The organism is Lentibacillus populi, from assembly GCA_014642895.1.
Taxonomy (GTDB): Bacteria; Bacillota; Bacilli; order Bacillales; family Amphibacillaceae; genus Lentibacillus_C; species Lentibacillus_C populi.
Genome location: BMJD01000001.1, coordinates 171324 through 228994, shown reverse-complemented (window position 1 = coordinate 228994; position 57671 = coordinate 171324). Strand labels below are relative to the sequence as shown.

At 40.7% G+C, this 57671-nt stretch carries 55 protein-coding genes and 2 other annotated features (1 of these 57 only partly in view); of the genes, 7 read left to right on the top strand and 48 right to left on the bottom strand.

Features of this window, described 5'->3' with window-relative positions:
- The first annotated feature begins 50 nt into the window (after positions 1-50).
- Positions 51-1097: an N-acetylmuramoyl-L-alanine amidase family protein gene (locus tag IEX12_RS01140; RefSeq protein ID WP_188724566.1), complete on the top strand. Its 1047-nt coding sequence runs from the start codon at positions 51-53 to the stop codon at positions 1095-1097.
- Positions 1098-1145: 48 nt separating this feature from the next.
- On the opposite strand, the gene dtd is transcribed toward IEX12_RS01140, so the two are convergent.
- The 7 genes from dtd to IEX12_RS01105 all read right to left on the bottom strand — a co-directional run bounded on the left by dtd (position 1146) and on the right by IEX12_RS01105 (position 10135).
- Entirely contained in the window at positions 1146-1592 is a 447-nt protein-coding gene (dtd, locus tag IEX12_RS01135; protein WP_188724565.1) for a D-aminoacyl-tRNA deacylase, read from the bottom strand.
- A gap of 12 nt (positions 1593-1604) precedes the next feature.
- On the bottom strand, positions 1605-3806 hold the full coding sequence (locus IEX12_RS01130; RefSeq protein ID WP_188724564.1) for a RelA/SpoT family protein: 2202 nt from the start codon (positions 3804-3806) through the stop codon (positions 1605-1607).
- A 344-nt stretch (positions 3807-4150) separates the two neighbouring features.
- Entirely contained in the window at positions 4151-4663 is a 513-nt protein-coding gene (locus tag IEX12_RS01125; RefSeq protein ID WP_088050743.1) for an adenine phosphoribosyltransferase, read from the bottom strand.
- Positions 4653-6980, bottom strand: coding sequence for a single-stranded-DNA-specific exonuclease RecJ (gene recJ / locus IEX12_RS01120; protein WP_188724563.1), 2328 nt, complete (start codon positions 6978-6980; stop codon positions 4653-4655). The genes IEX12_RS01125 and recJ overlap by 11 nt, the downstream gene beginning before the upstream one ends.
- A gap of 57 nt (positions 6981-7037) precedes the next feature.
- Positions 7038-7385, bottom strand: coding sequence for a LapA family protein (locus IEX12_RS01115; RefSeq protein WP_088050745.1), 348 nt, complete (start codon positions 7383-7385; stop codon positions 7038-7040).
- Positions 7386-7499: 114 nt separating this feature from the next.
- Positions 7500-9776 carry a protein translocase subunit SecDF gene (secDF, locus tag IEX12_RS01110; RefSeq protein ID WP_088050746.1) on the bottom strand — a complete coding sequence of 759 codons (2277 nt, stop codon included), beginning with the start codon at positions 9774-9776 and terminating at the stop codon, positions 7500-7502.
- Positions 9777-9826: 50 nt separating this feature from the next.
- On the bottom strand, positions 9827-10135 hold the full coding sequence (locus tag IEX12_RS01105) for a post-transcriptional regulator (RefSeq protein ID WP_088050747.1): 309 nt from the start codon (positions 10133-10135) through the stop codon (positions 9827-9829).
- Positions 10136-10332: 197 nt separating this feature from the next.
- On the opposite strand from IEX12_RS01105, the gene spoVB reads away from it, so the two are divergent.
- A complete protein-coding gene (gene spoVB / locus IEX12_RS01100) occupies positions 10333-11877 on the top strand; it encodes a stage V sporulation protein B (protein ID WP_088050748.1) in 1545 nt (514 codons plus the stop codon).
- Positions 11878-12004: 127 nt separating this feature from the next.
- Here spoVB and IEX12_RS01095 read toward each other — a convergent pair whose 3' ends face one another.
- Positions 12005-13306, bottom strand: coding sequence for an ArsB/NhaD family transporter (locus tag IEX12_RS01095; RefSeq protein WP_188724562.1), 1302 nt, complete (start codon positions 13304-13306; stop codon positions 12005-12007).
- Between the two features lie 126 nt (positions 13307-13432).
- On the opposite strand from IEX12_RS01095, the gene IEX12_RS01090 reads away from it, so the two are divergent.
- Complete coding sequence (locus tag IEX12_RS01090; protein ID WP_088050750.1) at positions 13433-13813, top strand: TIGR04086 family membrane protein; 381 nt, start codon at positions 13433-13435, stop codon at positions 13811-13813.
- Between the two features lie 210 nt (positions 13814-14023).
- Here IEX12_RS01090 and yajC read toward each other — a convergent pair whose 3' ends face one another.
- The 27 genes from yajC to IEX12_RS00955 form a co-directional block, all read right to left on the bottom strand.
- Positions 14024-14281, bottom strand: coding sequence for a preprotein translocase subunit YajC (yajC, locus tag IEX12_RS01085; protein ID WP_088050751.1), 258 nt, complete (start codon positions 14279-14281; stop codon positions 14024-14026).
- A 19-nt stretch (positions 14282-14300) separates the two neighbouring features.
- Complete coding sequence (gene tgt, locus IEX12_RS01080; protein ID WP_102415068.1) at positions 14301-15440, bottom strand: tRNA guanosine(34) transglycosylase Tgt; 1140 nt, start codon at positions 15438-15440, stop codon at positions 14301-14303.
- A gap of 98 nt (positions 15441-15538) precedes the next feature.
- Positions 15539-16564, bottom strand: a complete 1026-nt coding sequence (gene queA / locus IEX12_RS01075; RefSeq protein ID WP_088050753.1) for a tRNA preQ1(34) S-adenosylmethionine ribosyltransferase-isomerase QueA — start codon at positions 16562-16564, stop codon at positions 15539-15541.
- Positions 16565-16793: 229 nt separating this feature from the next.
- Complete coding sequence (locus IEX12_RS01070; protein WP_088050754.1) at positions 16794-16991, bottom strand: DUF2905 domain-containing protein; 198 nt, start codon at positions 16989-16991, stop codon at positions 16794-16796.
- Positions 16988-17992, bottom strand: coding sequence for a Holliday junction branch migration DNA helicase RuvB (ruvB, locus tag IEX12_RS01065; RefSeq protein WP_088050755.1), 1005 nt, complete (start codon positions 17990-17992; stop codon positions 16988-16990). The genes IEX12_RS01070 and ruvB overlap by 4 nt, the downstream gene beginning before the upstream one ends.
- A gap of 13 nt (positions 17993-18005) precedes the next feature.
- Positions 18006-18608 carry a Holliday junction branch migration protein RuvA gene (gene ruvA / locus IEX12_RS01060; RefSeq protein ID WP_102415067.1) on the bottom strand — a complete coding sequence of 201 codons (603 nt, stop codon included), beginning with the start codon at positions 18606-18608 and terminating at the stop codon, positions 18006-18008.
- Positions 18609-18725: 117 nt separating this feature from the next.
- Positions 18726-19457 (bottom strand): YebC/PmpR family DNA-binding transcriptional regulator, encoded by a 732-nt coding sequence (locus IEX12_RS01055; RefSeq protein ID WP_088050757.1) that lies wholly within the window; start codon positions 19455-19457, stop codon positions 18726-18728.
- 192 nt (positions 19458-19649) lie between these two features.
- Positions 19650-20195 carry a YhcN/YlaJ family sporulation lipoprotein gene (locus tag IEX12_RS01050; RefSeq protein ID WP_088050758.1) on the bottom strand — a complete coding sequence of 182 codons (546 nt, stop codon included), beginning with the start codon at positions 20193-20195 and terminating at the stop codon, positions 19650-19652.
- 116 nt (positions 20196-20311) lie between these two features.
- Positions 20312-21064, bottom strand: coding sequence for an NAD(+) synthase (gene nadE / locus IEX12_RS01045; protein WP_088051016.1), 753 nt, complete (start codon positions 21062-21064; stop codon positions 20312-20314).
- Between the two features lie 34 nt (positions 21065-21098).
- Positions 21099-22058 (bottom strand): phosphotransferase, encoded by a 960-nt coding sequence (locus tag IEX12_RS01040; RefSeq protein WP_159457777.1) that lies wholly within the window; start codon positions 22056-22058, stop codon positions 21099-21101.
- Positions 22051-23064, bottom strand: a complete 1014-nt coding sequence (gene safA / locus IEX12_RS01035) for a SafA/ExsA family spore coat assembly protein (RefSeq protein ID WP_088050760.1) — start codon at positions 23062-23064, stop codon at positions 22051-22053. The genes IEX12_RS01040 and safA overlap by 8 nt, the downstream gene beginning before the upstream one ends.
- A gap of 211 nt (positions 23065-23275) precedes the next feature.
- On the bottom strand, positions 23276-24130 hold the full coding sequence (gene pheA, locus IEX12_RS01030) for a prephenate dehydratase (RefSeq protein ID WP_088050761.1): 855 nt from the start codon (positions 24128-24130) through the stop codon (positions 23276-23278).
- A 36-nt stretch (positions 24131-24166) separates the two neighbouring features.
- On the bottom strand, positions 24167-25447 hold the full coding sequence (obgE, locus tag IEX12_RS01025) for a GTPase ObgE (RefSeq protein WP_088050762.1): 1281 nt from the start codon (positions 25445-25447) through the stop codon (positions 24167-24169).
- Between the two features lie 7 nt (positions 25448-25454).
- Positions 25455-25985: a Spo0B domain-containing protein gene (locus IEX12_RS01020; protein WP_088050763.1), complete on the bottom strand. Its 531-nt coding sequence runs from the start codon at positions 25983-25985 to the stop codon at positions 25455-25457.
- 179 nt (positions 25986-26164) lie between these two features.
- Entirely contained in the window at positions 26165-26455 is a 291-nt protein-coding gene (gene rpmA / locus IEX12_RS01015; RefSeq protein ID WP_088050764.1) for a 50S ribosomal protein L27, read from the bottom strand.
- Positions 26456-26459: 4 nt separating this feature from the next.
- Positions 26460-26795 (bottom strand): ribosomal-processing cysteine protease Prp, encoded by a 336-nt coding sequence (locus tag IEX12_RS01010; RefSeq protein ID WP_088050765.1) that lies wholly within the window; start codon positions 26793-26795, stop codon positions 26460-26462.
- Positions 26796-26806: 11 nt separating this feature from the next.
- Positions 26807-27115 (bottom strand): 50S ribosomal protein L21, encoded by a 309-nt coding sequence (gene rplU, locus IEX12_RS01005; RefSeq protein WP_088050766.1) that lies wholly within the window; start codon positions 27113-27115, stop codon positions 26807-26809.
- A gap of 14 nt (positions 27116-27129) precedes the next feature.
- Positions 27130-27251, bottom strand: a sequence feature (ribosomal protein L21 leader region).
- A 71-nt stretch (positions 27252-27322) separates the two neighbouring features.
- Positions 27323-28183 (bottom strand): site-2 protease family protein, encoded by an 861-nt coding sequence (locus IEX12_RS01000; protein ID WP_102415065.1) that lies wholly within the window; start codon positions 28181-28183, stop codon positions 27323-27325.
- The gene (locus tag IEX12_RS00995) at positions 28170-28943 is read right to left on the bottom strand and encodes a M23 family metallopeptidase (protein ID WP_088050768.1); all 774 of its coding nucleotides are present in this window, start codon (positions 28941-28943) and stop codon (positions 28170-28172) included. Before IEX12_RS00995 ends, IEX12_RS01000 begins: the two co-directional genes overlap by 14 nt.
- Before the next feature lie 107 nt (positions 28944-29050).
- On the bottom strand, positions 29051-29848 hold the full coding sequence (gene minD / locus IEX12_RS00990) for a septum site-determining protein MinD (protein ID WP_088050769.1): 798 nt from the start codon (positions 29846-29848) through the stop codon (positions 29051-29053).
- Positions 29841-30527, bottom strand: coding sequence for a septum site-determining protein MinC (gene minC, locus IEX12_RS00985; RefSeq protein WP_088050770.1), 687 nt, complete (start codon positions 30525-30527; stop codon positions 29841-29843). Before minC ends, minD begins: the two co-directional genes overlap by 8 nt.
- Before the next feature lie 41 nt (positions 30528-30568).
- Positions 30569-31096 (bottom strand): rod shape-determining protein MreD, encoded by a 528-nt coding sequence (gene mreD / locus IEX12_RS00980; protein WP_088050771.1) that lies wholly within the window; start codon positions 31094-31096, stop codon positions 30569-30571.
- Positions 31096-31974 carry a rod shape-determining protein MreC gene (mreC, locus tag IEX12_RS00975; protein ID WP_088050772.1) on the bottom strand — a complete coding sequence of 293 codons (879 nt, stop codon included), beginning with the start codon at positions 31972-31974 and terminating at the stop codon, positions 31096-31098. Before mreC ends, mreD begins: the two co-directional genes overlap by 1 nt.
- Before the next feature lie 12 nt (positions 31975-31986).
- Positions 31987-33027 carry a rod shape-determining protein gene (locus IEX12_RS00970; protein ID WP_088050773.1) on the bottom strand — a complete coding sequence of 347 codons (1041 nt, stop codon included), beginning with the start codon at positions 33025-33027 and terminating at the stop codon, positions 31987-31989.
- Between the two features lie 524 nt (positions 33028-33551).
- Positions 33552-34241 (bottom strand): RadC family protein, encoded by a 690-nt coding sequence (gene radC / locus IEX12_RS00965; protein WP_088050774.1) that lies wholly within the window; start codon positions 34239-34241, stop codon positions 33552-33554.
- Between the two features lie 247 nt (positions 34242-34488).
- Positions 34489-35403, bottom strand: coding sequence for an SPOR domain-containing protein (locus IEX12_RS00960; protein ID WP_140392723.1), 915 nt, complete (start codon positions 35401-35403; stop codon positions 34489-34491).
- A gap of 282 nt (positions 35404-35685) precedes the next feature.
- On the bottom strand, positions 35686-37005 hold the full coding sequence (locus IEX12_RS00955) for a bifunctional folylpolyglutamate synthase/dihydrofolate synthase (RefSeq protein ID WP_286170790.1): 1320 nt from the start codon (positions 37003-37005) through the stop codon (positions 35686-35688).
- A 150-nt stretch (positions 37006-37155) separates the two neighbouring features.
- Here IEX12_RS00955 and IEX12_RS00950 point away from each other — a divergent pair, with 150 nt between their 5' ends.
- Both IEX12_RS00950 and IEX12_RS00945 read left to right on the top strand, forming a co-directional pair.
- Positions 37156-38058 carry an ATP-grasp domain-containing protein gene (locus IEX12_RS00950; RefSeq protein ID WP_188724561.1) on the top strand — a complete coding sequence of 301 codons (903 nt, stop codon included), beginning with the start codon at positions 37156-37158 and terminating at the stop codon, positions 38056-38058.
- On the top strand, positions 38058-38927 hold the full coding sequence (locus tag IEX12_RS00945) for an ATP-grasp domain-containing protein (protein WP_088050777.1): 870 nt from the start codon (positions 38058-38060) through the stop codon (positions 38925-38927). The genes IEX12_RS00950 and IEX12_RS00945 overlap by 1 nt, the downstream gene beginning before the upstream one ends.
- 37 nt (positions 38928-38964) lie before the next feature.
- Here IEX12_RS00945 and IEX12_RS00940 read toward each other — a convergent pair whose 3' ends face one another.
- A complete protein-coding gene (locus IEX12_RS00940; RefSeq protein ID WP_088050778.1) occupies positions 38965-41610 on the bottom strand; it encodes a valine--tRNA ligase in 2646 nt (881 codons plus the stop codon).
- A gap of 57 nt (positions 41611-41667) precedes the next feature.
- Positions 41668-41965, bottom strand: a binding site (T-box leader).
- A 509-nt stretch (positions 41966-42474) separates the two neighbouring features.
- Here IEX12_RS00940 and IEX12_RS00935 point away from each other — a divergent pair.
- Positions 42475-42663, top strand: coding sequence for a YszA family small membrane protein (locus IEX12_RS00935; protein ID WP_088050779.1), 189 nt, complete (start codon positions 42475-42477; stop codon positions 42661-42663).
- On the opposite strand, the gene IEX12_RS00930 is transcribed toward IEX12_RS00935, so the two are convergent.
- From IEX12_RS00930 to hemA, 8 genes are all read right to left on the bottom strand, one after another.
- Positions 42660-43667, bottom strand: a complete 1008-nt coding sequence (locus tag IEX12_RS00930) for a phosphotransferase (RefSeq protein WP_159457778.1) — start codon at positions 43665-43667, stop codon at positions 42660-42662. The two genes, IEX12_RS00935 and IEX12_RS00930, sit on opposite strands and share 4 nt — an antisense overlap.
- 65 nt (positions 43668-43732) lie before the next feature.
- A complete protein-coding gene (spoVID, locus tag IEX12_RS00925; protein ID WP_159457779.1) occupies positions 43733-44857 on the bottom strand; it encodes a stage VI sporulation protein D in 1125 nt (374 codons plus the stop codon).
- Positions 44858-45043: 186 nt separating this feature from the next.
- A complete protein-coding gene (gene hemL, locus IEX12_RS00920; protein ID WP_102415062.1) occupies positions 45044-46330 on the bottom strand; it encodes a glutamate-1-semialdehyde 2,1-aminomutase in 1287 nt (428 codons plus the stop codon).
- Positions 46331-46353: 23 nt separating this feature from the next.
- On the bottom strand, positions 46354-47334 hold the full coding sequence (gene hemB / locus IEX12_RS00915; RefSeq protein ID WP_188724560.1) for a porphobilinogen synthase: 981 nt from the start codon (positions 47332-47334) through the stop codon (positions 46354-46356).
- 6 nt (positions 47335-47340) lie between these two features.
- On the bottom strand, positions 47341-48117 hold the full coding sequence (locus IEX12_RS00910) for a uroporphyrinogen-III synthase (protein ID WP_088050784.1): 777 nt from the start codon (positions 48115-48117) through the stop codon (positions 47341-47343).
- On the bottom strand, positions 48117-49046 hold the full coding sequence (hemC, locus tag IEX12_RS00905) for a hydroxymethylbilane synthase (RefSeq protein ID WP_102415061.1): 930 nt from the start codon (positions 49044-49046) through the stop codon (positions 48117-48119). The genes IEX12_RS00910 and hemC overlap by 1 nt, the downstream gene beginning before the upstream one ends.
- A gap of 12 nt (positions 49047-49058) precedes the next feature.
- Positions 49059-49883 (bottom strand): cytochrome C assembly family protein, encoded by an 825-nt coding sequence (locus IEX12_RS00900; protein ID WP_102415060.1) that lies wholly within the window; start codon positions 49881-49883, stop codon positions 49059-49061.
- A gap of 13 nt (positions 49884-49896) precedes the next feature.
- On the bottom strand, positions 49897-51264 hold the full coding sequence (gene hemA / locus IEX12_RS00895; RefSeq protein ID WP_088050787.1) for a glutamyl-tRNA reductase: 1368 nt from the start codon (positions 51262-51264) through the stop codon (positions 49897-49899).
- Between the two features lie 561 nt (positions 51265-51825).
- Here hemA and IEX12_RS00890 point away from each other — a divergent pair.
- Positions 51826-52308 (top strand): LiaI-LiaF-like domain-containing protein, encoded by a 483-nt coding sequence (locus IEX12_RS00890; RefSeq protein WP_102415059.1) that lies wholly within the window; start codon positions 51826-51828, stop codon positions 52306-52308.
- A 48-nt stretch (positions 52309-52356) separates the two neighbouring features.
- Here IEX12_RS00890 and yihA read toward each other — a convergent pair whose 3' ends face one another.
- The 4 genes from yihA to tig form a co-directional block, all read right to left on the bottom strand.
- Positions 52357-52938, bottom strand: a complete 582-nt coding sequence (gene yihA / locus IEX12_RS00885; protein WP_088050789.1) for a ribosome biogenesis GTP-binding protein YihA/YsxC — start codon at positions 52936-52938, stop codon at positions 52357-52359.
- Positions 52919-55258, bottom strand: a complete 2340-nt coding sequence (gene lon / locus IEX12_RS00880; protein ID WP_188724559.1) for an endopeptidase La — start codon at positions 55256-55258, stop codon at positions 52919-52921. Before lon ends, yihA begins: the two co-directional genes overlap by 20 nt.
- 351 nt (positions 55259-55609) lie before the next feature.
- The gene (clpX, locus tag IEX12_RS00875) at positions 55610-56887 is read right to left on the bottom strand and encodes an ATP-dependent protease ATP-binding subunit ClpX (protein ID WP_088050791.1); all 1278 of its coding nucleotides are present in this window, start codon (positions 56885-56887) and stop codon (positions 55610-55612) included.
- A 350-nt stretch (positions 56888-57237) separates the two neighbouring features.
- Positions 57238-57671: the final stretch of a trigger factor gene (gene tig, locus IEX12_RS00870; RefSeq protein ID WP_088050792.1), read on the bottom strand. 853 nt of this gene lie beyond the right edge of the window; only the last 434 of its 1287 coding nucleotides appear in the window; its start codon lies beyond the right edge, outside the window; the stop codon is at positions 57238-57240.

The window sequence follows — 57671 nt, the reverse complement described above, 5'->3', positions numbered from 1 at the left end:
AAATTTTATTAAACTAAATAAAACGTATCTAATAAGGAGGGACAATATAGTTGCATATTCTAAAAATGATTCTGCTTAGCTGTAGCATATTGCTTACTCTATTAACAACTGTCCATGCTGACGAAGCGATCATCAATGGAAATCAGCTAAACGTACGAACTGGTCCCGGAACAGATTACCAAAAAATCGGTTCTGTCAACACAGGTGAAGCATATCCGGTTATCCAACAACAAGGTGAGTGGGTAGAAATACAATTAACTGACGGAACAGGCTGGATCACGACTGAATTTGTTACACTTAAACAGGATAAGAAAACAAATACGAATGATTCAAGTAAAGAAACGGTCAAAACCATCACCATTTCATACGACAACACGCAAATCCGCAATGGGCCTTCGACTGATTACGAAATCATTCATTTTGCTAAAAAAGGTACAGTATTTAAAGTGGTCTCAGAAAACACCGAATGGTATGAAATCTCGGGTAAAGATATCAAAGGATTTGTTTTTAAACAACTAATCGATAGACATAATTCCGGGATAAATGACAATCTGAACAACAAAACAATTGTCATCGATGCTGGGCATGGTGGAAAAGATACAGGAGCAATCGGCGCTACAGGGATACATGAAAAAAATCTTACCTATAAAACGGCATTGGAATTACAGCAGGAGCTTTCGACACTTGGAGCAAATGTTATATTAACCAGGGAAAAAGATGACTATATTTCCTTAGCCAGCCGGACAAGCCTAGCCAACATTGCCAATACAGATGCTTTTGTCAGCATCCATTATAATAGTGTGCCGGAATTGCCTGATGTTACCGGGATTGGAACCTATTATTATGATGATCGAAATAAAAGCTTAGCGAACTACATTCAAAAAGAGGTGATCAAAGAAACACAAGCCAACGATAGGGGGGCAGCGTTTGAGGATTTTCAAGTAATCAGACAAAATTTTAAGCCGGCAGTACTGGTAGAATTAGGGTTCATTTCAAACCATGAAAAAGAACAACTGCTCCGGACTGATTGGTACCAAAAACAGCTTGTTAATGGCATTGTTGCGGGATTAACGAAATATTTTTCGCATGAACAATAATAAGAGTAAAAGGGGAAGAAACCAGGACGGGAACTTCTTCCTTTACGCTTATTTATCCTTACTATCCACTATAATTGTAACCGGGCCAACATTGGTTAACGTTATATCCATCATTGCACCGAATTTTCCTGAAGCGACTGTAATGCCTTGCTGTGTTACCAGTTCATTAAAATATTGATATAAATTATCTGCTGCATCAGGTTTTGCTGCCTGGAGAAAATTCGGCCTTCTTCCTTTTCTTGTATCACCATACAAGGTAAATTGCGATATGGACAACAAACTGCCGCCAACGTCCTTCAATGAAAAATTCATTTTTTCATCTTCATCCTCAAAAATACGCAAATTGACAATTTTGTTAACCAAATATGCTGCATCAGCTTCTGTATCCTCATGGGTGACCCCAAGCAGTACAACCAAACCATGGTCAATTTCACCGATTATTTCTCCATTTACAGTTACATTTGCATCACGTGCCCGCTGAACAACAGCTTTCATGATAAAACCCCTTTACTGCAAAGTTCGCGTTACGGTATAAACATCTTTAATTTGTTTAATTCGTTCCACGATTTTTCGTAAATGACTCGTATTGTGAATGAGTATTGTTATATTAATGATTGCCATTTTATTTCGATCCGATCTTCCGTTCACCTGGGTAATATTCGTCTTTGTTTCATTTACCGCCTGTAATACCTCATTTAATAGTCCTCTTCTGTCATAACCGGATATTTCAAGATCAACATGGTATTGTTTTCTTTCTGTCTGGTTATTTTCCCATTCCACTTCCAAATAACGCTGCTTCGCTTCTTCTGTTTGTACATTTGGGCAGTCAGCACGATGAACCGAGACACCACGCCCCTTGGTAATATAGCCAACGATTCGATCACCTGGAACAGGGTTGCAGCATTTGGATAAACGAACTAACAGATTGTCAACCCCTTCTACCTTTACGCCGGAATCACGCTTATGTGACTTTTTCTCATTCACTTCCGTCTTTACTTCTTCAAGCGTTTGCGCAAGTTCCTGTTCTTTTTGTTGCGTTTTTCTGATTTTATCTGTTAGACGTGTTGCTATTAAGGCTGCTGTTATCCCTTGATAACCAACTGCAGCGTACATATCATCTTCGTTTGTAAAATTAAATTTTTCGAAAACACGCTGTAAATTTTCCTGTGTTAACACGTCCTTAGGTGCAAACGACAATGCCCTAATCTCTTTATCAACCAATTCCTTCCCTTTGGCAATATTTTCTTCACGACGCTGTTTTTTAAAAAACTGTTTAATTTTATTTTTTGCTTGTGATGTTTGTGTAACGTTCAGCCAATCTGGTGATGGACCATACGAATGTTTCGAGGTCATCATTTCAATAATGTCACCATTTTTGAGCTTATAATCAAGTGGTTCCATTTTTCCGTTAATTTTTGCACCAATCGTCTGATTACCGATTTCTGTATGAATTTTATACGCAAAATCAAGTGGAACAGACCCGGACGGCAATTCGATTACATCACCTTTCGGGGTAAAAACATACACCATATCGGAGAACAAATCGACCTTTAAGGATTCCATAAATTCTTCGGCGTCATGCGTTTCATTTTGCCACTCCAGAATTTCCCTGAACCATGTCAATTTTTCCTCAAACGACCGCTTATCCTTATTTACTTGCTTACCTTCTTTATAAGCCCAATGGGCAGCGATTCCATATTCAGCAATGTCATGCATCTCTTTTGTCCGGATTTGCACTTCAAGCGGATCACCTTTTGGGCCAATTACTGTTGTATGCAGGGATTGATAAAGGTTTGGCTTGGGCATGGCGATATAGTCTTTAAACCTGCCCGGCATCGGCTTCCAGCACGTGTGAATGATTCCGAGTACTGCATAGCAATCCTTAATGCTGTGCACAATAATCCGAACAGCAAGTAAATCGTATATCTCATTAAATTGTTTGTTTTGCTTTACCATTTTTCGGTAAATACTGTACAAATGCTTCGGTCTTCCGGAGATGTCTGCTTTGATGTTTACTTCCTCCAGCTGTCCATTTACCTCGTCCATGACCTCTTTAATATAGGTTTCACGCTGTTCTCTTTTCTGCTTCATTAATTGAACAATCCGGTAATACTGCTGTGGATTTAAGTACCGTAATGCTGTATCCTCTAATTCCCACTTAATGGTTGAAATCCCTAAACGGTGTGCGAGCGGCGCAAAAATCTCCAATGTCTCATTTGAAATCCGCCGCTGTTTTTCCGGTCTTAAATGCTTTAATGTCCGCATATTGTGCAGACGGTCAGCAAGCTTTATTAAAATAACACGTATATCCTTCGCCATCGCTACGAACATTTTACGGTGATTTTCTGCTTGTATAGCCTCTTGTGACTTATATTTGATTTTACCCAGCTTCGTTACACCATCAACGAGCATTGCTACTTCATGATTAAATTGTTCCTCGATTTGCTCTAGCGTAACATCTGTATCCTCCACGACATCATGCAAAAATCCACCGGCGATTGTTTCCGGGTCCATTTCAAGATCCACCAATATCCCGGCAACCTGAACCGGATGAATAATATAAGGCTCACCAGATTTCCGGTACTGATCACGGTGTGCCTCATATGCAAATTCATATGCGCGGCGAATAAACGCAGTATCGTCTTCAGTCAGATACTGTTCTGCCTTGTCTATCACATCTTCAACTGTCATAATCGCTTCCTTTGCCATGTAATCACCTTTATTCGCTGCTTTAGAATTCAGTAGATAAGCTTTTTTATAGTAAACACACATAAAACTGAAACATCGTATAACACTATACCAGAACAGGCTGCGCCCAGCTCTAGCACCAAGTTACCAGTGGACAACGCCCGCCCGTAGGATAAGTCAAATCGGTTCGCTTTTACCTTTGTACTAGTATCGAAAATTTTAGTACAATTGTAAAGAAAAAACCTCTAAACCGCCAGTTTATTTCGACTGCTATCCAATTCCTAATTATATTATAAATAATAGGCCTGACGAGCATTTCCTCCATCGTCAGACCCTTGATCATATTTTCCCTGAGTACTCGCCAATCAATATTGCATCAATGTCAATACATCATAACCGTTTAATTTTTCCCGGCCGTTTAAATAAGAAAGTTCGATTAAAAATGCACACCCGGCAACAATTCCGCCAAGCTCTTCTACCAATTTTATCGTTGCCTCTATTGTACCACCTGTGGCAAGTAAATCATCGGTAATTAATACACGCTGTCCAGGTTTAATCGCATCCTTATGAATCGTCAGAACATTTTTGCCGTATTCCAGTCCGTAATCAACTTTGATCACTTCCCTTGGAAGTTTGCCTTCTTTACGTACGGGTGCAAACCCGATTTCCAGTGCATATGAAACAGGACAGCCAATGATGAACCCCCGCGCTTCCGGCCCAACAATAATATCGATATCCTTTGCTCTGGCGTAATCAACAATCTCGTCAACTGCAGATTTAAATGCTTTGCCATTATCCATCAGTGGGGTAATATCTTTAAATTGTACTCCCTCTTTTGGCCAGTCCTCAACTATTTTAATATAGTTTTTATATTCCATGGGTTACTTTTTCCTCCTTGGGTACTTCCACATCTGCCATACAAAATGAAAACCATTTTTTTAACACTTTATAATTGGAGTAATATAATGTCTTTTCAATATCAGCTTGTCTTAATCGCTTCTGGTAAACCTTGGAATCCCGTAAATCACTTTTTACTGGGGTTGGATTATAATCGATAACACCATTATCTATTTTAACAAATCCCAATTCAAAAAACACCTTTGACATAAAAACGATCCGATCTTTCGTCCACCCTCTTGCGCGCATAAGCATTTCCAGTTCCCCGTTCAAATCAATAGTCTTCCGTTTTAAAATTTGTGCATAAAACCATTTAAAATCGTCCCTTGAGGGGAACACCTGCATATACATGCTGTTTTCTACGTTGAAACATGCATGTATTGTTGCCGGTTTTGTTTTTTTGATCAGGTCTTCCAGCTTTCCTAAATCGGGTGGCAAATCAAAAATAAACAAGGATGATACTTTGTCCAATGCTGCAAAATCCATGTCATACGTAACTATCCCGAGATCTTTTGGAATTCGTTCGGTAATCTGCCGGCAAACTGCATAATCAACTTCCGGATTTGAATCATATAGCGTTAAATCCAGCTGCTTCTTCCCACGATGATCAAACAATTGCCATTCATCAATTCTTAAGTCCCGGATAACCATTTGCGGTTTTCTCATCCCGTTCCATTCATTAATTCCGATTTCCCCCACAAGAGATACATTTGCCTGCTGGGAAATCTTCGGATACAAATCACCTAACCCAAAGCCAATGCCATCAAGCTGACACGTGTCCTCCCTAAAGTGCAATTTTAAATGCTTCTTGTTATTACCAAGCTGGCGTATTTCTGCAGGGACTTGTTTGATATGAAAAATTGGCTTTGGATTTGCCATGCCAAATGGCGCCAATTGCTCCAGTTCATTCACTAAGGACTCGGTCGCTTCCGATATTTTCAGTGTTTTGCTGATGACAATTTCCTGTTTAAAATCCTCAGCGGTTAACTGCTGGTGGATTAATTCATTTAAATGCTTTTTAAGGTCGTGAAGATTGTGCAGTGGCAATGTCATACCCGCTGCTTGCGCATGTCCACCGAAATGCGTAAATAGTTCCCTGATCCGCATGCAATTTTTAAACAGGTCAAAAGCTGGAATACTTCGTGCGGAACCTTTGATCCTTTCTTCCTCCGGATGAATAGCAAGCACGATTGCAGGCCGGTCATATTTTTGTACAAGTCTTGATGCAACAATCCCCAGGACTCCTTCATTCCAACCTTCCCTTGCAACGACAATCACACCACTTTGATCTGCTGGTTGTACCATGCCTTCTGCTTCTTTTACAATATCGGCGACAATTTGCTGGCGCTGCCGATTTAACTGCTCTACCATTTCGGCTAATTCTTCGGCTTCCTCCTGGTCATCCGTCAGTAAAAGCTGGACCGCTAAATCAGCATCCTGAAGCCGGCCAACCGCGTTTAAGCGAGGGCCAATCAGAAACCCGATATCTTCTTCAGTAACGGTTCCTTCTATTTTACACCATTTTTTCAATGCTTTTAGCCCTTGACGATTTGTTGTCGTGAGTTTTCTAAGCCCATAATAGGCAAGGATACGATTTTCGTTAACTAACGGTACGAGATCGGCAATGGTGCCAATCGCGACCAAATCCAATAACTGCTCGGGAAAATAACCTAGTAATTGTTCAGCAAATTTAAAAGCGACCCCAACTCCTGCAAGCTCCTGGAACAGATAATCAGGTGAACATTTTGGATGAATAATAGCAAAAGCATCCGGTAATTGCTCCTGCGGTTCATGGTGATCAGTGATAATCAAATCAAGTCCAAGCTCTTTTGCTATGTTCGCTTCATGTACAGCTGCTATTCCGTTATCAACGGTAATGATCAACCGGAATCCATCTTCATATGCTTTCCTGAAAGCAGCTTCATTCGGTCCATACCCTTCCGTAAACCGGTTCGGAATATAATAATCACAAGCAGCACCAAGCTTCCGTAATGCTATTAATAGAACAGTAGTAGAGCTCACGCCATCCGCATCATAATCCCCATAAATAAGAATCTTTTCATTTTGTTCAATTGCCTTATGTACACGTAAAGAAGCCTTTTCAATTGATGCCAGGTGATGCGGACTATGTAAATTTGTCAGGCTGGGCGATAAAAATTCCCTTGCCTGATTTGCCGTTGTTATTCCTCGTTGTAATAGCAGTTCTTTCGTAACAGGAGATAATTGTATGGTATCGTCCATCCATTGTAAAGATTCGTTATTTGTTGCAAACTTCCATTTTGCCTTACTTTGTAACATAAATTCACCCCTGACTCACCTATTATACACAAATAGCGGCAGGGGTCGCAATTAGAATTATTTTGTCGATTGATTTTTTCCGTCTGCTTCGTTACGTTTACCATTGCCATTCGTATGTAGAGGAAATTGATCTGCCAACCCATGTTTTTTTAGTAAGTTGCTCATTTCTTCGTTTTCCGTTTTTAGCAGACGGATTTCCCGCTGCAAACGAAACATTCGGACAACTCCAGCAGCAGCGGTGATGATTCCACCCATCAGGACAGAAAACAAAATCACTAAAATAAGTGGTGATTCACCTGACCAGAACAAGTAATTCACTTCAACCACATCAACATTTGTTACCGCAAATACAGCAACAATAATAACAAAAATAATAGCAAAAATAACATACGTTTGACTACGCATTACAACCCCTCCTTCCAATATCATTCCCCTAATCCTGTCATAAAGACCCCCTTGTTACCAGTTTGTGTAACAAGGGGGTCTTTTTATCACTAATCTTCCCTGAAACGGCATTTCTTAAACTTGTGGTCCTTCTGTACGTTTCTTCTTCGCAAATACTACAGGTTTTTTCTTGATCATTTTGCCGCGCCAGACTAACCAAAGCTGGGACGCCAGGAAGATGGATGAATAGGTTCCCATAGTCAGACCGACCGCTAAAGCAATTGCAAATCCTCTTATCGATTCAGCACCTAAAAACAGGAAGGCCAGAACGGCAATCATCGTCGTTAAGGAAGTATTAATACTGCGAGTTAGTGTTTGCACCAAACTCCGATTGACAATTTTAGCGAGTTCCTTAACTGATTTGACTGGTTTTCTTCTCCTCTGCAAGTTCTCCCTGATCCGGTCAAACGTTACAATTGTATCGTTAATGGAATACCCAATAACGGTCAGAACAGCAGCAACAATCGTAACATCAAACTCAATCCTCGTAAAACTGAAGACAGCCAATATAAAGAACGCATCATGAATCAACGCAATAATCGCTGTGATCGCAAAGAAAAACTCAAACCGGAATGCGACATAAATGATCATGCCAATAGAGGCAATTCCAAGTGCGTACAAGGCATTTTTAACAAGCTCCTGCCCAACAATTGGTGACACAACACTTACACTAGGTTCAACTCCATATTTCTCATTAAAGAATGCTTTCAGGTCCGCGATTTTATCTTCATTTATTACTGAATCATAGCGAATCACCGCAACATTTTTATTATCACCTGAAAGAACAGGTTCAGCGTTTGGCTTTATCCCTAATTCATCTAAATCCTGAACGATTTCATCTGCATTCAAACTATCGTCGGCCATAATTTGTATCCTTGATCCACTGGTGAAATCAATTCCCGGATTCAATTGAAAAATCGCAAGTGAGATGGCACCAAGAATGACCATAATGATGGATGCAGTAAAAAACTTTTTCCGATGTTTTACAATGTCGACCTCATGATGAAACAGTGTCGGTTCCACTTCTGTTTTATCCCTGATATCGCGAATGTCCTGCTTTTTCACACCAAACCAGCCTGGTCGGTTTTTCAGTAATTTCGCCTTGATCCATAATTGTAATAACAGTCTCGAACCGTAAACAGCCGTAAGGAAGCTGATTACGATACTTAGAATCAGCATCGTCGCAAAACCTTTAATCGAACTTGTACCAAATACGAATAAAACAGCAGCCGCTAATATCGTTGTTATATTGGCATCGATAATCGCCCGTAAGGAATTACTTGTCCCTGCCTTAAATGCCGCTTGAAGCGACTTGCCCTCACGCAGCTCTTCCTTGAATCGTTCAAATGTAATGACGTTCGCATCGACCGCCATCCCGACACCAAGGATTAATGCGGCAATACCCGGTAATGTCAGAACACCATGCATCAGTTCAAAGCATAATAAAATCAGGTAAATGTAAATACTTAAATTGATCGCTGCAATTAAGCCTGGAAAACGATAGACAACGATCATAAACAAAAAGATAATGCCAATACCGATGATGCCGGCAAGAATAGTTTTATTCAGCGCTTGTTCCCCGAATTGAGCGCCTACAGACGTTGAGTATTTTTCCGTTAAATTAACGGGGAGTGACCCGGAATTAATAATATCCGCTAACCGCTGCGCTGATTCAGCTGTAAAGTTGCCTGTGATCATTACATTGGATGTATTAAGTGTTTCTGATACCTGTGGTGCGGAGATATATTTTGGCTCATCCTTTTTTGTCTCCTCGGCAAATGAATCCCCTTCCTGATAGTCCATCCAAATAACAAGCAAATTATCATCATATGGTGTATCCGGGTCATTCATTTGTTTAATTTCACTTGTTACTTTGCCGAATTTGGACGCATCCTTCAAAGATAACGTTACAATTGGCTGTTTCGTATCCGGATGGAAGTCTTGTTTGGCACTTCCTTCCTTTACATCTGCCCCGTTTAACAATTCATTATCGTTAACATCACGAAATGATAGACGTGCGGATGTAGACAGCATTTCTCTCGCTTCTGTCTGATTTTGTACACCTGCAAGCTGAACTCTGATGCGATTCGGCTCTTCAATATCAATGTTCGCTTCACTAATACCTAGCCGGTCAACACGTTCAGTTAATGTACGTACCGTTGCTTCCAGTGCATCCCGGTCAATCTTCTGGCTCTTATCCACCGGTTTAACGTCATATAAAACTTCGAAACCGCCTTGCAGATCCAGGCCTAAATTAATATTTTTTGTGATTCCGGTAATCGTTGTCCCAATCAATCCTGCGAATAGTAATACGATTAGAAAAAAGGCAACGATCCTGCCTCTACTTTTCATCTACCAAATTGCCTCCCTTTTATAGCGGTAAAACGTTCTTTCAAACCTTGTTATTGATCCGTTCTTTCCGCTTCACTGCCTCCGGTTAACGCGGCAATTGATGCCATCAAATCATCATCCTGATAAGCGTGAAGCGTTAAATAACTCATATACATATTTGCTGCAAGATGAAAAATATCCTGTGCTACCTCGTATAATCGTTTTGAGGGATTCCCTTTCCAGACTTTCTGGACTAAGCAATTCCAAATATCATCGTTTGTCGCCTGTGCATACCCCAACAGCTTAAATTCACTTGTTTTACTGTCCAAAGCCGGTTTCATCATAGGCTTCCATTCTTCAACATTTCGTAAAGTTTCCAAGCCCCAACCTCCTGTTTACCCTTCAGGATTTATTATTATTCTACACCATTACCGTATCAAACACTATGTATGACTCCCCATCTCCCTGGTTTCCTCGTAAAATGTTAAATTCGCTTTCTTGTCATGCTTGGCCAACTCGATAGCATATATATCATTGTATACGAAATTTTATTTTTTGAGAAGGCAGGTCGTACGAAATGACCAAACAATCATTTCTGCAAGGGACATTAATATTGATTATCGCCGGCATGATAACCCGTTTTCTCGGCTTTATAAATCGCATGGTGCTCGCACGATTCATGGGCGAAGAAGGTGTTGGTCTGTATATGATGGCATTGCCGACACTTTTTCTGGTTATGACATTGACACAATTAGGTTTGCCAGTCGCTATATCAAAACGTGTTGCGGAAGCGGAAGCGCGAAATGATCGGGTTAAAGTCAAAAAAATTCTCACTGTATCGTTAATTGTTACCGCGATATCAAGCGTTATCTTTACAACTGCTATGATTATTTCCGCTCCCTTTATTTCATCATTAACGGATAAACGGACACTTTATCCTTTATTGGCAATCAGTCCGATTATCCCGATTACGGCAATTTCAGCAGTGCTCAAAGGATATTTTCAAGGAAAACAAAACATGAAACCGCAAAGCTTTACACTGGTAATCGAACAAGTTGTACGGATCACAAGTGTTGCCTTCTTTGTCAAATTGCTTCTCCCTTATGGTATCGAATATGCCGCAGCTGGTGCAATGTTCAGTGTTATTCTTGGTGAATTTATCTCGTTACTCGTGTTAATTCAAATTTTCAAGCGAAAAAAAACGGTGAAAATTCGCTATCGGTTTTTCAAGTATTTAAAAGCAAGCAAAGATACACTTAAAGAATTGTTTTCAATTGCCTTGCCTAGTACAGGCAGTCGTTTAATTGGTTCATTTTCCAATTTTTTAGAACCAATTTTGGTTGCGCAAAGCTTGGCGATTGCCGGAATTTCAAGCAATTTGGCAACAAAACAATATGGAGAACTGACCGGCTTTGCCCTTCCATTATTATTTTTGCCAACATTTATTACAAATTCCTTATCTATCGCCTTGGTCCCGTCAATATCAGAGGCAGAAGCGAATAAACATAACCGGTTAATTCATTATCGGATTCATCAATCCATTCGCATATCATTTGCCTCCGGAGCCCTTGCAACAATTGTCCTGACCCTTTTTTCCGTACCGATTTTAACATATATGTATGGGACAGGGAATGCAAGTAAATTTTTAGTACTCATGGCGCCATTTTACTTATTGCTTTACATTCAAGCCCCGCTTCAGGCGGCATTACAAGCATTGGATTTAGCGAGACCTGCAATGTGGAACAGTTTAATTGGCGCCATCTGCAAATTTACTGTACTCATTTTATTGGCATCAAATCCAAACTTTGGAATCATGGGTGTTGCCTTGGCAATGGTTGTCAGTGTAGTTTTAGTTACACTGCTGCACTTAGCCTCACTAAGAAAGGCAATACGTTTTACAATCCCACTGAAAGACCTTGTTAAAATGATCTTATTGCTTGTCATCACATGGGTTATTGGTGACTTTTTTAAGAACATATATGGTTTAATGGAGTCAAATATTTTTGGTTTGCTTTCTATCTTCATTATCTTAACATGTATCTATATTGTCCTGTTATTTGTTTTAAGGTTTATTACCAAGGAGGAACTGAAACAGATTCCGTTCCTTCAGAAATGGGTTTAAATCACCCCTCAGTGTTCCGGTGAAGAGATAATAAAAAACCTGCCACTTCAGAGGGTCAAAAGTCAGAGGTCTGGGATCAGATTTGATTTCTGACTTCTGACCTCTGACATCTGAAATAGCCGGTTTCTTAAAATGCTTGTCCCATATATGGAATTAAATAACGGATATAAATGTAGATAGATGAAATAACCAACGAGAATAATACGAACGGGATTCCGTAAAGCAGAAAGCGGATAAATGGAATTTTTTCCTTTGCCCCCTCCGCGAGTCCCGCTACGACCACATTAGCAGAAGCACCAACAAGTGTGGCATTCCCCCCTAAGCAGGCTCCTAAAGCCAGTGACCACCAAATCGGGTCAAGATACACCAACCCATAACTCTCAAACTCACGTATAACCGGAATCATTGCGGCAACAAACGGAATATTATCCACAATACCAGAGAACAGGCCGGAAACCCACAATATTAAAAGTGCCGTTTTGGAAAAGTCCCCCTCCGTCGTCACGATGATCGCTTTAGCTAGCTCGTCAATAATTCCAACCTCCTGCAATCCGCCAACAAGTGTAAACAACCCAATAAAGAAAAGTAATGTTACCCATTCCACTTTTTTGAAAACATGTTCTGCAGAAATTTCGTTTTCGGTTAACAGCAGCAATAAAATGGCACCAGATAAAGCAACCGCTGTTAACTCAATATGCAAAAGAGACTGAAACAAAAAACCTGTAATGGTTAGACCTAATACAACAATCGATTTATACAGCATTGGTGTTTTGATCAATTGTTCCGCAGCATCAATTTCCATTAGTTTTTTTTCATTTGCTTTGTCATGTTGTAATGTGCGGCGGAAGAGAAGCACAATGGCGAGTAACATGACTAAAAAAACAATCAAAGCTACCGGTGCCAAATGCTGTAAAAACGATAAAAATGTCAAATGATCTACTGCCTGTCCGATCATTATATTAGGAGGGTCACCGATCATAGTAGCTGTACCACCTATATTGGAACTAAAAATGATTGCCAGTAGATATGGAAACGAAGGGAGGTTTAACAACCTGGTTATCTTTAAGATAATCGGTACAAAAATTAGGACAGTCGTAACATTGTCCAATAGCGCAGATCCGACAGCGGTTAACACACTTGCCCCAATCAGTAATGGAATCGGTGCACCTTTTACCCGCTGGGCGAAACGAATCGCAATAAAGGAAAATAGTCCAGTCTTCTCCGTTATCGAGATCAGCACCATCATCGAAAACAACAGTGCAATCGTATTCCAATCGATATAATTCATAAAAACATCGTCCGCTGTATAAATACCCGATAACAATAATAAGACACCGCCAAATAAGGCAACGATAGCACGATTCAATTTCTCCGTCATTATTAAAATATAACTGACAATAAAAATAAGTGATGCGAGTATGACATTCATTTGACACTTCCCCCATACACGATTCATTTCTCCTAAAAATATATGCCAGAGAAAAGAAAAATATTTTCAGTCTATTTTTTTATTCCATGAATAGAATGACAGTAACTGGACAAGGGGGTAAACGTCGTGAAAAAACAACAATTTATTGCTTTACTGTATGGCTGGATTGTAATACTCGGACTTATTCTGGTCACAAGTTTTATTTTGGGACTACTGCTAAGATTTACCGGTATGAATGAAAACACATTATCCTGGGTAACATTAGTAGTCGGTTTACTAGCATTATTTACTGGTGGAATTGTTGCCGGGGCAAAGGGAAAACAAAAAGGCTGGGTAATCGGCTCTGTGACCGGACTCGGTTTTACACTTTTCACGTTTCTGGTTCAATACTTGGGGTACGAACAAACATTTTCGCTAGAGCAGTCACTTCACCATTTAGGATTTATTGCAGCAGCCCTTTTTGGTGGGGTAATCGGGGTGAACATGGTTGTTGCAGATGAAAAATAGGCGAATGCTCCCATTTATGTTTGGTGCGGATGCGATTCTGCAATCATTAAACAGTTTACTTATTTCTGGCAAAAAGAAAAAGCGCTGACGGATTTCGCAGCGCTTTTTCTTTTTTATACTGCTATGTATAAAGATTGGTGGCCTAAGCAATAGACTCGGCAGGTATACCTATTCAACAATAGTCCATTGCTCATCCAACTGAAAAAATGTCTAACTTTTAACTTCACGAATTGCTGAACGGTCAAATGACAGTTTTGTACCATCACCCGCTTCAATCACAACGATGTTTTCATCAATCTGGTGAATCGAACCGTGGAAACCGCCAATTGTTACAATACTATCTCCCTTTTTCAAATCAGACTGCATTTGTCTTACTTGTTTTTGCCGCTTTTGCTGTGGACGGATAAGCAAGAAATAGAAGATAACAAACATTAAAATAATTGGTGACAATTGTATAAGCATGTCCATTTATGGATTCCTCCCTTCCTTAAAAGTTTTTTGCATTCGGTTGATTAAAACCATATTGATCAAAGAATGCTTCCTTAAAGTCGCCAAGTCGATCTTCACGTATCGCTTTTCGTACTTTCTCCATTAATTCTAACAGAAAATATAAATTATGGTAAGTAGTAAGTCTAAATCCAAATGTTTCATTGCATTTTATTAAGTGACGGATATAGCTTCGTGTGTAATTTTGACACACATAACAGTCGCACTGGTCATCAATCGGCCCAAAATCACGGGCATATGCAGCATTTCGAACGACAAGTCTGCCGGCTGATGTCATGCATGTCCCATTCCGGGCAATTCTTGTTGGCAATACACAATCAAACATATCAATCCCACGTATTGCACCATCGATTAATGAATCTGGTGACCCTACTCCCATTAAGTACCTTGGCTTCGTACTCGGCATGAGCGGTGTTGTATATTCAAGCATCCGATTCATCACTTCTTTCGGTTCACCAACCGAAAGACCGCCGATCGCATATCCTGGAAAATCCAATGACGCCAAATCCTCAGCACTTTGTTTACGTAAATCTTCAAACTCACCGCCTTGAATGATGCCAAATAGCCCTTGATCATTTTTTCGGTTATGTGCTTCCAAGCAGCGTTCAGCCCAGCGTGATGTCCGCTCGACAGATGCCTTCATGTAGTCATGTGTTGCCGGATATGGCGGGCACTCATCAAAAGCCATCATAATATCGGAACCAAGCGCGTTTTGAATCTGCATTGATTTTTCCGGAGAAAGAAATAGCTTTTCGCCATTTAAATAGTTGCGGAAATGAACACCCTCTTCCTTTATCTCACGCATGTCACTTAAACTGAAAACCTGGAACCCGCCTGAATCAGTAAGAATGGCCTTATCCCAGTTCATAAACGCATGAAGCCCGCCAGCGTCCCGAATAATATCCTCACCTGGTCTTAGCCACAAATGATACGTATTGGAAAGAATAATTTTCGCATTCATTTCCGTTAATTCTTCGGGGCTCATGGTTTTTACCGTCGCCAGTGTCCCAACCGGCATAAACATTGGTGTATCAAATGAACCGTGCGGGGTATGCACCTTACCAAGCCTAGCACCGGTCTGTTTACATGTTTTTATTAATTCATATGTTATTGCTGTCATTATATTCGTCCTTCACAAATAGTTTATGTTCAAAAAGTTGCCAAATGGGAAACAAGTAAGCGCCCGAGTTCGCTTTTGGTGACTTTTTGAACATCCTCCTAAATAATTAACATCGCATCGCCAAAACTAAAAAAACGATATCGTTCCTTTACAGCCTCATGATACGCCTGCATAATTGTTACCCGATCTGCTAAAGCACTTACCATCATAATTAGCGTCGACTTTGGCAAATGAAAGTTGGTAATGAGTCCATCAATTGCCCGAAACTGATATGGTGGATAAATAAAAATATCGGTCCAGCCGCTCGCCTCCTGGAATTTACCGTGGTCACGGACAATCGTTTCCAGTGTTCTCGTTGATGTGGTACCAACCGAGATAATCCGGCCATTATTTTCTTTTACGTTTGTCAATGTTGCAGCTGTTTCTTTTGTCATGTGATAAAACTCGGAATGCATTTTATGCTCATCGATTTTTTCAACACTCACGGGCCGAAATGTACCTAATCCAACATGTAATGTAATAAAGGCAATAGTAACACCCATTTCCCTGATCTCGTCCAAAAGCTCATTGGTAAAATGCAGACCTGCCGTCGGTGCCGCCGCGGAACCTTCCTCTTTTGCATATACCGTTTGATACCGTTCCTTTTCCGGCAATTGTTCTTTTATATAGGGTGGCAGTGGCATTTCACCAAGTTCATCCAAAACTTCATAAAAGATTCCATCGTATGCAAATTGTAAAATCCGGCCGCCATGCTCTAACGTATCCAAACACGTCGCCGTTAGTTTTCCATCACCGAAAATGAGCTTTGTTCCTGCTTTTACCTTTTTAGCTGGTTTAGCGAGCACTTCCCAGCTGTCCCCCTCCTGTTGGTGCAAAAGCAGGATTTCAATTTTAGCCCCGGTATCTTCTTTAATGCCATACAATCTGGCAGGCAGGACACGTGTATCATTTAAAACGAGACAGTCGCCTTTTCTCAGGTAGTCTTTAATATCGGTAAAATGCTTGTGTTCAATAGTTTTAGCGTCACGATTTAACACCAGCATCCTTGAAGCCGCCCGATCTTTCAACGGTGTTTGCGCGATTAGTTCTTCTGGTAAATCAAAATCAAAATCTTCAATGTTCATGGTGTATGAAGCTCCTTACTTGATAGATAAGAAAGTATATAAATCCAGGCTCTATTCTGCTCATACCAGAGTAGGCCACGTCCGGCTCCAGCGCCCAGCGGCTAGTATACTTCCTTCACCTCCGTACGATAAGTCAACATCGACTTCCTCCGGTCGTCGTGTTTCCTTTATCTCCTACGGCTCAGTCCAGCATATACGCCGCTAACCGGGCGCTTACGCCTTTGTTCTCTTAACGAAATTTGCCCAACAGATAAAAAATAAGCGACAAAATAATACTAACGACAATCGATGTCATGATTGGGAAATGGAAGGAGAAATTTCCCCTTTTAAAACTAATGTCACCGGGAAGTTTTCCAATAAATGTCCAAATAATACCAATTAGAATAAACGCAATCCCTAAAATAATAAATAGTTTTCCCATATTCATTCGCTATCGTTTCCTTTTAATCCGAAATGCTGGTAGGCCTTCGGGGTTACTACTCTTCCTCTTGGTGTACGCTGAATAAAACCAATTTGTAATAAATACGGTTCATAGACATCTTCAATTGTTTGTGCCTCTTCGCCGATTGTTGCAGCAATCGTATCCAGCCCGACCGGACCACCCTGGAAGCCATCAATAATGCCTTTTAACAGTTTATGGTCGATATGATCGAGCCCAACATCATCAACTTGCAGCATCTGTAAAGCGAGATCCGTTGTTTCTAAACGAATTGCTTCTTCCCCTTTTACCTGGGAAATATCGCGAATTCGTTTTAGCAGCCTGTTGGCAATACGTGGTGTCCCCCGCGATCTTCTTGCCACCTCATTAGCTGCATCTTTGGTAATCATTGTTTCAAAAATATCAGCCGTCCGTTCGACAATCGCACATAAATCCTTGGTTTCATAGTATTCCAATCTGCTGAGTACCCCAAACCGGTCACGCAACGGTGCTGACAGGAGGCCAGAACGGGTTGTAGCCCCAACCAACGTAAAGGGCGGCAAATCAATGCGAACGGATCTTGCACTTGGTCCTGAACCAATCACGATATCAAGGAAAAAGTCCTCCATTGCCGGGTACAATACTTCCTCAACCGAACGTGGCAAACGATGAACCTCATCAATAAACAGCACATCCCCAGGTTCAAGTGACGAAAGAATAGCAGCAAGGTCACCCGCCCGTTCAATTGCCGGTCCTGATGTTGAGCGAAATTGTACTCCCATTTCATTGGCAATAATTGCCGCGAGGGTTGTTTTTCCTAAACCAGGTGGTCCATACAGCAGTACATGATCAAGTGGTTCTTCACGCATTTTTGCTGCCTGAATAAAAATACGCAAATTTTCTTTTACCTTCTGCTGACCAATATATTGATTTAATGTTGTGGGGCGAAGACTAAGCTCAACAGTCGAATCCTCCGCTTGTAACTCACCTGTTACCATTCGCTCATCCATTCTTTAGCCCCCCTTAACTTTTCACTAATAATCCTAATGCTTTACGAATGAGTTCATCTGTATTTTCTGTGTCTTCATTTCGCAGTTTTGGCATGATTGCTCTAATTTCCCGATCGGAATAGCCAAGTGCTTTCAATGCTTCCTGTGCATCCGTTAATCCCTTTCCCGTTGCTTCTATAACTTCCAACGTGGTTGGTTGTACTTCCAATGAAAGCATCGTTGTCAATTTTCCTTTTAAATCTAATATAACCTGTCTTGCGGTTTTTTTACCTATTCCCGGAAAACTTGTTAAAAATTTATCATCTTCACGCTCAACTGCTGCGACAAAGTCCCCAACATTTACCGAACTTAATATGGCAAGCGCCCCTTTAGGCCCGATACCTGACACTTGAAGCAGCTTTTGGAAAAGCGATTTTTCGTCCTGATTTTTAAACCCATACAATACTTGTGTATCCTCCCGAACATAATGATATGTATAAACAAATGCTTCCTTGTTTAGCAATGTCTGAAACACAAAAGGATTGGCACAGATTATTTCGTACCCAACCCCCTGAACATCCATTATAACAGAATCTTCATGAATAGATGCAACAATCCCCTTTATGTATGCGATCATTCGAATCTTCCCCTCCTGCAAGTCCTGACACTATTTTACCACATTCATACCCGTAAACAAAAAAACACCAACAGAGGGGAGTTCCCAATTGGTGTTTTTACTTGGAATCAGTAAACATTACTCTGATTCCTCTAAATTATGGTAGATGTCCTGAACGTCCTCATTATCCTCCAGCACATCTATCAAATTCAGCATTTTCTGTTCGTCATCAGCAGCTAACTTGCTGTATGTTTGGGGAATCAAGGTGATTTCAGCGTCCGCTAATTCGTAATCATTTTTACGCAAATGCTCACAAACGGCAGTAAAGTTTTCAGGTGAAGTATATATTTCATAGGCACCTTCTTCAACTACGATATCATCTGCCCCTGCTTCTATCGCTTCCAAAGTGATTTCATCTTCGCTAATAGAACCATCTTCATTTTCAATAACAATATAACCCTTACGATCAAACATGAACGAGACACTGCCATTTTCACCTAAATTGCCGCCATTCTTTTTAAAAGCGTGGCGGACTTCAGCAGCAGTACGGTTTTTGTTGTCTGTTAAAATATTTACGATAACAGCTACACCCCCAGGGCCGTAACCTTCATATGTGAATTCTTCATAGTTCGCTCCATCAAGTGAACCTGTTGCCTTTTTAATCGCACGATCGATATTATCATTCGGCATATTGTCAGCTTTTGCTTTATCTATAGTCAAGCGGAGTGTTGCATTTGTCGACGGATCCCCACCACCTGCTTTAGCAGCCATATAAATATCCTTTGCATGGCGCATGAAAATTTTTCCTTTTTTTGCATCCTGTGCATTTTTTCTGCGTTGTATATTTTTCCACTTAGAATGACCAGCCATAGGACATTCTCCTCTCTAGAAATTTCCTTCCTTACTATAACAAAAAATTCCTTATATATAAAGTAAAACTTCATTCAGTGGCGGGCTTCCACTGATGGTTAGTATTGTAATAGCTGGCTTTAGCTGGTGGATGTTTACTAGAAGTTAATATACGCAAAGTGATCAAAAAAACCTCTGCCTGTAAAGCAAAGGTTAATCATTTTCTCCCCCCGGTTGGTTTGCATGTCCATTGGTTGATCCTCGCGAGTTCATATTTTTTACACGATTCCAATGAATATCATCGGTATAAATGACAATTTCTTTATTCGGTTCAACTTTTTTAACTTCCTTAACAACCAGATCACGAACATTTTGGTCATGGTAATCGTTTAGCATTAAAGCTACAATAACTTTATCATCCGTGATGGCGATTTGCGCCTGTTTAATTTCCCGATAATTAATCAGCTGCTGGTAGATCTTATCCGATTCTTCATTTACAAAATTGTCGGTAAAATTACCTTGCTGACCATTTGAAGCATTCGTACCACTTTGATCACTTTGAGGATAACCGCCACGTTCGCCAATCGATTTATCCCGCTCACCTAATCGATCAGCATGTTCATTGTCGGTCTCATAGTGGATTGATTGGGGGTTTGGTGCATTATTTTGCGCGTTTTCATCATTATTTGTATTTACATTCGAACATCCAACTAACATCATGAAGCCAATACCTGCACTACTGATTGCACGAAGTTTCATAAAAGAACACCTCCTTACCAATTAGCTTGGATGAAAGAGGTGTTTTTAATCAGTTAAATTATCCCTTAGCAGGAAAAGCATGCATTCTCTTAAGCCTGTAGCACGGCCATTTCCAATTAGATACTTTCTTTATCAACCTGGAAATGCTCTGCACCGATCCGTTTATGTTCTGTCCGTTTATGAAGCCTTTCAATCGTTTCCTTATCTTTCTCCGGGATTTCCTGACCTCTCAAATAAGCATCGATGACCGCATAGCTTATACCCATTTCCGCTTCATCGGTTTGCCCTTCCCACAAGCCCGCACTTGGCTTCTTATTAACAACTTGTTCAGGTACACCAAGAAAACGTGCCATTTCCCTGACCTCCTGCTTCGTAAATTCAACTATTGGCAGGATGTCCACTCCACCATCTCCATATTTTGTAAAATAACCTGTATACCACTCGGCAGCGTTATCTGTCCCAACAACCAAATAGTTATAATTCGTCGCCAAGGTATATAATGTGCTCATCCGTAACCTGGCCCGCAAATTCGCATCCGCCATTGAATGATTTTTTTCCTGCCATTCTTTTTTATGTGTTACTTGTTGTTGAATGGTTTGAAAAAGTACATTGTGTGTTTCCGTCAGATCAACCGTCAGGGCATTAATACCACAGCTCTCAATTACATCTTTGGCATGCTCTATATCAGCAGAACTGCTTTTACAAGGCATGATTACTCCCAACGATTGATGTGGAACGGCCCGCTTTATTAAATGGGCAACAACCGCTGAATCAACTCCCCCGCTTACTCCAACCAGCAGCCCGTTTACACCTGTTTCTTTCACCTGTTGTTGTAACCACTGTACAATTTTGTCTACTGTTTCCTGCATCATGATCGCTCCTCCATTTAATATGCATTCATTTCTAAATTGATTTTAGCATTAATTTCGCTTTTTTAAAAAAGCTATGCCGCATAAGCCATTCTCTTTCCATCCTGGACAGGTAATGATAAACGGAATTAGCAGATCCCCGTTTTAGAAAATGGAGCCATTCCCGCAATACATCAGTTGGAACAAGGATAGCGTTGATCCATAATTTCAATTGCCGCTCACTCACCATCTGATATGCCAGCAATTTGTCAAAATCCCAATTCAAATAAGGTAAAAAGCGTTGACCTAATTGAATATAATCATAAAGCACAGGCGAGCGTGAAAGCAAATCGAAATCGATCATATAGACACTTGAATTACGAATAAAATTATGACTGGCAACATCACCATGTACCCATTCCATTTTTTCTTCTGCCCTTTGTTCTATTTCTCTCCAGGGCAACTGACTAACGAGTTCTAAATGCAGCTTTGTTGTTCGGACAATATCGCGAAATAATGTTTCAAAACCATATTTCAGAAAATGATGTTCCGTTTTTTTAAATGTTGAAAGCCTGCGGGACCAGCGAATATAAAAAAGCTGCTGCTTAATCGGATTTTGCACCGTAATTGATTTCGCATCCTGATGAAACTGGCGCAATGTAACCAAAGCTGCCTGGCGATCGTCTGCTGTCGCATAATTCAGCTTATCACCATCAATAAATGGAGCAAGCGTCCAGAAGTACTGGTTATGTTTTATATACTTTCTGCCGTTTGGAAAACGTACGAAAGGAACAACGACTGACGCAGGCAATTGCTCAAAAAAATCCCATTGCTGTTCCAGGATCTTTGGCTTAGCATGCTTTTTTAAAATATATTCCTCTTCTTTAGGGGTTTTTATCCGGAAAACATGTGATTTGACCGGCTTCATCTCCGTACAATCCAACCTGCCCTTTTGATATAAAAAAGAAGAGAAGCGATCAATTCGCATCTCGTCTCCTTGGTTAAGCTTATTCACCTGAAGATTCATCCTCGTCGGACCGGTAATCAAATTCGGAAAAATCGGGGTACCCTGGTGGTGCAGGAAATGGTTGATTGGTTGGAGTCATATGTGGTGGATACATTTGCCCGTAAGCTGGATTTTCTCCATAAGCTTGTTGTGGGTTAGGGTTAAATCCGTGATACGGCTGAAAATCGTTTGGGTACCCGCCATATGCAGGTGGCTGATTCATCTGATATCCTGGATAATGCTTCGGAAATGGTTTTTTATCCTTGCAGCCACAATCTTTTTCCCCTTTTGTCTGAACTGGTTTAACTGGCATCTCCATACTTGGTGACTCCATCATATGGCCATGATCATGATGATCGTGATGATGATAGGATGGATACGCCGCTGGATCATAATTCATTGGCTGGTGATATGGCATATGTCCCCCAGCAAAAGTTCCCATGACTGGAAAATAATCATGCGGCATTGGCGGATGGCACGGATGAACAACGTGACAGCACATTGGCACCATTGCTACTGGCTGCGGCATTGGTTGCGGCTGTGGCATTGGCTTTTCATGTTTTACCGGCTTTTCCTTTGGCTCCGGATAATGTGGCATTTCCGGAAAATTAATCGATGTGTAATTCTGCATTTCCTGTTCCATAATTGGCATTTGGATGATCGGTTGTATTTGATTTACGGATGCTTCCGGCTGCATTGGCATATGCGGTTGCATCGGCATTTGTGGCTGCATCGGTTTCTGTTTCTCCTTTACATCTTCCTTAATAACCGGCATTGGCTTTGGTGACATTTCTTTATATGGCTGATTGACCAGTGGTTTTTGTGTCTCTTTCGGTTTCATGCTTTCTTTTTGTACAGCCTTCGTTGAACCAGGTATTTTTATTTTCATACCCGGCATAATCATATCAGGGCTTGATAATTGTGGATTAAGCTGTTTTAACTCTTCAAAATCAGCGCCATATTTTTTGGCTAATTCCCACAATGTATCACCCTTTTGCACAACGTGAATTTTCAAGTTTAACCAAACTCCCTTCATTTAAAGTTACAATTGGGCTAATCACTCATTTACAACATATGCACGAAGTTTGGAAAAGTTGAAAACTAAATTAAAAACCGCCTATCATAATAGACGGTTTGATGGCAAACCAATAGTAAAATAGTGAAACTTCATATTACACGTTTAATGCGTAATAAAATCATCACTCCATTTCCTAACGCCATTTTTCTTATATATTCAACTGGTAGACCGGATATGTACCTAAAATTGTTACACTACATCCCAATGCTTCTAATTCAGCCTTTACACTTGGGAATAGTACATCATCATAGGGCTGGTTGACGTCCACAATAAAGAAGTAATTCCCAAGTCCTGTTTTCATTGGTCTGGATTCAATTTTTGATAAATTCATTTTTCTCCAGGCAAACGCTGAAAGTACCTGATGAAGGGCACCAGCATAATCACTCGGCAATGTGATTAAAAGACTTGTTTTCTCTGCATTCACCTCATGATGAATATGGATGTTATGTTTATCCTTCGTTAACACTGCAAACCGTGTATGGTTATTCGGGTAATCATGGATATTGTCTCTATAGATCGAAAGACCAAATTCTGCTGCTGCCAGTTTATTACCAATGGCTGCTATGCTTGTATTACGGGTGCTGACAATTTCGGCAGCCTTACCTGTAGACGAAGTATAGTGAATCGATGCTTTTGGCATGTATTCATGAATATATTGATGGCACTGTGCAATAGCTTGTCTATGTGAATGAATCTCCTTAATTTCTTCTAAATCACCAGAAAAATCTGGTCGAACTAGCAGATGCTGCTGAATCGGCACAACGATTTCAGCAACAATCGGCAGCCGCACCTGATGGACAAGATAATCGACAGTCAAATGTACGGTCCCTTCAATAGAATTTTCCAGCGGTACAACACCAATATCAATTTCATCCCCATCAATGGCATCAATACATGCTGGTATCGTGTCAAAAGCTTGTTTATCTTCCCCATTAAATGCAGCATCAACGGCCAATTTGGTAAATGTTCCTTTTGGCCCCAAGTAACCTATCTTTACCGTCAATCAAACCTACTCCCTTATCAATTTAACTTTGCATCATTACTCAATAAATTCAAACTCATAATCCAGTAATCTTATCGTATCGCCATCTTTGGCGCCACGCTTGCGCAATGCCTCATCAACACCCATTCCTCTTAGCTGGCGGGCAAACCGTTGTACCGCCTCATCGCGATTAAAATCGGTCATTTTAAACAATTTTTCAATTTTAACACCTGACAGCACAAATGCACCGTCATCATCGCGGGAAATCGCAAAGGATGCTTGTGGCCGTTGATAACGATAAACAACCGCTTCTTCCGTTTCTTCCATTTTCGGCGCAGCCTTTGGTATGCTATCCAATGCATCAGCAATTGCGAATAAAATATCGCGAAGTCCTTCTTTTGTCAACGTGGAAATTGGGAAAACCGGGAAATCATCTTCCAGTTTCCCCTTAAACAATCGTAAATTTTCCTCTGCACCAGGCATGTCCATTTTATTGGCCGCAATGATTTGCGGGCGGTCCATAAGCTTTTGGTCATACTCTTTTAATTCTTGATTGATTTTTACATAATCGTCGTATGGATCGCGTCCCTCTGTCCCCGCCATATCAATGACATGGACAATTACTCTCGTTCGCTCCACATGCCGCAAAAACTGATGCCCCAATCCGACACCTGAATGGGCACCCTCAATTAAACCAGGTAAATCAGCCATAACAAAGCTGCGATGATCACTTGTGTCGACTACACCCAGGTTTGGTGATAATGTGGTGAAATGATAATCAGCAATCTTTGGCTTTGCTGCACTTACTACGGAAATAAATGTAGATTTACCTACACTTGGAAAACCAACAAGACCGACATCCGCAATCAGTTTTAATTCCACCTTGACATTACGTTCCTGACCTGGTTCACCATTTTCAGCAAACTCTGGTGCAGGATTGCGAGGTGTGGCAAAACGGGAATTACCACGGCCGCCCCGCCCACCGTGTGCGATGATTGCGCGCTGTTCGTGGTATGTTAAATCAGCGATTATTTCCTGCGTATCCTCATCCATCACAGTTGTCCCAGGTGGAACCGGCACAATCAGCGGTGCAGCATTTTTACCATGCTGATTTTTACTCATGCCGTTTTCTCCGCGTTTTGCTTTAAAATGGCGATTGTAGCGAAAATCCATTAATGTATTCAGTCCTTCATCCACTTCAAAAACGACATCTCCACCATCTCCACCATCTCCGCCGGCGGGACCTCCTTTTGGTACATACTTTTCGCGCCGGTAGGCAACAAGCCCATTACCCCCGTCACCGGCTTTTATGTATACACGAACCTGATCTACAAACATTACTTGCTCACCTCATTCTGGAAAACGGAATAGATACGATACAACTTACACCGTTATCCGTTTTGCTGCAACTCATTTTATTAGGATGTTTTTTGTTTAGTTTGGAAACTGGCTCTTTCGGAAAATTTCCAGCTAACAAAAAGCGGGCATCGATAGTTGATGGCGTAGCTTCCAAGTGAAGCTCCCCATTATATAATTCCATATTGTCAAGCAGCTCCCCCAGCAGATCAATAGCCGATTGACAATATTTTACCAATGTATCATCAATCGCCTGCAGATGAATATTTTCCATATTTATATAATATGTCAATCTAATGTTCGCATGTATGGAATTAACTTGAATCAGCCAGAGAGCAAATTTTGGAGCACCAAGACTCATTAGTTTTCTTTCTTCATAAAACCGATCCATACATTCCGCAATTTTTGTTTTGACTTTATCCAATTTCCCCATAGATGCGTATCCCTGGACTATCTGCAAGTCATTCATCAGGTCATGCCGATATAGCCTAAGCAAATCCACCATTTCTTTCTCGCCCAACTTTAAGCCCCCCTATTATTAACAAGATTATAGCAGAAATAAGGAAAAACTTCATTTCATTCTAAATAAAAAACCCCAGCCGATAAATCAGGCTAGGGTTTTGAACCAGATGAAAAGCTGAAGCACAAATCAAATTTCCCGTTAATTCAATCCTGCTTCTATTGCATCCGAAATTTGTGTTACGCTTCTTGAGCCACCGGGTAAACACTTACCTTTTTGCGATCACGGCCGTAGCGTTCAAATTTCACAACACCATCCGTCTTGGCAAAAAGTGTGTCGTCTCCGCCGCGGCCGACATTTTCACCTGGATAAATTTTTGTTCCGCGTTGACGGAAAAGAATTGATCCACCTGTCACAAACTGGCCGTCTGCACGTTTTGCACCAAGACGTTTTGCTTCAGAATCACGACCGTTCTTGGTACTACCAACACCTTTTTTCTGTGAGAAAAACTGTAAATCCAGACGTAGCATGTCACTACACCTCCTTATTTACTATTGTAATAAACTGACTATATTCACTTGCAATCGTTTTTAATGAAACGATCATGCCCGCAAACAAGAGCTGTACTTTTGCCGTTAATCTGTCATCCAGATCGGCAGGAAGTGCAACATGAAGGTAACCACCTTCATTTCCCTGTTCAATTTCGAGGTTAATTTGGCATAATTCAAGTACCGCATTAACTGCACCAAAGGATACAGCTGAAACACCTGCACATACCAGATCAAATCCATATGGACCACTGCCAGCATGTCCGGAAATTTCAAATGCCGCAATTTGCTCACCTAACCTGAATATCGTTACATCAATCATAGCATATACCCTTATGCATTAATTTTCTCAACTACAAGTTTCGTATACGGTTGACGATGACCTTGTTTACGATGGTAGTTTTTCTTAGGCTTAAATTTAATAACAGTTATTTTCTTTTGACGGCCTTGTTTTTCAACTTTTGCAGTTACACTAGCACCATCAACATATGGTGCGCCAACTTTCACATCGTCGCCACCAACGAAAAGTACTTTATCAAATGTCACCGAATCATTTGCTTCTGCAGCTATTTTCTCTACGTAAATTTCCTGACCTTCCGTAACCTTGATTTGTTTACCACCTGTTTCAATAATTGCGTACATTTCCTGCACCTCCTTAATAGACTCAGACTCGCCATTCAGGTACTCTTTTAAGCCACGTCCAACTACCAATCGTTAAGAAGGATACGGGCAATTATAATAGGAGTTTAAAACCTGTTCTGTGCGGTTGTAGCAAATGGTGCTACGATGAATAACGTATTGATGTTAGCATGTTTACCTATTAGTTGTCAAGTGTCCAAATCAAGTATTTCAACTATAACGGGCAATTTCACCGATAGGTTTATTATATTGCTTATCGTAAAAAAAACGCTGCAAACAATCGTTTTCTTCGATTAGTTTTCGTTGATTTTCCGGAAATTGAATATAGATGGAATGCCTCTTTTCCCGATGGAAATGTGCAAACACATCCATTAATGTACAGTCATACGGTACAACGATGGAACGTATCCCCTTTACTGGCGGGCTCCCCTGATATCGATTTAATAAAAAACGCATAAACACATAATACCGCTGCTTCCAATCCATTCTATTTTCTTTTAGCAAAAAGAGAATGAGCAAGAAGGAACTTAAGGTAAAAGGAAACACGAACAGCTGCAACAGCAAAAGGCTTGTACACGCAAGCAAGGATACGATAATTACGGAATGATATGCTTTCTGATATGGCAATAAGGATGAGAGCAATAGAAATAAAAATTTCCCGCCATCAAGCGGCCATATTGGCAACAAATTAAAAAGTAAAATCAAAGTATTATAATGTAATAGCATGGTTATGATGGACGGGGGGAGTACCTCACCCGCAGAAACGACAAATATGATCCCATAGAGGATGATATTCTGAAACGGCCCGGCAATTGTAACGAGCATTTCCTCCCGTAACGGCCTGTTACCATGCTCGTCCGTATCCATCACGCCACCAAATATCCATAACATAATGCTTCTAATCCGCCATTTATAGAGCAGCGCCATCGTATAATGGCCAAACTCATGTAATAACACAATCGATAAAATAACAAATAATTCCACAAATGTACCTGTAAAGAAGGAAATTGCGATAAATACCAGGAGAATTGGGTGAATATGAACGGCTGGCAAATACTTATGGACCGTCATCGACTTTAATTACCTGTACGGGATCAACGTATTTGTTATCCTTTTCAATAGCAAAAAATACCGTTTTATTAGCTTCATCCGGAACAAATTCTCCAAGTCGCTGATTGCCTTCAACATATTGGTATAAATGAACATTAATGGAGTCCAAGTAGCCGTATGTTGATGTGCTGCCGTCAGCATGCTGTACCACAACTGTTTTATCTGTTTCCCGGTCATTACCGGCAAAAATAACCACCCCGTCACGTAATACAAATACATCAGCCGTGTCCTGTGGTGCAATCATGATTCCTGAGCCATTCGCCTGAAAGGACTCAGCAAGTTTTCCGTTAACCGGAAGCGCCAATGCTTGATCATGTCTTGTTTTCTGCTTATCTTTTGGTGCAAATGCCAAAGGAGATCCAAATGTTTCCTGATACCATTGGTTAACCCGCGCAAAGGGAAACTCCTTGGTTAAAGCAGTGGTTGCCAGTTCTGCTGGTTTACGGAAAATTTCCGCATTAGTCTGGAATAAAAATGCTGCACCAAAAAATAATATGACCGATAATACACCCTTCAACATCATTCCGGAAATTAACCTGCCCCGATTCGGATCATTACTCTGTCCGGTATCATCTGGAAAGGCCGGGAAGTACCCGTGCTTTTCCTCTTCTTGTGGTAAGTTGGGGTGCAGATTTTGTCGGGGGAGCTCTTTGGTGTTCAGGAAACGCTGATTTTTACGTTGTGCGATCGATTTCCGAACTTGTTTAACACCTTTATCCATGATCCTCATTCCTTCATCAGACTTTTTTACAATTGTATGTGAAGGAAGGACAAGTTATGTTAAAAATGCAACGGGAGATAATCATCCCATTGCATTTTTTCAGATGTTTATGATCGGATGCCAAAGAATTTCTTAACTTTTTGAAACACTCCTTTTTCATTCTCTAACGATTGTAAAGGAACGGTTTCACCCAAAATTCTTCTAGCAATATTGCGGTAGCTGATGGAGGCTTTTGAATTTGGATGAAATGCTACAGGTTCACCTTTATGCGAAGCTTTAATTACCTCATCATCGTCAATCACAATTCCGATTAAATCAATTGATAAAATTTGCAGAATTTCATCAACGTCATACATGTCACCACTTTTCATCATATGGTTGCGAATGCGGTTAATTACTAATTTCGGATCTTCTATTTCTTTGTTTTCCAGCAGTCCGATAATCCGGTCAGCATCTCTTACACTTGATTTTTCTGGTGTGGTAATAACGATTGCTTTATCAGCTCCTGCCACAGCATTTTGAAACCCTTGTTCAATACCTGCAGGACAATCAATAATGATGTAATCATATTCTTGTTTTAATTCCGTGATAATTTTTTTCATATGTTCCGTCGTACCTACAGACTTATCGCTTGTCTGTGACGCTGGCAGCAAGGCTAAGCAATCAAAGCGTTTATCCTTTATCAGTGCCTGCTTTAACTTACAGCGTCCTTCGATAACATCGACAATGTCATAGATAATCCGATTTTCCAGTCCCATCACAACGTCAAGGTTACGTAAGCCTATGTCTGTATCAATCAAACAAACCTTCTTCTCCATTAAAGCCAGGGCTGTACCAATATTGGCGGTCGAAGTCGTTTTTCCAACCCCGCCTTTACCGGAAGTAATGACGATTGCCTCACCCATTTAGCATTCTCCTTTCAAACCCGCTTAAATCTTTTCGTCTATGTGAAAGAACTTGTAGTCGATCAATAACAATTTTATCCTTCTCTTCATCAATGAGACCACATTCCATGTACACACCATCAGATTCATAGTCTGGGGCACGGCTGATATAATCTGCTATTCGGAGTTGGCTGGGCTTCATGTAGGATGCCGCAATAATAGCATTTCGATCACCATCTGACCCGGCATGGGCAATACCTCGCAGATTGCCCATAATGTAAATATTGCCTGTTGAGACAACCTTGCCTCCCGGGTTTACATCACCAACCAAAAGCAGATCACCTTTTACTTCCAGGACTTGTCCAGATCTTATTATTCTAGTTAAAGCCTTTACTTCACTTTCTTCTTTCCACAAAAGAGCTTCTTGCTTTTGTATGACATTTGATTCAAATTCCTGAGCATAAAAATGACTATCTCGCTCAATTAATTCCTGTAAGCGTGTTGTCTGTTCCAAATCCAAATAGCGGTTGCCGAGTTTTATCGTCACAGGTACCCTTGGCTCCTCCCTACTTGCATGATGCTCAATAAGTTTTTCGTTTAACTCGATGAACGCATCTTCAAATGAGCACGAGTCGTCGATAAACAGTGTAAGACCGTCCCTTGTCCCTTTAATCGTTATCAATTGCTTATTCTCACGCACGATATGTTCACCTCATTAATCCCATTTACAAGACAATTTGATCAGCTGTGCAATTGCTCATCGCCCCATTTTATAAGTGGTTTTCTTACCAATGGATACAACACCAGTAAAAATAGCAGATTTGCCAAAATGCTTGGTAGTAACCGGTAAACCAAGTAATGAACAAGTGTCATATCCGCCAGGTCAATTACTGAAAAAATGATATAAATGATAAAGTCTGCCATCGCAATTCCAAGAAATCCCAATAAAAGTGTTACATAAAAATTGGCATGCAATAGTTTTTTCAATCCGCGTACAATGTAAATAACCAATGCATATGTGAACATGTAGACGCCGAGAATTCCTGTATACACAACGTCAATCAGCATTCCAAATATAATCGCATAGAAGACAGATGTATATGTATTCTCTTTATCATAAAAAATCGAGATACACACTAAAAAGACAAGGGGCCAGTGCGGAATAATTAGTAATTCTCCGGTTACTAGGCGGGTCGGCAATAATTCCAGTGATACACCTTCCAGAATCACAATCAGAAAAAGAATCAGAGGCAAAAATAATCGCTTCATTATTCTTTACCCTCCAGATCACTTTTGGCTTCATCACTGTCAGTAAGATCACGATCCACCACTATTACATGATTTATTTCATACATATTGGCTGCCGGTTTAATTAGTGCTGTACGGGTTAGCCCATACTGATCCGGAACTACTTCCTTAACCGTTCCAATTGGCAGACCTTCAGGAAAGACGCCGCCCATCCCGGATGAAACAACCAATTCTCCTTTTTTTAGGTCTTTATCCGATTCCTCGATAATTTTAAACAATAGTGAATTGCTTTCTTCATCAAATTCTTCAATTAATCCAAAAATATCTTTCCCGTCCTTGCGTGAAATGGTTGCTGAAATACGATTGAACTGATCAAACCCGGTAAGCAGTTGAACGGTTGATGAAAACTGGGATACAGACTGTACTTTCCCAATCATTCCATCACCGGTTATTACAGCCATATTTTGTTTAACACCGGCTTGCATTCCTTTATTAATCGTTACCTGGTCAACCCAGCGTTCCGGTGTACGCGACATAACCGTTGCTTGTATAGGATTAAAATCCCGCAATGATTCTGTCTTTTTTAATGTTTTTCGAAGCTCCTCATTTTCTTCTTTAATTTCCTGAACCTCATAAATCAAGCCTTTATATTCCGATAACTTTTCTTTTAACAGTTGATTTTCCTCGTACGTATTTTTTAAATCATCAATGTTTGTAAATATATCAGTCATAAATTTAACCGGGGCATGTATCACACTCTGCACCCATCCAACAGAGTCCTTAATAAATTGTTCAGGGGTAGATAAATTTTCCCTATCCCTGAGTGAATAGCCAATCAAGGCAACAAGGATGATAAACCCAATTAGAATAATAAATAACCTTTTTTTTCGAAACTGCATAAAAACACAACCTTATTCTACAGTAGGACGAGTCGATACATTCGGATGGTTGCGGAAATGCTGAATGTATTCTAATGATTTACCTGTTCCGATTGCGACACTGTCCAACGCATCTTCAGCTACAAATACAGGCATCTTCGTCTCATCACTTATCACTTGATCTATATTCCGTAAAAGGGAACCGCCACCTGTAAGGACGATGCCACGATCCATAATATCCGCTGCAAGTTCTGGAGGTGTTTTTTCCAGCGTGTATTTCACGGCATTGATTATTTCTTCCACCGTGTCAGCCAGTGATTCGGCAATCTCCTGCGCTGTTATCGTGATGGTCTTGGGCAGTCCTGTCAGCATATCCCGTCCACGAATATCCAGTTCTTCATTTTCTGCAACCTCACCAGCTGTTCCAATATCCAACTTAATCGATTCAGCTGATCGCTCACCGATCATCAAATTATATGTTTTTCGGACATATTGTGTAATAGACTCATCCATATTATCACCAGCAATCCGAATAGACTGGCTGGTAACGATGCCTCCTAACGAAATGACTGCTACTTCTGTGGTACCACCGCCAATATCAACAATCATGCTTCCCGTCGGTTCCCAAACAGGCAGCCCTGAGCCGATTGCAGCTGCAAATGGTTCTGCAATCGGAAATGCATCCTTTGCACCCGCTTGCTTTGTAGCATCGATCACTGCCCGCTCCTCAACCATTGTAATCCCTGATGGAACGCAGATCATCACATTTGGTTTCTTGGCAAATGCAGATCGTTTACGCATTGCCTTTTTGATATAATATTTCATCATTACAGCCGTCGTATCATAATCAGCAATGACGCCATCTTTCATTGGCCGAATAACTGAAATATTCCCCGGCGTTCTGCCAATCATATTTCGAGCTGAACTCCCAACCGCCTCAACATCCCCGGTAATAACATTTTTCGCAACGACCGATGGTTCCCTTAGAACAACGCCTTTACCTTTAACAAAAACAAGTGTGTTCGCAGTGCCTAAGTCTATTCCCAAATCTTGTGACAAGCTAAATCTTCCCAAAAAAATCTTCCTTTCCAAAATAACCACTCGTAAGTTGTATGTAGCTTAACTATATCGATTTATTCTACATATTGCAATGTAATCCAACCCTTATATTTTAACATTTATTATCCTTCATAAGTAGCTTTTTTTATTGTCTACTAGGAAACTATAAAATTTATACGCCGTGGATAACTGGATAGTCGAAAGGGGCCACGTCCAGCTCCAGCGCCCAGCAACTAGCAAACTTCACACTCCTTCACTACGATAAGTCAACATCGGTTCGGGTAGGAAGGAAGGCCGACTAAGAACGGGCTTTGCGCCCAACTCACGTCTACCCCTTTTGCAGGGGCATGTTTCCTTTATCTCATTGCGGAGCGCTCCAGTTTGTACGTTGCTAAACGGGCGCTTGCGCTTTTCTTATTACAAATTATAATAAGCGCCAATTTCAATAATCAGATTGAAAAATGGCGCCAATTTGTCGGTTGTCTATCATATTATACGAAAAAAATAAAAAAATAGATAGTGTTATAATGAGATTTCACTTATAAATAACCTTTTTCTTTCAGTGATACAAATTTACGATCGCCGATAACGAGATGATCCAACAGTTCAATGCCAATCATTTTCCCGGACTCGACTAACCGTCTTGTTACATGAATATCTTCCTGTGATGGGGAAGGATCGCCTGAAGGATGATTATGGGCACAGATGATTGATGCAGCTGACCGTTTTACTGCTTCCCGGTAGATTTCACGAGGGTGGACAATGGAAGCATTCAAACTGCCAACAAAAATCGTTTGCCGATGAACAATCTGATTTTTGGTGTTGAGGAATAATACAACGAAGTGCTCCTGGCTAAGCCCTCGCATCTCTTCCATAATGTAATCCGCTCCATCTTCTGGTGAACGGATAATGTAACGATCGTCCGGCTTATACTGATTCATCCGCTTTCCCAGTTCAATTGCCGATAGCAGTAAAACTCCCTTTGCGGTGCCAATTCCCTTGATCGCTGTAAGCTCCTCTATTGTAGCATCCTTCAATAACTTCAATCCTTCAAAATGTGTTAATAAACGTTGTGACAATGCCATAACCGATTCCTCTTTCGTGCCGCTTCCAAGTAAAATTGCAAACAGCTCTTGATTTGATAAATGGCCCGCTCCAAACGTTAATAAGCGTTCGCGCGGCCGATCTGCTTTCGGCACGTCCTTAATCATGATGGATGATGTTGCCATTATTTTCCCCTCCTTGTTTTCGTAATTTCCATAGTAGCGGTTATGGCCTTTTTCGACAAACTGGTAAAATAGTATTTTCAGCTGCTTTTTCTCTACTAAAATCCAATTTTCTCTTAGAGGAAAAATGGATTTTGCGGCCTCATTTAATCGTTAAAATGTAAAAACAGGTATTTGCAAAATACCTGTTTTCTGATCTACGATAATAGCAGCAAAACGGCTTATTGACGCTATCGTCTACCGTCCGTATTTATTTACTCAGGATCAGTTCTTCATATTGCGACCATTGCTCCAAAAGGAATACTTGACCGCTCACAGCATTTCCTTCTTCCATCTGCTGAAGCGACTTCGTTAACTGCTTATGAAATGGTGCTATGCCTTCTCCCTTTTTTGGAAAACCATTGACTAATTTTTGCCATGCGTCGGCCGATAACGCCTCACCTGCACCAACTTTTTTAACAGAATCACGCCACAGGTCAGTAAAGGACTGGAGCCATTCATGTTCTTTGGCAGTTACCTTTATTTCCGTTTTTTTGGTATTCCATTCCTTTGCGTAAATTTCGAAATCGGTGAATTCAGCAGAAAACAGATCTGCTTGTTCTTTTGTATCGGCAATACCTGCCAGAAGAAAAAACTGACCGTCCCGTTTCCAAATTACCGTTGGAAACCCGGCATTTTTAAATTTCCCGGACCATTCTGCGGCATTTTCCTTAGATGAAAAAATACCAGCCTGCAACACAAAGGCGTTTAATTGTTCCACCGAATAACTGGAACCATTCTGATCAGACTTGTCGTCCGTATTATTACTCACGGAGCTTGTATCGGCCAGTCCGCTGTTATCCATTCCGCTGTTTGCTTCGTGACCAACTCCATCAAACATATGCAACATAATAATACCTAGACATATACCGATCAGTACAGCCGATACTGCAGAAATAATAATTGTTTTATAGTTTCCGGTTCTTTTTTTAGCCTTTCCGTAGTGATCATACTTGTCATCCAGGGAGTGATAACGATCAAAAGTTGGAACCTGTTCATTTTTTTCTGAATCCTCCAATGCTGAAGCCTGTTCATCATGAAATGGTCTTTTTTCATTGGTCATATCTTGTCCAATCTTTGTTTTTTTTCCGTTCATCCATATGACTATTGGTTTCTTTTTGCTCACGTTCTCCCCTCACTTTGCTGCTTCTTTTTTTAACTCTAGCACAGCTAAACTGCAAAGTAAGACGAGTTTTGTCACTCTTGTAAAAAAAACGTTCAACATAATTTTTCAAGAAATGTCAAAAGTGAAGGCTGTACAAGGATGTTCAAAAAGTCACCAAATGATAAGCGGCGAGAGTTTGAACAAGTACTATAACATGGAAAAAAGAATAAGGACCCATCTTCTATTGTTATAGTGTGTAAATCCTCATGAACAGCGACTTTATTTCCTCTCTGACCATAATACCTATTTTCCCCTAAAATATTTCCTGACTTGCAGAATAAAATGCAACGACCCTGTAATAAAAAAAACTTTATCCCGCCGAGCCGTTTCGTTGCAAATTTGCTTAACCGCATGATGCCAGTCTGGTTCTAGCAATTTATTCCTGCATGAGACTGCCCGGTATAACGATTCCGCATTTATTGCTCTCGGATGATCGAATGTTGTAATTGTGATCGATGCAAAGTGGTCACATAACAGATTCAGCATCATTGTTAATTCTTTATCTTTAAAGCCCGCAAAAATCAGATGTCTTTCCCGATCTGGATAATGACGCAAAACTGTTCGAATGAACGACTGAATACCAGCTACATTATGTGCTCCATCAATAATAACGGACGGATTGTCAGAAATGAGCTCGAACCGCCCTGCCAGCTGTGACCTGCCAATCGCGGCTATTGCTTTGTCCCAGGAAACGGGGTAACCATGCATCTTAAGTAACGATAACGCCATTATTGCAACCGATGCATTGATTTCCTGATGTTTCCCCCTCATTTTTAAAGAAACGGTCATTTTTTTACCGCTACAGGACCACATAAAATGTTGGTTGTTTTCTACCTGTCCCATACTCGTAGTTGTAAAATCTTGCGCGAATTGATAAATACGGGCGTTATTTCTATATGCCTCTTGTTCGATAACTGCAAATGCTTCCGGGTTCATATCACCAATGACAACAGGTCTGTCTTGTTTAATAATTCCCGCTTTATGAAAGGCGATTTCTTTTACGGTATTTCCTAAAAAAGCCATATGATCCCGTGTTACATTTGTTATAATAGAAATAATGGGGGTAAAGCAATTTGTCGTATCTTCCCTGCCACCCATTCCCGTTTCAATTAGTGCTATATCGACCTGATCAGCAAAATAAACAAAGGCCATTGCTGTAATAATTTCAAATTCAGTAGGATGATTATTCATGCTATCGAGTTTTTGGATGACAGGATACATCTCATTTAATAAATGTACAAAGGCTGTCTCAGAGATCGGCTGGTCATCGAATAATATATGACCGGTTAACCCAATAGGGCTTGGAGAGGTAAAGACACCAACGCGATTGCCATTTGCTTGTAATGCAGCTTTTAAATAATGAATAGTTGATCCTTTTCCGTTTGTACCGGCAACATGGACTGCTTTTAACTTATGTTGCGGGCAATCAAGCAACTGCAACAATCGGTGCATTCGATCAAGTCCCGGTTTGATCCCGAACATTTTCCTGTTTGCAAAAAATACTGTCGCTTGCTGAAAATTGTCAAACATATGTACACCGCTTTTCTTGAAAAAACTTGGCATTCGCCTCGTCCATAATAGCGGATGCTGAAGTTTTTCTGATACTATAACCCTAAAAAATCTATAGTTCTTAAAGTGCAAAAAATATACCCTTATTATAGCAGGAATATTGACCGAAAAATACTAAACTGGTACATAGAAAGGAACATACTTGTGAACGTAAACGGATGGATTATTTATAATGGCCATTTATCTGGAAATAAGTTCCTTGATTTTGCGGAATGGTTCCATGAGGCTGCGCAAAAACAAGGAATCGAAACGAATTTGTACAAAAATAATGATTTACTTACATATCTTGACGATCGGCGGCTTTCACTAATAGGCGGAAATAGTTTACCCGATTTCGTCATTTTTACCGACAAGGATATTTATTTGGCAAGACAATTGGAATTGCTGGGGATTCGTGTATTTAATCCGGCAAACGCGATTGCCATTAGTGATGATAAAATTGCCACTTATCAGGTTTTAGCCCAGCATCATCTGCCAATCCCGAAGACCATAGCTGCTCCCAAGATTTTCCCAGGATCAGCGACCGTTGAATTGGAAAATATTCGCTCTATCATTGATCAATTAGGATTTCCCATGATAATAAAGGAAGCCTTTGGATCTTTTGGTGAACAAGTCTATTTGGTTCATACCGAAAAGGAGATGATGGATAAGGTAAGGGAAATTCAGGAGCGACCATTTGTATTTCAGGAATTTATTGCAGCAAGTTCAGGAAAAGACATGCGGCTGCAAGTTGTTGGTGATCACGTCGTTGCAGCAATGACCCGGTATGCCTCGAATGATTTCCGGGCGAATGTAACAGCTGGCGGTACGATGGAGGCATACCAGCCATCAGCGATCGAACGGAAAATCGCCGTAGCAGCAACGAAAGCGATTGGTGCCGATTTTGCCGGGGTGGATCTATTATTCGGACCGGACCATACACCAATCATCTGTGAAATTAACTCGAACGCTCATATCCGCAATATGTACGACTGTACGCACATTAATGCTGCCGATTTTATCATCCGCTATATTAGCGAAACGTTGACGAATGAGGGGCGATCGTGATGAAATATAGCGGTTGGCTGCTATACAGTAAAAAAGATGCTGTCCAGAATGAAGCATATATTCAGTGGTTTATCGAAGAAGCTGGGCAAAAAGATATGTCACTCAGGCTTATTTTCCGGGAAGATCTGACAATCGGTATTGCCAGCAATCAGCGAACTGTCCTGTACAACAAGAAACAAGTAAAATTGCCGGACTTCGCTGTTATTCGGACAATAGAGCCATTATTAAGTCTGCATCTGGAAGCACTCGGCGTACCCGTGTTTAATTCATCCAGGATTGCGGTGATATGCAATAATAAAGCATTAACCCATCATCATATCAATTCCCTTGGAATTCCGATGGTAGATACCTTTTTTCTAAAAACCGATAATCTGCCATCACAGCCGCCAATTACCTATCCCCTTGTGGTAAAGGAGGCTCTTGGCAGAGGAGGTAAGCAGGTTTATCTCATTCGTAATCAAGCGGAGTGGGGCAAGCGAAAATCAGCCATTGCGGCAACCGACATCGTTATTCAGGCCTGTAATGTTTCACTCGGAAAAGATGTTCGGGTATTCGTGGTCGGCAAAGAAATTGTTGGCGCCGTAATTAGAGAAAGCAATACCGATTTTCGGGCGAACTATAAACTTGGTGGCTCAGCGAAATGGTATTCCTTAAAGCCTGAGGAAACAGCAATAATCAATAAGATCGTGCAACATTTTGAATTTGATATGGTTGGGATTGACTTTTTACTAGATAAGAATGGAAAACTGCTTTTTAATGAAATCGAGGATGTCGTCGGCTCACGTACACTAAGTGCTGTCAGTGATATAAATATATTAGAAAAATACACGGAACATATAAAACAACAGATTAGCACGAAACAAATATAAGCGGAACTCCATTTTATGATGGAATTCCGCTTTTTCGTTATCCTTTTAATTCACTTAATCGTGCTTTTACCTTAGCCTGCTTTTCCAGATAATCCTGCTCTTTTTGCTTCTCTTCATCTACAACTATTTGTGGTGCTTTTTTTACAAAACCTTCGTTAGCCAGTTTTTTCTGGACACGTTCCACTTCTTTGTTCCATTTGTCCAACTCACTTTCCAGCCGCTTGATTTCCTTATCGAAGTCGATTAACCCTTCTAATGGCAAAAACAGTTCAGCACCAGTAACAACGGCCGACATGGCTTTTTCCGGAACATCTATTTTGCCAGCGATCAGAAGTTCACTTGGATTACAGAAACGCTGCAAGTATTCACGTTCATTTTCCAATTCCTTTAACACAGCTTCATCCTCCGTTTGAATGTACAAGCTGATTGGTTTGGACATCGGTGTATTCACCTCTGCCCTAATATTTCGCACTGCTTTAATAATCGATACGAGCCGCTTCATCTCTTGCGATGCTTTTTCATCATGAAAATCACCCCGGAATTCTGGCCATTTCGCTACGGTAATCGATGGACCCTGATGTGGCAGAGCCTGCCAGATTTCCTCTGTTATAAACGGCATATACGGGTGCAGCATCCGCATCGTATTATCGAGAACGTAGGCAAGAACCGATCTCGTTGTTTGCTTTTTCGCTTCATCATCACCATATAGTGGAATCTTTGCCATTTCAATATACCAGTCACATAATTCATCCCATATAAAATTATACAAATGACGGCCGGCTTCACCAAATTCATATTTGTTGGTGTTTTTCGTAACCTGTTCAATTGTTTCATTCAGCCTGGTTAGAATCCATTTATCAGCCAGTGACAATTCACCAGTTAAATCAATATCCTCATACGAAAAGTCCGCCATGTTCATCAACGAAAAACGGGATGCATTCCATACCTTATTGGCAAAGTTCCACGTTGCCTCTACTTTATCCCAATAAAAACGTAAATCCTGCCCTGGGGATGAGCCTGTTAGTAAAAAGTAGCGTAATGAGTCGGCACCGTATTTGTCGATAACATCCATTGGATCGACACCATTACCAAGCGATTTACTCATCTTGCGTCCTTCTGCATCACGAATCAAGCCATGAATCAGCACATCTTTAAATGGGCGATGCCCGGTAAACTCCTTTGATTGGAAAATCATGCGTGCAACCCAGAAGAAAATAATATCATAACCAGTTACAAGTACATCGGTAGGAAAATAACGCTTAAAATCCTCCGAATCTGTATCTGGCCAGCCCATGGTTGAAAATGGCCAGAGCCCGGATGAAAACCAAGTATCTAGAACATCCTCATCCTGATCCCAGTTTTCTACATCTTCAGGTGCCTCTCTTCCAACATATACTTCCCCTGTCTCTTTATGATACCATGCTGGAATACGGTGGCCCCACCATAGCTGACGAGAGATACACCAATCACGAATATTGTCCATCCAATGCAAATAAGTTCGTTCAAAACGTTCTGGTACAAAATTGACCTTTTCTTCACTGTTTTGTAATGCAACTGCTGCATCAGCTAGTGGCTGCATATCGACAAACCATTGCGTTGACAAATACGGTTCAACCACAGCACCACTTCGCTCAGAATGGCCAACCTGGTGGGTATGATCTTCAATCTTAAATAAAACGCCAGAATCCTGCAGATCTTTTACAATTTGCTTCCGGCATGCAAAACGGTCCATTCCTTCATATTTACCTGCATTTTCATTCATTGTTCCGTCTTCGTTCATCACGAGAATGCGTTCCAGGTTATGGCGATTTCCTACTTCAAAGTCATTTGGGTCATGTGCCGGGGTAATTTTTACCGCTCCCGAACCAAATTCCATATCTACATAATCATCCGCTACAATCTCGATTTCTCGACCGACAATAGGCAAAATTACTTTCCGACCGATCAAATGCTGATAACGTTCATCATCTGGATGAACGGCAATAGCCGTATCCCCAAGCATGGTTTCCGGACGTGTCGTGGCAATCTCAATAGATTCGTCGCTATCCTTCAACGGGTAACGAAAATGATAAAAATGTCCCTGTAATTCCTGATAAATAACCTCGATATCGGAAAGTGCTGTTTTCGTTTGCGGGTCCCAGTTAATAATATATTCTCCCCGGTAAATCAATCCTTTTTCATAAAGGGTAACGAAAACTTCGCGAACCGCATCTGATAACCCATCATCCATTGTGAACCGTTCCCTTGAATAATCAAGGCCAAGGCCAAGCTTTTCCCATTGTTTTCGGATGAAATCAGCATATTCTTCCTTCCATTCCCATACCGTCTCGATGAATTTCTCACGGCCACAATCATAACGGCTTTTCCCTTGTTCCTTAAGCTTTGCCTCTACCTTAGCCTGCGTAGCAATTCCTGCATGGTCCATCCCAGGTAACCATAACACATCATAGCCTTGCATCCGTTTCATCCGCGAAACCGTGTCCTGCATGGTTGTATCCCACGCATGCCCCAAATGCAATTTTCCTGTTACGTTAGGCGGCGGAATGACGATCGTATACGGTTCTTTCGTTTCATCTCCGGTTGCTTCAAAAAACTTGCCATCAATCCAAAATTGGTAACGCCCCTTCTCAATTTCCTGCGGGTTATACTTCGGTGGTAATGATGACCCTTGATCTTTACTCATAAATTACTCCTCCTTTTGAACTGACCTTTTCAGAAAACAAAAAATCCCTTTCATCCAGTAAAGGACGAAAAGGATAGATTTCCGTGGTACCACCTTTGTTTACAAGCAAACTCTTGTACACTCGGCCTTGATAACGGACAAGATCCGGCTTTCTCTAATTTTGGGGAATAAACAAATATATGCACCTGGATTATAAGGCATATCCAGCATCAAGCTAGTGCACGTTTGTTCCCAAATTCAAAAAAGCTGCATCAAGGGCGACCTTCCAGGTAATCTTTCCTGGGAAATTCTCAGCTAACTATTTCCCTCTCTTTTTAGGCGATTATCCTGTACTCTTCCCTATCATCGCATTTCATTTTGTTATTCATTATTTTACTGGTAAAAGGCGAAAAAAGCAATATTAATTATACCTATTGCACAAAACAGCTTGGATTATACATATATTATATTAAAGTTGAGAACAAAGGCGCAAGCGCCCGGTTAGGGAAGGCCGACTAAAACCGGCACGTCCTGTGCCAACGTCGGCATGACCTGCATCCTGCAGGCCCGCGTATATGCTGCGCCCTGCCAAGCAGGGTGGTTCGGTGTTGCTGCGCAAAGCAGCGGTTTTAACCGAACAAACAACCGTAGGAGATAAAGGAAACATGCCCCTTCATAGGGGTATGCCGACGTTGGGCGCAAAGCCCGTTCTTAGTCGGCCTACCTTCCTACCCAAACCGATGTTGACTTATCGTACGGAGGCGGGTGTTGCATACTAGCCGCTGGGCGCTGGAGCCGGACGTGGCCTACTCTGGTATGAACAGAATAGAGCTGATTTTTATACTTTCTTATCTATCGAAAAAGTGTTCAAAAGAGGTGATTGCTATGGCTCGCTATTATCGTTACAGACTTCCACCATGGGCACGAAACTGTTTGTTTGTGATTGAAAAATGTACCTTGCCTATCCTGATTTTTCAATTATGTCGTACACTGTTCTTCCCGACAACGTTCGATGTTTTCCTGCTGGGTATTATTGTGGGGTTATTTATCGCATTTTATTTAGAATGGATTTAGCTTTCCTGCTCATCATCTGATTCCAGCCATATATCAACATTTTCCGTCCATTTTACTGCAAATGATAATTTCCGGTGACAACGCTGTAATTGCACTACCTGATCAACCTGTGGATATTCCGATGGGTTTTTGCGATATTGCCCTAATCGTGTTATGTACTCCGTTGGGTCTAATAAATAAATGGCAAGCAAAGATAATTCGGTCTCCGTCAGCTTATTTTCTTTGAGATAGACAGGAAACAATTCAATAAGATCATCCATCGGATCATCATAATCGGTCACCACATTAGTAAACAAGTTTGCCAAATCACTTGTTGCATTATCGTGGTGCGCCCTTTCCCAGTTTAGCAAATAGGTTTGATGAGCAAAAATAACATGGGAAAAGTCAAGCTGGCCATGACATAAACTGTATTGCCAATCGGACTCTTGCTTTATGTCATCGATAAATCGATCAACCTGATCTTGTAATACCCGCAACACGAAATCAAGATCACGGAATTGGGTACAAACCAGCAATTCAACAGGCGACATATAACGGTTTTTTTCAAACCTCTCCACAGTTGACAATAATTCGGATCTGTTTTTTGCAAGGTTTGTCCTGTATCGCTTAAAGTTGTTCATGACCTTCTCCTGCTCCATGGGTAATGACTGTTTTGTTATAGCATGAATGGTTCCTGAAGTTTGATACAATCGCTCTATCTGTTGTTTCTGCTCCGTTATATTTTTAATCGGAAGCCATGGTGTCATATAATAAAACGATTGGTCGTCTTTACTATATAGGCTTCCTTGTTCGGTTACGTACACCGGAAGAATCGCTGATAAATTTTGTCTGTACGCCTGGTGGTAAACATTTTCCCAGCCGGATATCGTTTCGTCTGTCATCCTGCTTTCCTTAAGGGCAAAATAATGTTTTCCATCCCATATCCGGTAAAGATTTTCTGTTTTTTGTTCAACCGTAACCGGATGAATTCGATAAGACGCCAATACCTTCTTAACTCTATCCATTGAAAACAGCTCCACTATTAAAAAATTAGACCCCTTGGCACCATATGCAAGGGGTATGTCACGCATTACTTTTTCTTAACTGGAATATATAATACCTGCCCTTCTGATAGCGTTTCATCCTGCAGCCGGTTTTGTTTTATTAATTGCAATGTTGTAATTTTGTACCGGTCGGCAATTGTTTCCAATGTATCCTTTTCCTGAACAATGCATACCCGCATCCTGGAAAAATGCTCTTCGTCATCACGGAACATGTCAGATAAATACCGAACATCTGCTACCTCATCTTCACGGCTTTCCCCACTCTCATGAATTTCCGGCCTTTCGGTACTTTTACTGCTTTCTTCAATCACTGTACTTTCAGGGCTTTCGTAGCTTGCATGACTTTCGTAGCTTTGAGAGCTTTCCCGACTACTTTCATAAACATCATTGGACTCCACAAAATTAGCAGATTCCACTGAAGCATAATGACTGGATTCCATATGTGAGCTTTCCTCAACCGACGGATCCGGCTCGGGATCTGGCTCCTTTTTAAAAAATTCCGTAAAGCTTTGCGACTTTTTACTTTTCCATCGATCGGGTGATGCGGTTTCATCCTGACCGGCAGATAGTATCGGCGTGTCGGTATAACCAATTGATTCTGACTCCTCCGGAAGCTCCAAATCAGGACTCTCTTTTATGTCGAAATTAAATGTATGATCGTTCGAGTCTACAAATTGGTAGTCTGTCTCCGTCGAATTATCACTTGGCCTCTCATCTTGCTCACTAATACCGTGGATTGCAATGGTTGAAACAAATTTAAGCTGATTTTCGCTTGGTAATTCATAATCAAACGAATCAATACTAACCGTTACATCATCTAAATCATCTACCCGATAAGTCGGCACGGAAATTTCTACCGGAAACCGATGGGAAAATTCAGTCCCCCCCTCTTCTGTATCAACAACCCGCTCTACGAAACGCCTCGCATGATAATCATCCTCAAATTCAACTGTATCATCCTGGGTTACACTATCTGTCTTGACATATTCTCCACGAAGTTCGATAACTCCCCTGATCGAAATATACTCATTAAATGCTTGAATGGAAATTTCCGGATCTAACGCAATCCCCCGCATCTCCGCGACTTCCTGTCCCCTTTCAAAATAAAGGGACTCATTTAACTCAAAACTAAAAACATGATCATTTGACAAATGACTTCCTCCCTTCAACATATATATCCAATCTACTAATATGTCTTACTTCACTATATGAAAAAGGATATAAAGATATGCTAAGAAAAACATTGGCGCGATGTTAAGAGGGAAAAAGCAAAGCGGAGATAATCTGCACGGGAGCCATAAAGAAAAGAGCTACCCATTCAAGAGCAGCTCTTTAACTCATTTTTTTATTTTTGCAAATGCATTCCTTACTGCTAGGATCGTTTTTTCAATATCTTGATCCGTATGTGCTGTTGAAAGGAATAATCCTTCAAATTGTGATGGTGGTAAAAAGATTCCTTCCTCAGCCATGGCACGATAATATTGCGCAAAGTAATCCAGATTGGAGAGCCTCGCAGTTTCATAATTAATAACTGGTTCGTTCGTGAAGAAGACGCCAACCATTGATCCTGCACGATTAATATGCAATGGAATCGAAAAGTCAATCGCAGCTTGTTTATATCCTTCGACTAAACGATCTATTTTCTGATTCAGTTTTTCGTATTCATTCTCGTTCATGGCATTTAATGTCTCGTAACCAGCAGTCATTGCTAACGGGTTACCCGATAACGTTCCCGCTTGATAAATGGTTCCTGTAGGTGCAATACTTTCCATTATTTCTCTTTTTCCTCCGAAAGCACCGACTGGCAAGCCACCGCCAATTACTTTTCCTAGACAGGTTAAATCGGGAGTAACACCAAAATAACCTTGTGCACAATGGTAGCCGACCCGGAAGCCGGTCATGACTTCATCAAAGATTAGCAGTGTACTATTGGCGTCCGTGATTTTTCTCAATTCTTGTAAAAAGTTTTCCTGTGGTGGCACAACACCCATGTTTCCGGAAACAGGTTCAACGATTACCGCGGCAATTTCATCACCGTAGTTCGCAAAAGCCAACCGTAAACTTTCTACATCATTATAGGGAACAGTAATCGTGTTTTGCGCAATTGACTCCGGAACACCGGGAGAATCAGGTAATCCTAGCGTAGCGACACCAGACCCAGCTTTAATCAATAAAGAATCGCCATGCCCATGGTAACAACCCTCAAATTTGAGAATTTTATCGCGGCCAGTATAACCTCTGGCAAGTCGTAATGCACTCATCGTTGCTTCAGTACCGGAGTTCACCATTCGTACCATTTCAATCGATGGTACACGATCAATCACCAGCTGGGCCAATTTATTTTCCAGCACTGTTGGTGCACCAAAACTAGTCCCTTTTTCAGCTGTTTCCTTCAATTTTTCCACAACACGATCATCTGCATGTCCTAAAATGAGCGGGCCCCAGCTTAAGACGTAATCAATATACTCATTACCGTCGATATCGATTATTTTCGATCCTTTGCCACGATCCATAAAAATCGGGGACATCCCAACCGACTTGAAGGCCCGAACAGGGGAATTGACTCCGCCAGGCATCAGGTCAACCGCTTCTTTGTAGGCATCAATTGACGTATCAAAATTCATTTTATCACCCCATCTAAATAGTATTATTCAGCCAGCCACTTCGCTACATCTTTAGAAAAATACGTAATGATTAAATCCGCACCAGCACGTTTCATCGCCGTTAATTTTTCCATGACTAATTCTCGTTCATTAATCCAGCCATTTTGTGCCGCCGCTTTAACCATGGAATATTCCCCGCTGACATTGTATGCAACAATTGGCGCATTAAATTGATTTCGGACATCACGGACAATATCAAGGTAGGACATTGCCGGTTTTACGATAAGAAAGTCTGCTCCCTCTTCCATATCCGATTCCGCTTCCCTTAATGCCTCCAGTCGATTTGCCGGGTCCATTTGATAAGTTTTGCGGTCACCGAATTGTGGGGCACTGTCTGCAGCATCACGGAATGGTCCATAAAATGCAGAGGCATATTTTACTGCATAGGACATGATCGGAATATTCTTGAACCCTGCTTCATCCAATGCACGCCGGATCGCCGCAACAAAACCATCCATCATATTAGACGGTGCAATAATATCCGCTCCTGCCTTTGCCTGTGATAATGCTGTTTTCGCCAATAACTCAAGTGATTCATCATTTGCAACATCTTCATGATGGATAACACCACAATGCCCATGTGAAGTGAATTCACATAAACATGTATCCGCAATGACAAGCATTTCCGGTGCCTTATCTTTAATTTCGCGAATTGCCTTTTGGACAATCCCTTGATCAACGAATGCACCTGTACCTAATTCATCTTTTTCATTTGGCACACCAAAGAGGATAACGGCTTTAATGCCAAGCGCTTGTAATTCAGCCATTTCAGCAGCCAGATAATCCAAGGAAAGCTGAAAAACGCCGGGCATGGACGGTACCTCGTTTTTAACATGCTCCCCTTCGACAACAAATAACGGGTATATTAAATCATCTTTATTTACTTGGTTTTCTCTTACTAAATCACGCATCGCTTTTGACGAACGCAGCCGGCGATGGCGTTTAAACTGTAATGTTTCAGTCATGTCAATCTATCCTTTCTGGGAAATATACGTACACATTTTTTCTACCATACCTTCAATCGTGAATTGCTCCGGTACGATCGTATTCGTGAATCCGTACCACTTCGCTTTCTGTTCGGTCGTTGTTCCAATGCAGGCACACGGAACTTTTTTTACTTCTTCTTTATGGGCCTCATTCATTTCGATAAATGCTTCCACTGTTGAGGGACTTGTGAATGTAATCATGTCAAATTGATGATTGCTGATCAATTCATTTAATCTATCTTTAATCGTCTGATTAAAAATGGTTTCATACACTTCTATTATATCAAAGGAAATATTGTTTTCAGCCAATTGCTCTGGCAGCACCTGACGTGACCGGTTCCCCCTGATAAGCAGAACTGGACTAATGGAAGGAAAACGAGTCAAGATCTCTTCCGCCATCACAGCCGCATTATAGGTGGAGGGAATGAATTCAGCCGCATAACCGTACTTTTTCAGTGCATCCTCTGTTTTATGACCGACCACTGCAAGCTTCGTTTTTTCTAACAGATTGTACGAAACGTTATTTTCGCTCATGATTTGAAAAAAGCAGCGCACACCATTTGCACTGGTGAAAAATATCCAGCGATACATAGGTAAATTTTCCAGCATTTCCATATGTCCTGCTTCTTTTTTACATGTAATTTTTAAAAGTGGGGCTTCAATCGGCTGCCCGCCGAATTGGCTAACCTTTTCAGATAGCTCCTTCGCCTGATTTTTCTCCCGGGTAATTAAAATACGTTTTCCATGCAATGAAAAAGGCATTACTCGTCAAGCTCCTCTTTTACATCTTCAACGATATCCTTTGCTCCCCGTTTGATCAATCTTTCGGATGCTTCCTTGCCCACTGCGACTGGGTCGGTACCACGGACAACTTCTTTTAAAACCGTTTTGCCATTTGCTGTAGCGACTAAAGCAATTAAGACTACTTCCTCTCCTGCCAAATGTGCATAACCGGCAATTGGTATTTGGCAGCCGCCCTCGAGTAAATGTAAAAAGGTTCGTTCTGCTGTTACTGTTTTTGTCGTATATTCATCGTTTAATTTTTGCAATAAATCTCTTACTTCCTGATCCTCCTCCCGACACTCAATCGCCAGCGCACCCTGTCCTACTGCCGGTACACACATATCGGGATCCAAATATTCGGTGATCAAATCCTCGCTCCAGCCCATCCGTTTCAGTCCGGCTGCTGCCAGAATAATAGCATCGTAATCTTCCTCTTCCAATTTACGCAGGCGTGTTTCAATATTACCTCGTATCGATTTGATTGTAACATCCGGTCTTACTGCCAAAACCTGTGCGGCCCGGCGTAAACTGCTTGTCCCAACAATTGCACCTTCTGGTAAATCGGTTAGTGGGAGATGATTTTTTGCGATATAAGCATCCCGATGATCCTCACGAACCGGGATGGAACCTATTATCAGTCCCTCGGGAAGCTTAGCCGGCATGTCCTTCATACTATGAACAGCAAAATCAATTTCCTTATCATACATGGCTTGCTCAATTTCTTTTACAAATAAGCCCTTGCCGCCAACCTTTGACAATGTGACCTCCAGAATACGGTCTCCTCGCGTAACGATTTTCCTGATTTCAAATTCATTTTGCACACCTGATTTTTTTAATTGCTCGATAACCCACTCCGTCTGCGTTAGCGCCAGATTACTTTTTCTGGACCCAACAACAATTTTACGCATTATCATATCCTCCTATGATCCAAAATGAAAATTCGATAAGATACTCGACAGAAAGAAATTAACTAATAATATCAAAAAGGCCGCGGTATTATAAACTGATATTGCTTTACCTTGATACCCTTTTATCAGCCGCAAAAGCAAATAGAGAATATAAATAAAAAGGACAAACAGCGAACCGATCGTTTTTAAATCAAACCAGTAAAACTCGGCGCCTGCCACCTTTGCCCAGACAAAACCTAATATTATTGCAATTAAGAGAAGCGGTACACCCAATGTGACAGCCATAAAGGAATAGATGTCAAGCCGTTTTAAATCGCCAAAACGCCACATCCACTTTAACCCTTTCTTTTGTTTTAAAAACCGATATTGAACAATATACATGATCGATAACAAAAAAGAAATTGTAAAAAATCCGTACGATATGATTGCCAACGTAATGTGGGCGATCAAAAGCTCGTTAACCAATTCAATTCCGCGCTGCCCGATTGATTCCTGTGCTTTTGTTGAAATGTATAATAATAAGATAAAAAATCCGAATACATTTGTAAAAAACACAATGAAATGTATGGAAAATAATTTATTAATTACTAGCGAGAAAGTGACGAGCACCCATGAATAAAAGAAAAGACTGTCATAGATTGTAAATACAGGAAACGTCGCTTTAAAAAGTATTTCGCTTAACAGAGATACGGTTTGTATAACCCAAACCATACTAAGTAACCAGAAGGCAATTTTATTTACCCTCCGGTTATGCTGAATAAAATCAATAAAGTATCCGACTAAACTAAGACCATAAATAATAAGAATAATTTCGTAAAGCCATTTTGATTCTGTCATACGAAAGTTCCTTTCATCTTACTGAATTTACGTTTTCCAGTTTGGGAAAGGATACATTATTAATTTGGTTGGTTTTGATATTTTTCTTTTGCTGTTCCTGCAATTCGGTTTTCACTTCATCTTCAATCCCGAAAATGTCGATAAATAGTGACAAGAATTCATCAGCTTTCTCGCTCGCTGCCAATTCCTTCGCTTGGGTAACAGGCTCTTTTAACAATTGATTGATAATACTTTTCGTATGTTTATTTAAAACTTTTTTCTCGCGTACCGTTAAGTCCGGTATCTTTCGTTCAATACTTTTCATCGTTTCGGCTTGAATTGCCAATGCCTTTTTTCTTAGTGCCGTGATAACCGGGACGACACCCAATGTTTGCAGCCATTCATTGAATGCCACAATTTCCGCTTCCAGCATGATTTCAATCGATTCGGCAGCTTTTTTTCGGGTAGCTAAATTTTCATCCACAATATGCTGCAAGTCATCAATATCGTACAGAAACACACTGTCTAACTCGCTAATTTTTGGATCTAAATCCCTTGGTACGGCAATATCCACCAGAAAAAGTGGACTGCCTTTCCGTTTTTTCTGGATCGGTTCCAGTTCTTCTTTTGTCAAAACAACCGAATCCGAGCCGGTTGAGCTGATCAGAATGTCTGCATGGTGCATGACATCTAATAAATTAGCTGACTGTTCCGCTTTCGCCTGAAATTTTTCCGCAAGCAATTCGGCTTTTTCGATTGTCCGGTTCATTACCGTTATATGTGTTGCGCCTGAACCATGAAGATTTTTGGCCGCTAACGTACCCATTTTACCAGCACCAAGAATTGCCACATGTTTGTTTTCCAAATCGCCGAATATTTTCTTTGCCAGCTCTACAGCAGCATAACTGACCGATACGGCCTGTTCACCAATTGTTGTTTCCTTATGCACACGTTTAGCAAAGGTAATCGCTTGTTTAAACAGCTCATTAAAAATAGTTCCAGTCGTTTTCTTCCTTTGGGCCGTTTGAAATGCTTGTTTTACCTGACCAAGTATTTGTGTTTCTCCAAGGATCATGGAATCCAGACCTGATGCTACACGAAAAAGATGTTCAATTGCGGCATCCCCTTCAACAATTCGCAAGTAGGAGGTAAATTCATCTTTACCCACTTGAAACCAATCTGCCAAAAATTGTTTAATATAGTAACGACCTGTATGAATCTGATCAACTACCGCATAAATCTCCGTGCGGTTACAAGTCGAAACAATGACATTTTCGAGAATACTCTTGCGTTCCTTTAGAAGTTCCATCGCATGATCAATCGTCTGTTCCGAAAATGTCAGTTTTTCCCTAATTTCCACCGGGGCTGATTTATAATTGAAGCCAACCTTTATAATATGCACTGTATTTACCCCCAAAATTCAAAAGCGGAAGTGCCCGGTTAGCGGCTAGAGTGCTCTCGCCCTGCCAAGCAGGGTGGTTCGGTGTTGCCGCCCAAAGCGGCGGTTTTAACCGAACAAACAACCGCAGGAGATAAAGGAAACATGCCCCTGCAAAAGGGGTATGCCGACGTTGGGCGCAAAGCCCGTTCTTAGTCGGCCTTCCTCCTTCCCAGAACCGATGTTGACTTATCGTACGGAGGTGAGGGAAGCACACTAGCCGCTGGGCGCTGGAGCTGGACGTGGCCAAACCACGATACCCAACAATACGCTTAGTTCTTATCTATATACTATCCACACTTCTTAATACTAACACCCATTATAACATGAACAATCCCGCTTATTTTTTCAAATTGTGAACAGATTATGAAACAATATGATACGATAAGACGTATAGGATGTTTAAGTAAAAATAACACCTTACTTGAATTGAACTCGTTAGTACTTTATCACAACGATACATAGGAAGCAAGAAATCAACCTGTTTAGACACTATCAGAATAACCTTTTGAAAGGAAGCCATTTATGAAGAAACAAAACTCTTTCGCCGGGTATCTATTGATCGGTATTGGAGGATATTTCCTGCTGCGTGAACTGAAGGTACCGATCATTACTGATTTTTATTCCTGGACAACACTTTTAATTATTATCGGTTTAGCTTTACTTATTCATAGCTATAGTTCCAAAGATTATCAAAACTTATTCGTCGGAACGATTATTTTAGGCCTGGGTATTCACTTTCATGGTATGAATCATTATGCTTTTTGGATTGATCATTGGGCTGTTTATCCGCTTATTGTCGGAATTGCTTTTATCGTACGTTCTCTTAAAACAAAGAAAGGATTATTACCAGGTGTGATTCTAATTGGCGGTTCACTGCTGTTGATCTTTTCCATCCAATTGCCTGCCTGGTTTAACTGGATTTATATTATAGTTGATTATTTGGAAAGCTACTGGCCAATTGCTATTATTATCATCGGTATTTTTTTGTTGAAAAGAAAAAAATAAGCCTCCTGCACATTCGGCAGGAGGCTTTCCTCTTAATAGTGTTCAACATCATAGAAACGATTGCAAAACGCCCCATGCTTCCTCTTTTCCTTCTCCTGTTTCTGCAGAAAATGGCAGGACAAGATCATTAGATTCGATGTGAAGCGTCTGAATCGTCCGTTTCAGATGGTTTGCCCGTTTACTTTTCGGGATTTTATCAAGCTTTGTAGCAATAACGATTACGGGGAGCTCGAAGTACTTTAAAAACTCGTACATTTGTACATCATCCCTGGTTGGCTCATGCCGAAGATCGGTAATAAGCAGAACTGCCTTCAATGTATCCCGATATTGAAGATATTCTTCCATCATGCCGCCCCATTTTTCCCGTTCCTTTTTGGAAACTTTGGCATAACCATACCCGGGCACATCAACAAAATAAAACGCATTGTTAATTTTGTAAAAGTTTAACGTTTGTGTTTTTCCCGGTTTTGATGAAGTTCTGGCTAAATTTTTACGGTTGATTAGTTTGTTAATAAACGATGATTTCCCGACATTGGAACGACCAGCCAGAGCTATTTCAGGAAGTCGGTCGTTTGGATACTGTTTTTTACTTACCGCGCTAATGACAATCTCAGCGTTTGTTACCTTCATTATGTTTCTCCCCTACAAGTGCATGCTTTAATACCTGATCTAAGTGATTTACTGGAATAAATGTTAAATCCTCCCTGACACTTTCCGGAATATCGTCAATGTCCTTTTTGTTTTCTTCCGGGATTATGATCGTTGTAATTCCAGCCCGATGAGCGCTTAATGATTTTTCTTTTAACCCGCCAATCGGCAAGACACGGCCACGCAATGTTATTTCTCCAGTCATCGCTACTTCCCTTTTTACCGCCTTGCCTGACAATGCCGATACAAGTGCTGTTGCCATCGTAATCCCGGCAGATGGACCATCCTTAGGTGTTGCTCCTTCTGGCACATGGATATGAATATCATATTTTTCGTAAAAATCCGGATCAATATCAAGTTCTTCTGCTCTTGACCGAATATAACTGAAAGCTGCTTGGGCTGATTCCTGCATAACATCTCCCAACTTTCCGGTAAGTGTCAGCTTTCCTTTTCCTGGATAATGGGAAACCTCAATGGATAGTGTATCCCCACCTGCTGTTGTATAAGCAAGACCTGTAGCAGCACCAACCAAATCATTTGCTTCCATTTGCCCGTAACGAAATACCGGTTTGCCAAGCATATCCTCTATGTTCTTCACGGTGATAACAACCCGTTTTTTATTCTCGGAAATGATAACTTTAGCGGCCTTTCTGCATAATTTGGCAATTTGCCTTTCCAGTCCCCGTACACCGGCTTCACGCGTATACCGGCGGATTAATTTAAGGAGGGCCTCATCACGGATTTGCAGATTTCCTTTTTTTAGTCCGTTCTCTTTCAATTGTTTCGGCAATAAATGTTCCTTCGCAATATGCAGCTTTTCGATTTCGGTATAACCTGCAATTGAAATTAGTTCCATACGATCCAATAACGGACCGGGTATGTTATTAATATAATTTGCTGTCGCGATAAACAAAACATTTGATAAATCATATGTCTCTTCAATAAAATGATCGCTGAAATTACTGTTTTGTTCCGGATCAAGTACTTCAAGCATCGCGGAAGAAGGATCCCCGCGAAAATCATTCGACATTTTATCAATTTCATCCAAAAGAAATACCGGGTTAATGGTTCCGGCCTTTTTCATACCTTGAATAATTCTCCCCGGCATAGCACCAATATATGTCCTGCGATGTCCCCTTATTTCCGCCTCATCCCGGATACCCCCAAGTGATATCCGGACAAAATTACGATTAACCGATTTGGCAATAGACTTCGCCAATGATGTTTTCCCAACACCTGGTGGTCCAACAAGACATAGGATTGGTCCCTTAATGGATTGTGTCAGCTTTTGCACGGCCAAATATTCCAGAATCCGTTCCTTTACTTTATCTAGACCATAATGATCATTATCCAACACATGTTGTGCTTTGGCAATTTCAATTGTATCCTTTGTTTTGTTTGTCCATGGCAAAGCAAGCAGCCACTCCAAATAATTGCGGATAACAGAGCTTTCAGCAGAACTTTGCGGTACTTTTTCATACCGGTCCAATTCCTTTAATGCAACTTCGTTAATTCGCTCCGGCATATTAGCATTATCAATCTTCTCCCTTAATTCACTTACCTCACCTGTTTTTCCATCTTTTTCACCAAGTTCGTTTTGTATTGCTTTTAATTGTTCCCGTAAATAATACTCTTTTTGTGTCTTTTCCATCGATGTTTTTACACGCTGCCCAATTTTCTTTTCTAAATCAAGGACTTTTTTCTCGTTGGAAATCAGCTTTATTAAATGCTGCAAACGGCTTTTAACGTTTTCCATTTCCAGTAATTCCTGCTTGTCCTTCAGCTTTAAGGAAAGATGTGAGGCAATAATGTCAGCCAGCCGACCGGGTTCATCAATATCCGAGACAGTCGCAAACGTTTCTTTTGTTATCTTTCTTGAAACCTTTGTGTATTGTTCAAATTGCGCTAACAGCGACCGCATTAATGCTTCTTCTTCGGTCGTTTTTCCACTTATCTCTTCCAGCTTACTTATTTCAACTAAAAAATCATCTTCTTCCTCAACAAAACGGATTATTTCACCACGATATAATCCCTCAACCAGAACACGGATTGTTCCATTCGGAAGCTTCAGCATCTGATTTACTTTTGCCAGTGTTCCGACCCGATAAATATCGGCGGGATCCGGGTCATCGATACTTACCTTTTTCTGGGCAGCAAGAAAAATAGTCTGGTCACCCATCATTGCTTTTTCCAGCGCTGCAACCGATTTATCTCTGCCAACATCAAGGTGGAGCACCATTGATGGAAAAACCAGTAATCCACGTAACGGTAGGAGGGGGAGCTGTTTTGTTTCGTTTGTCATTAATATGTACCTCCATATTTTCTTAAATGTTCCTGCTATGTAATGCTTTTTATATCCTTAAATTTTATAGAAAACTTACCCATTTGTAAACGAATTACGATATTTGCTGTAATTTAGTATGGCCTTTCGATTTACAATCATGCAAATCAAAGAGGAGGCTTCCCTGTGCTTTCGACACCACATTAATTGTTAAAAAGAGACCAGCAAAAAAGCTCCATACTCCCGCAAGTTCGTTTTCATCATAAAGGGGGATGGGCTTTTAAGCTAGTCTCAAATTAATTTCCCGTACTCTATACAGGTGGAAAACACAGGGATGATGAACCCCGGTTGAATCAAAGTTCCCTTTATCCGTTATGCACTCTCTTTTGGGAATTTTTCATTCCCCTCTGTAACAGTCCCATCTCTGAATACAAGTTTAGGACTGGCATTTTCCTGTTCTACTGTATCTTTTGTGATGACACATTTTTCAATATCTTCGCGTGATGGTAATTCAAACTGAACATCAAGCATGATCGTTTCGATAATGGATCGTAAGCCACGTGCACCTGTTTTTCGTTCAATCGCATTTTTGGCAATTTCAACTAATGCATCTTCCTCAAACTCCAGTTCAACGTTATCCATGCGGAACAGTTTTTCATATTGTTTAACTAGGGCATTTTTCGGTTTTGTCAAAATTTCTACTAATGCATCTTCATCTAATGGTTCCAATGCCCCGATAACCGGCAGTCTTCCGATAAACTCAGGAATGAGACCATAGCGCAATAGATCCTCAGGCAATACTTTGGACAATAATTGACCCATCTCCAAATCTTCTTGTTTCTCATTAGCTCCAAAGCCGATAACCTTTTTGCCGAGGCGCCGTTTGATAATTTGATCAATCCCGTCAAAAGCACCACCACAAATAAATAACACATTAGTTGTATCAATTTGGATAAACTCCTGATGTGGATGTTTACGGCCACCTTGAGGAGGCACACTTGCGACCGTGCCCTCAAGAATTTTCAGCAAAGCTTGTTGCACCCCTTCACCGGAAACATCACGGGTAATGGACGGGTTTTCGGATTTGCGGGCAACTTTATCTATTTCATCGATATAAATAATCCCCTTCTCCGCTTTCTCTACATCATAGTCAGCCGCCTGAATCAGCTTAAGTAAAATATTTTCCACATCTTCACCAACATATCCAGCTTCGGTTAACGATGTAGCATCTGCAATAGCAAATGGTACATTAAGGATTCTCGCTAATGTTTGTGCGAGTAATGTTTTACCACTCCCTGTAGGACCAATCATCGCAATGTTACTTTTGGATAATTCAACATCATCCGCATTCTTTGGTGCATTAATACGTTTATAATGGTTGTAAACAGCGACTGACAAGTTCTTTTTTGCCTTTTCCTGCCCAATTACATAATCATCAAGAATTTCACAGATTTCTTTCGGCTTTGGCACTTCTTTAAACTCTGTTTCTTCTTCTGTACCAAGTTCCTCTTCGACTATTTCTGTACAAAGATCAATACATTCATCACATATATAAACACCAGGCCCAGCCACAAGCTTTCGAACTTGATCCTGACTCTTTCCACAAAATGAACATTTTAATTGCCCTTTTTCTTCGTTAAATTTAAACATTATATTTTCACCCCTAAAAAATTCACTTCACTTTACATCTATGATAGACATACTTTGTTTTCAACTTTCATGCCCATCATATCAAAACATAAATGGAAAACAAAACAATATCTCTTTTCATGTGTTTCCACCTTCATTTTAGCTTATTTTTTTATTATGGAGAAATTAATAAAAAAGTCAAATCATAACTATTAGCTCATGTATTTGAATGGCCATTATTAGTGTATGATCAAACCCACCTGAAAAATCGCTATTAAAGCAGAAAGTTACGTTAGCAAAACAAGGCGCGAACACATCGCACCTTGTTAGTCGTTACCATATTCGGTTATAAATAAACCCCAAACCCCAGATTATGCAGTTTTACTCTGCTCAACCAGAAAATCGATTGCTTTTCTAAATTTGAGATCTTCTTTGATAGCATCCGTATTTCCACCAAGCATTTGCTTAATCTGGTCAACGTCGCTGCCGTACATGGACGCCATGTTTTCCAGTTCTGCATCTGCATCCTCATCAGTTACTTCCAAATCCTCTTCATGGAAAATTGCTTCTAAAACAAGATTTGTTTTGACACGCTTTTCCGCATCCTCTTTCATTTGTTCGCGCAACGCTGCTTCATCCTGTCCAGAAAATTGAGAGTACATTTCCATTGTCATGCCTTGCATTTGCAGACGCTGCTCAAATTCTTTTACCATGCGATCCAATTCCGTCTCAACCATTGCAGATGGAATATCAACTTCCGCATTTTCCGATGCTTTTTCAACTAATGTTTCACGTTTTTGATTCT

Excerpts from the sequence above, each read along its gene's own strand:
- dtd (WP_188724565.1), bottom strand. The coding sequence starts at position 1,592 with ATGAAAGCTGTTGTTCAGCGGGCACGTGATGCAAATGTAACTGTAAAT.
- IEX12_RS01130 (WP_188724564.1), bottom strand. The coding sequence starts at position 3,806 with ATGGCAAAGGAAGCGATTATGACAGTTGAAGATGTGATAGACAAGGCA.
- IEX12_RS01125 (WP_088050743.1), bottom strand. The coding sequence starts at position 4,663 with ATGGAATATAAAAACTATATTAAAATAGTTGAGGACTGGCCAAAAGAG.
- recJ (WP_188724563.1), bottom strand. The coding sequence starts at position 6,980 with ATGTTACAAAGTAAGGCAAAATGGAAGTTTGCAACAAATAACGAATCT.
- IEX12_RS01115 (WP_088050745.1), bottom strand. The coding sequence starts at position 7,385 with ATGCGTAGTCAAACGTATGTTATTTTTGCTATTATTTTTGTTATTATT.
- secDF (WP_088050746.1), bottom strand. The coding sequence starts at position 9,776 with ATGAAAAGTAGAGGCAGGATCGTTGCCTTTTTTCTAATCGTATTACTA.
- spoVB (WP_088050748.1), top strand. The coding sequence starts at position 10,333 with ATGACCAAACAATCATTTCTGCAAGGGACATTAATATTGATTATCGCC.
- IEX12_RS01095 (WP_188724562.1), bottom strand. The coding sequence starts at position 13,306 with ATGAATGTCATACTCGCATCACTTATTTTTATTGTCAGTTATATTTTA.
- yajC (WP_088050751.1), bottom strand. The coding sequence starts at position 14,281 with ATGGACATGCTTATACAATTGTCACCAATTATTTTAATGTTTGTTATC.
- tgt (WP_102415068.1), bottom strand. The coding sequence starts at position 15,440 with ATGACAGCAATAACATATGAATTAATAAAAACATGTAAACAGACCGGT.
- queA (WP_088050753.1), bottom strand. The coding sequence starts at position 16,564 with ATGAACATTGAAGATTTTGATTTTGATTTACCAGAAGAACTAATCGCG.
- IEX12_RS01070 (WP_088050754.1), bottom strand. The coding sequence starts at position 16,991 with ATGAATATGGGAAAACTATTTATTATTTTAGGGATTGCGTTTATTCTA.
- ruvB (WP_088050755.1), bottom strand. The coding sequence starts at position 17,992 with ATGGATGAGCGAATGGTAACAGGTGAGTTACAAGCGGAGGATTCGACT.
- ruvA (WP_102415067.1), bottom strand. The coding sequence starts at position 18,608 with ATGATCGCATACATAAAGGGGATTGTTGCATCTATTCATGAAGATTCT.
- IEX12_RS01055 (WP_088050757.1), bottom strand. The coding sequence starts at position 19,457 with ATGGCTGGTCATTCTAAGTGGAAAAATATACAACGCAGAAAAAATGCA.
- IEX12_RS01050 (WP_088050758.1), bottom strand. The coding sequence starts at position 20,195 with ATGAAACTTCGTGCAATCAGTAGTGCAGGTATTGGCTTCATGATGTTA.
- nadE (WP_088051016.1), bottom strand. The coding sequence starts at position 21,064 with ATGCAGGAAACAGTAGACAAAATTGTACAGTGGTTACAACAACAGGTG.
- obgE (WP_088050762.1), bottom strand. The coding sequence starts at position 25,447 with ATGTTTGTAGATCAGGTTCGTGTATACATAAAAGCCGGTGACGGGGGT.
- rpmA (WP_088050764.1), bottom strand. The coding sequence starts at position 26,455 with ATGCTACGTCTGGATTTACAGTTTTTCTCACAGAAAAAAGGTGTTGGT.
- IEX12_RS01010 (WP_088050765.1), bottom strand. The coding sequence starts at position 26,795 with ATGATTGATGTAACGATATTCAGGTTAGGTGAGCAAATTGCGGCATTT.
- rplU (WP_088050766.1), bottom strand. The coding sequence starts at position 27,115 with ATGTACGCAATTATTGAAACAGGTGGTAAACAAATCAAGGTTACGGAA.
- IEX12_RS01000 (WP_102415065.1), bottom strand. The coding sequence starts at position 28,183 with ATGACGGTCCATAAGTATTTGCCAGCCGTTCATATTCACCCAATTCTC.
- IEX12_RS00995 (WP_088050768.1), bottom strand. The coding sequence starts at position 28,943 with ATGGATAAAGGTGTTAAACAAGTTCGGAAATCGATCGCACAACGTAAA.
- minD (WP_088050769.1), bottom strand. The coding sequence starts at position 29,848 with ATGGGTGAGGCAATCGTCATTACTTCCGGTAAAGGCGGGGTTGGAAAA.
- mreD (WP_088050771.1), bottom strand. The coding sequence starts at position 31,096 with ATGAAGCGATTATTTTTGCCTCTGATTCTTTTTCTGATTGTGATTCTG.
- mreC (WP_088050772.1), bottom strand. The coding sequence starts at position 31,974 with ATGCAGTTTCGAAAAAAAAGGTTATTTATTATTCTAATTGGGTTTATC.
- radC (WP_088050774.1), bottom strand. The coding sequence starts at position 34,241 with ATGGCAACATCATCCATCATGATTAAGGACGTGCCGAAAGCAGATCGG.
- IEX12_RS00955 (WP_286170790.1), bottom strand. The coding sequence starts at position 37,005 with ATGCCAAGTTTTTTCAAGAAAAGCGGTGTACATATGTTTGACAATTTT.
- IEX12_RS00945 (WP_088050777.1), top strand. The coding sequence starts at position 38,058 with ATGAAATATAGCGGTTGGCTGCTATACAGTAAAAAAGATGCTGTCCAG.
- IEX12_RS00940 (WP_088050778.1), bottom strand. The coding sequence starts at position 41,610 with ATGAGTAAAGATCAAGGGTCATCATTACCACCGAAGTATAACCCGCAG.
- IEX12_RS00935 (WP_088050779.1), top strand. The coding sequence starts at position 42,475 with ATGGCTCGCTATTATCGTTACAGACTTCCACCATGGGCACGAAACTGT.
- IEX12_RS00930 (WP_159457778.1), bottom strand. The coding sequence starts at position 43,667 with ATGGATAGAGTTAAGAAGGTATTGGCGTCTTATCGAATTCATCCGGTT.
- hemL (WP_102415062.1), bottom strand. The coding sequence starts at position 46,330 with ATGAATTTTGATACGTCAATTGATGCCTACAAAGAAGCGGTTGACCTG.
- hemB (WP_188724560.1), bottom strand. The coding sequence starts at position 47,334 with ATGACTGAAACATTACAGTTTAAACGCCATCGCCGGCTGCGTTCGTCA.
- IEX12_RS00910 (WP_088050784.1), bottom strand. The coding sequence starts at position 48,117 with ATGCCTTTTTCATTGCATGGAAAACGTATTTTAATTACCCGGGAGAAA.
- hemC (WP_102415061.1), bottom strand. The coding sequence starts at position 49,046 with ATGCGTAAAATTGTTGTTGGGTCCAGAAAAAGTAATCTGGCGCTAACG.
- IEX12_RS00900 (WP_102415060.1), bottom strand. The coding sequence starts at position 49,883 with ATGACAGAATCAAAATGGCTTTACGAAATTATTCTTATTATTTATGGT.
- IEX12_RS00890 (WP_102415059.1), top strand. The coding sequence starts at position 51,826 with ATGAAGAAACAAAACTCTTTCGCCGGGTATCTATTGATCGGTATTGGA.
- yihA (WP_088050789.1), bottom strand. The coding sequence starts at position 52,938 with ATGAAGGTAACAAACGCTGAGATTGTCATTAGCGCGGTAAGTAAAAAA.
- lon (WP_188724559.1), bottom strand. The coding sequence starts at position 55,258 with ATGACAAACGAAACAAAACAGCTCCCCCTCCTACCGTTACGTGGATTA.
- clpX (WP_088050791.1), bottom strand. The coding sequence starts at position 56,887 with ATGTTTAAATTTAACGAAGAAAAAGGGCAATTAAAATGTTCATTTTGT.